This is a genomic window from Arthrobacter pasteuri (assembly GCF_054510955.1).
The window spans coordinates 1306897-1362227 of sequence record NZ_JBTNDO010000001.1; the positions used below are offsets into that span (position 1 = coordinate 1306897).

Consider the following 55331-nt stretch of genomic DNA (forward strand, 5'->3'; position numbering starts at 1 on the left):
GGTGTGGCGCCAGTACTCGAACTGCTCCCGCGACATCCAGAACTCGATGAGGCGGGGGGCGTCGTCGTCCGCAGGGCCGGCGGCGTCTCCGCCGCCGCGCCCGTCCGCACGTCCCGACCCCGCGGAGATGTCGAGGACGCCGAGGAGGATGTCCGCCTCGGCGGTGAGGAACTCCCCGGCGGGATAGCACATCGGTGACGAGCCGTCACAGCACCCGCCCGACTGATGGAACATCAGGGGCCCGTGGATGAGCCACAGCTTGTCCAGCAGCTCGACGGCGCTCGTCGTCAGCGCCACCCGGGAAGCGACCTCCCCCGGGATGGTCACCGAGGCCTCGACGGTCATCGCATCTCCTAGAAGAACCCGAGCTTGGATTCCGAGTAGCTGACCAGCAGGTTCTTGGTCTGCTGGTAGTGGTCCAGCATCATGGCGTGGTTCTCCCGGCCGATGCCGGAGGACTTGTAGCCCCCGAACGCTGCACCCGCGGGATAGGCGTGGTAGTTGTTCACCCAGACCCTGCCCGCCTGGATCTCCCGGCCGGCTCGATAGGCCACGTTCCCGTTCCTCGACCAGACACCGGCTCCGAGCCCGTACAGCGTGTCGTTGGCGATCTCCATGGCCTCGGCGTAGTCGTTGAAGCGCGTCACGGACACGACCGGCCCGAAGATCTCCTCCTGGAACACCCGCATGCTGTTGGTGCCCTCGAACACCGTGGGCTTCACGTAGTAGCCCTCGGCGAGGTCGCCGTCGAGCACATTCCGCTCGCCCCCGATGAGGACCTTCGCGCCCTCCTGGGCGCCGATGTCCATGTAGGACAGGATCTTCTCGAGCTGGTCGTTGGACGCCTGGGCGCCCACCTGCGTCTCCGTGTCGAGCGGGTTGCCCTGCACCATCTTCCCCACGCGGGCGATCGCGTCGGACATGAACGAGTCGTAGATGGAGCCCTGCACGAGGGCCCGGGACGGGCACGTGCAGACCTCGCCCTGGTTGAACGCGAAGAGCGCGAAGCCCTCGAGGGCCTTGTCGTAGAACGGGTCGTTGCTGTCCGCGACGTCCGAGAAGAAGATGTTGGGGCTCTTGCCGCCGAGCTCCAGCGTGACGGGGATCAGGTTCTGGCTCGCGTACTGGCTGATCAGGCGCCCCGTGGTCGTCTCACCGGTGAACGCGATCTTGCGGATGCGCTTGCTCGAGGCCAGCGGTTTGCCCGCCTCGACACCGAACCCGTTGACGACGTTCACGACGCCCGCGGGCAGGATGTCGCTGAGGAGCTCCATGAGCACCAGGATGGACGACGGCGTCTGCTCGGCCGGCTTCAGTACGACGGCGTTCCCCGCGGCGATAGCGGGGGCGAGCTTCCAGGTGGCCATGAGGATCGGGAAGTTCCAGGGGATGATCTGTCCAACGACGCCGAGCGGTTCGTGGTAGTGGTACGCCGTCATGTCGTCGTCGAGCTGTGACAGGCGCCCTTCCTGCGCGCGGATGGCGCTGGCGAAGTACCGGAAGTGGTCGGCCGCGAGCGGTATGTCGGCGGCGAGGGTCTCACGCACCGGCTTGCCGTTGTCCCAGGTCTCGGCGACGGCAAGCATTTCGAGGTTCGCCTCGATGCGGTCCGCGATGCGGTTGAGGACCGAGGCCCTCTCGGCGACCGAGGTCTTGCCCCAGGCGGGAGCGGCCTTGTGTGCGGCATCGAGCGCGAGCTCGATGTCCTCGGCAGTGCCGCGGGCGACCTCGCAGAAGCTCTTGCCCGTCACGGGAGAGATGTTCTCGAAATACTGGCCCTTGATCGGGGCGACCCATTCACCGCCGATCCAGTTCTCGTACCTCGGCTTGAAACTGACCTTCGAACCGTCCTGGCCGGGCTGGGCGTAAACAGGCATCGTCGAACTCCTTGAACTCCGTGAATGCGGGACGTCGTCGTCCCTGATCCACAGCGTAGGAGCCCGATAGTTGCAGCAACGTTGCACACGGGCGTTCCTTGCGGCCACCCGAGGCCACCGTGCGGGCCGAGCGGTGGCCTAGCCCTGCCCGGGCGTGGCCCCTGCTGCAGCCTCGACCGGCTGGGACGCGTCCGTCGCAGCGGATCCTGTCTCGGACACGGTGCCGGGATCGGCGAGGGTTTCAGCCGAGGGATCGGCGGGGGTTTCGGCCGAGGGATCGGTCGGGGTTTCGGGGTCGCCGCACGACGGATCGGAAGGGTCGGTGTCCTCGCCAGGGGCCGGTTCAGTTCCGGGCGCCGGTTCAGTTCCAGGCGCCGCTTCAGTTCCGGGGGTCGGAGATGTGCCCGGCACTGGAGTTCCGGCGGTCGGGTCCGTGCCGGGTGCGGAAGGAACCGATGGGGGTTCAGGCTTCGCTGAAGCCGGAGCCGAGGTCCCCGGTGGTGCGGGATCCGTTGTCGCCGCATCATCTGCCGACGGGTCCGGAGTCGACGGGTCAGTGTCGCAGGACGGAGCCGGTGCAGGGTCCGGGGTCGGCGTCGGGTCGGGAGTCGGATCGGGGGTGGGGTCCGGAGCCGGTGCGGGGTCGGGAGTCGGATCCGGGATGGGATCCGGAGCCGGTGCGGGGTCGGGAGTCGGGGTCGGAGTCGATTCCGGGTCCGGGGTCGGCGCCGGGGTGGGATCCACAGGCTTCGTAGCGTCCGGGCCGGAAGGGTCTGTCGGAGCCGACTGTGGCGGCGTCAACGGGCTGGACTTCGGCGGGGTCGACTTCGGCGGGGTCGACTTCGGCGGGGTCGACTTCGGCGGGGTCGACTTCGGCGGGGTCGACTTCGGCGGGGTCGACTTCGGCGGGGTCGACTTCGGCGGGATCGGCGGCTTGGCCGGTGGCGTCGGCTTGGCCGGTGGCGTCGGCTGCTGTGGGACCGATGGGCTGGAGGCCCCCGGAACGGTCGACCCCGGATTGTCGGGCTTCGACGGCGCGCTCGGGGCGGTCGTAGGGGCGCCACCGTCTGCGGCAGCAGGCAGCTTCGGTGCACTGGGAGCCGGGCCGGGCACGTTCGGCGTCGCAGGCTTGGAGGGCGGCTGCCCCCCGGAGCCGACGATTCCCGAAGGACCGGACGCCACGGGGAACGCACCGGGTTCCGTGGCCGGTGCCTGCTGATCCGGGCGGGTGGAGGATTGCGCCCAGGCCGGGATGTCGGATGCACTGCTGCCGCCCGGCGAGTAGTCCTTCAGCTCGCCCTTGCGCTCTCCATGCCGGGTGGACACCAGCTGCCACCGCGCGGGGTCGACATGTTCGCCGTCGAGGATGGTCTCGAAGTGCAGGTGGCAGCCGGTCGAAGAACCCGTCGAGCCCACTTCGGCGATGGGGTCACCGCTGTTGACGGTGTCCCCCTCCACGACCGAGATCCCCGAAAGGTGGTTGTAGGTCGTGATGAGGCCGTTGCCGTGATCGACCTCGACCCGGTTGCCGCCTCCCCACGGGTGCCAGCCGACGGCACGCACTGTGCCGGCATCGGCCGCGTAGACCGGTGTGCCACAGGGGGCGGCGTAGTCCTGGCCCGTGTGGAATTCTCCCGCCTCCCCCGTGATGGGGCTCACGCGGAACCCGAAGGAGGAACTCGCGGCGAGCGCGTCGAGGGGTGCGAACAGCTTGCCCGCGGGCGGTCGTTGCGTGGAGGCCGCGGCCGTCGCGTCACGATCCGCCCCGGCTTCGCTTCCTGCGGGCTTTGGGGCCGCCGTCGTGTGCGGCCCTACCGCGTCGAGAGCATCGAGGCTGTCGAGCGGCGCGAGCAGGGAGGCTCCCACGACGCCCGTCGGAAGGTCGCCATCCTGGAGGACTGCGGTATGACGCAGGGCGTCGGGCGCCACGGCCGACGCCGACTCCCACGACTGCGGGACGATCCCCTGGAATCCGACGAAGCAGACCACCATGGCAAGGCTTGCATTCATTTTCGTGCGGGAGGTACGGACGATACGCCCCCTGGGTGTTCCCGGGTGCTGGCCAGCCTGCGTCACGAAATTCCCCTTGTAGTGGTGCGTCCGGTGGCCGGTCCCCAGGGCTGCTCTGCCCGCCGGATCGTCGGTCACCATGGTCAACGGTAGCCCGACCACAGGCTTGTCGCGACGAATTATCACGATCCGCTACCAAAATTTCGGAGAACTTGAGCCGGACGACGGTGTGGCTGAGAGTTCCGCCTCGAGCCACTCCACGTGCGCGACGACCGCAGCCCGCTTCGGGGACCGCCCGGGTAGGACCCGCAGCGCGACCTGCCATGCCTCGGCGTCGTACTCCGCCTCGGCGAGGGCAAGGTACTGCAGCACCGTGTCCGGCGCCCCGTCGTTGAGGACGGCGTCCCGCAGCAGCGCCGACACCTCGCCGCGCAGGCGCACGATGGACGGTGCCTGTGAGCGGGGAAGCACCGGTCCGCGGTAGATCTCGAGCGCCATGCGGTGTGCGCCGCGGTGCAGGTAGTTCAGGACCTGGACGGCGTCCACGACCAGTTCGGTGGGCAGGCGGTACGGCCGGGACTGGGGGACGATCGCCCCGCCATGCCCCGCCAGGACCTTGCGCAGCCGCAGCATCTCGGCGCGGACCGTGGTGACCGATGCGTCCTCGGGGTAGGCCATGATCGCGAGCTGGTCGGCGGTCAGGCCCTCCGGATGCAGGGCCAGGAGCGTCAGCAGTTCCGCATGGCGGGGACTGAGGTCCAGCGCCGCCCCTCCTGCATGCACCACGCCGTGATCCGTGCCGAGGATCTGGAGGCTGTTCCGGTACAGGGCCGCCGGGGTACAGGCCGAGCGGCGCCGCTTCGCTCCCGGTAGCCGGCTCCTGAGCCGGTGGATGCTCAGGTGCGCCTCGGCTGCGGCAACTGCAGCCTCGACGAGCGACAGCGTGGAGGCGGCGACGGCGTCGGCCGTTCCCGTGATGTCGATGACGCCGAGCACCGTACCCGAGTCGGGGTCGCGGAGGGGCACGGCCGTGCAGCTCCACGGGTGGGCCAGGGGGCTGAAGTGCTCGGCTCCCGCTATCTGCACGCTGCGCTCGAGTGCCAGCGCGGTGCCCGGCGCACTGGTGCCGACGCTCGCCTCGGACCAGTCCGTGCCGGCCATGAACAGCATGCCTTCGGCCCGGCGCCTCAGTTCACGGTCGCCGTCCACCCACAGCAGCCGGCCGTTCTCGTCTCCCACCGCGACGAGCATTCCCGACTCCAGGCTCGGCTGCACGAGCAGGCGGTCGATGACGGGCATGATCGCGGCGAGGGGATGCCCCTGACGGTACGCCTCGAGATCCTCCTCCGAACAGAACAGCCGGGCGCGCGCCGTGGCGGGATTCGGCAGGAGGGCCAGCGACCGGAGCCAGGAGTCGTGCACGACGCCGCGCAGGTTCCCATTCACGCCCTCCCCCTGGCCCAGTGCCTCGTGGGCGGCGAAGGCCTCCCGCTGCAGGACGTCGGAGGAGAGCTCCCCTACGGGAATGGAACGGGACGGCGACATCGGCACTCCGCTTCGTGATCGTCCCGTGACTGGGGACAGGCCACAGTGTAGCGGGACTATTCGCCGCGAGAAATGCCCACCATGTCCTCACGGGGCACGAGCTTCACGCGCTCGCGGACGAGTTCCGCGTTGCCCGACGTGTTCACGAAGTTGGCTCCCAGCTTCAGCTCGTGGGCGTCCAGCTTGAGCCAGCCCTCCCAGGTCGTGTATCGCACGCCGCGCTCCGAGAGGAGGTTGATGATCGCGTCCTCGGACGGGTCCTCGGCGGGAGGAAGATTGAGCCGGTCCTCGAGAAGGAACCCGATGGTCTCCAGCGCGTCACCCTTCGTATGCCCGATGAGGCCCACCGGCCCACGCTTGATCCACCCTGTGGCGTAGATCCCCGGGACGGGCTTGCCGTCCTCGTCGATGACGCGTCCGCCCTCGTTCGGGATGACGCCGCGCTTGTCGTCGAAACCGACCTCGGGCAATTCGGAGCCGAAGTACCCGATGGCCCGGTAGACGGCCTGGACGGGGTAATCGATGAACTCGCCCGTTCCGCGGACGTTGCCGTCCCCGGTCAGTTCCGTGCGCTCGAACTTCATGCCCGCGACCTTGCCGGGCGTCTCGGGCGAGTCGTAGACCTCCACGGGCGAATGCAGGAAGTGGAGGTGCAGGCGTCGGGAAGCACCCGTCGGCTCATCCTCCACCAGCCAGTTGGTGAGGGTCTTGACCATCGTCTTGGTCTGGTTGTTCGTCGCGATCTGCTCCTCGGAGCCCGCGTCGAAGTCGAAATCCTCGGGGTAGAGGACGATGTCGACGTCGCGTGTGTGGGAGAGTTCGCGGAGTTCGAGCGGGGTGAACTTCACCTGGGCCGGCCCGCGCCGGCCGAACACGTGGACGTCGGTCACCGGCGAGGACTTCAGGCCCTGGTAGACGTTGTCCGGGATCTCGGTGGAGAGGAGATCGTCGGCGTGCTTCGAGAGGATGCGAGCGACGTCGAGGGCGACGTTGCCATTGCCGATCACCGCAATCTCCTTCGCCTCGAGAGGCCAGTCGCGGCTGACGTCGGGGTGGCCGTCGTACCAGGAGACGAAGTCGGCACCTCCGAAGGAGCCCTCGAGACCGATACCCGGGATGTCCAGGTCGGCGTCCCGGATGGCGCCCGTCGCGAAGATCACGGCGTCGTAGAAGCGGCGGAAGTCGGACAGCGTGAGGTCCCGGCCGTAGTTGACGTTGCCGAGGAAGCGGATGTCCCCGCGGTCCAGCACCTTGTGCAGGGCGTTCACGATGCCCTTGATGCGGGGGTGGTCAGGAGCAACCCCGTAACGGATCAGGCCATAGGGTGCCGGGTACTGGTCGAAGAGATCGATGCTCACGGAGAAATCGCCGCCCTGCACCTCGTTCGACTTCGTCAGGATGTCGGCGGCGTAGACGCCTGCCGGACCGGCGCCGATGATCGCGACCCGCAGCGGTCGTGCCGCAGCTGAGGTAGACACTGATTAGCCTTCTTCCCGGGATGCTCCTGGTGGATAGCGTTGCGCAGAATAAGCGCACGCTTCCCTATTCTAAATGCCGGCACGCGACACCGCCGAAAACAGTGGCAGGGATCTCGTCCCCTGTGCGCAGGTCGGGAGGGAATAAAGGCCGGTCGGGGCGGGTTCCCGACCTCGTGACTGGAACAGGCGAAAAGACTCAGCGGCCCGCGAGGAGCGAGAACTCGGTCGGTATCCTCTTCGGCATCGGCGCCTACGGGCTCTGGGGTCTGCTGCCGCTGTACTTCCTCGTCCTGGCGCCGGCCGGTCCGATCGAGATCGTCGCCAACCGCGTGCTCTGGTCCCTGCTCTTCTGCGCACTCCTCCTGACGGTCCTGCGCTCCTGGCGGCCGGTGCTCGCCGCCCTGCGCACCCCGCGGATCGTCGGGACGCTCGCGGTCGCGGCGCTCCTGATCGCCGTCAACTGGTTCGTGTACACCTACAGCGTCACCACGGGACAGGCCATCGAGGCCGCCCTGGGCTACTTCATCAATCCCATCGTCTCGGTGCTGCTGGGCGTGATCGTGCTGCGCGAGAAGCTGCGGCCTCTGCAGTGGACGGCGATCGGCATGGGTCTGCTGGCGGTGGTCGTCCTGGCCGTCGGATACGGGGCCGTGCCCTGGATCGCCCTCTCCCTCGCCTTCTCCTTCGGCCTGTACGGCTTCGCCAAGAAGAAGGTGGGCTCGCGCGTGGATGCGGTGACGAGCCTCAGCATCGAGACGGCGGCCCTGGCGCCGATCGCAGCGGCGGTCATGCTCTGGCTCGGGTCGACCGGTGATGCGACCCTGCTGACCGAGGGGACGGGCCACTTCTGGATCATGGCCGCGTCGGGTGTCATCACCGCCGTCCCGCTGATCTTCTTCGGTGCTGCGGCCCGCCGCCTGCCCCTGACCACCATCGGGCTCCTCCAGTACCTCGCCCCCGTGCTCCAGTTCGTTCTCGCACTGCTGGTCCTCCATGAGGAGATGCCCTTCGAACGGTGGGTCGGCTTCGGCCTCGTATGGACGGGCCTCATCCTCCTGACCGTCGACATGCTGCGGACCGTCCGCCGCCAGCCACGGCCTGCGAAGGCACCCGAACCGGCAGCGACGGCGGCCTGAGGACGCGTCCCGGCGGCCATAGCACCGCCCTAGCGCCCCGCCGGTCAGTCCGGGATCGGGGGCCGGACGGACGCCCCGGGCACCGCGCCGTCCGCGGGCCCGGCACCGAGGTATGCCGCGTTGAAGCGCGACAGCAGGCCGACGAGGTCGACGACGTCGGCCGGGTCCCAGCCCTCGAGCTGCCGGCGGAAGGCCCTGCGCCGAGTCCCGCGCGCCCGCTCCACCCTGCGCACACCCTCCTCCGTCAGTGCCACCGGATGGGAACGCTCATCGTCACCGGCCCTGCCGCGTTCCACGAGGCCCAGCCGCTGCAACGCCGCCACATGTCCGCTCACTGCGGATTTGCTCATGCCCAGCGTCGCCGCCAGGTCGGTGACCCTGCAGGTCCGTGCGATGCGCACCGCGGTCAGGACGCTGTACGCGGCCGGTTCCATCCCGGGGTCGATATCGCGCGCGAGGACCCGGCACACCAGTTGCTCGCTGCGGCACATCGCAGCCGCCTTCTCCTCGACCGCGTCGAGCGCGGCGCGGCGGGGATCATCCCTTCCTGCCCCTTCATCGCGTCCCTCCATGACCGAATAGTAGGCATGCGGGAGGGCACCGGCACCCTATTGTGACGGCATTACCGCCCTGATGACTGCGGGACAGCGGTGGCAGCAGTCTGTTGCCGGCGCCGATCACGAGGAGGCCCGCATCGGCCGGCCATCTCGGACAGTCCCCGGCGGACGCGGGGGCGGCACAGCCGGGAGCGCTGTGGAGTCGGTTCACTCCTCCGCAGCGCTTCCGGCCGTGCCGCCTCTTACGTCCAGCTATTCCGGTCCGCTCCTCCGGGCCGTTCTGCCCGGGCCCATATACCCGGGCCCATATACCCGGCCTTTTAGTCCCGGGGTGCGGAGCCCTTGGTGATCACTTCCTGGCGGAAGAATGCCGGGTTGATCCGCGACCACACCAGCATCAGCACCACTCCGAGCAGGATGACTCCGATGCCGAGGATGAACACCATGCCGACACCGAACAGCTCCGACCCGGAACCGTACTCGGGATCCATGGAGTCGACGGCCGTCTTGAAGAACATGACCAGCAGGATCACGCCGCCGAGCAGCGGTGCCAGGAACCGGAAGAACGTGTGGCGGATGCTCGAGAACGCCTGCGCCCGGAAGTACCAGACGCACGCCAGGGCGGTGATGCCGTAGTAGAAGCAGATCATCAGGCCGAGGGCCGTGATGGTGTCCCAGAGGGCGTTCTCGGAGACCAGCCGGGTGAACACGTAGAAACCGGCGGCGGCGAGGGCCGCGGCGACGGTCGCGAAGCTCGGCGACTTGTGCTGCGGGCTGATCCGCCCGTAGCCCTCGGGCAGGGCCTTGTAGTGGCCCATCGCCAGCAGCGTGCGCGCCGGGGAGACGAACGTAGACTGCAGGGACGCGGCCGAGGAACTGAGCACGGCCATGGACATGAGGATGGCGAAGGGGCCCATGACGGGACCTGCGAGCGCCGCGAAGATGCTCTCCTGGTTGTCCGGGTTGCCCGCTCCCAGTTCGCCCTCGCCCACTCCGGAGAAGGCGAGGGTCGCGAGCGCGACCGTGAGGTAGATGACCACGATGACGAAGACGGTCAGCGCACCCGCGCGGCCCGGTGTCTTCTTCGGGTTGGTGGTCTCCTCGCTCATCGTGAGGGTCACGTCCCATCCCCAGTAGATGAAGATCGAGAGCGACACTCCCGCGGCGAAGGCGGAGAAGGATCCGACGGCGAACGGGTTGAACCACTCCGCACTGATGGGCGTCGCGTCGAAGGCGGTGCCGTCGGCGACATGGAGGAAGGCTGCGATCGCGAACCAGGCCAGGACCACGAGTTGGAAGGTGACGAGCACGTACTGGACCGTCTTCGTGGCCTCCATCCCGCGGTACGAGACGTAGCAGGCGAGGGCGATGAACACGAGTGTCGTCGCGATGTTCACCGGCAGGTTCAGCGTGAGGTCCGCGATGGCGGGATCGTTCAGCAGCTGGGAGAGCATCAGGTAGAAGAAGTCCACCGCGACGGCGGCGAGGTTGGACAGCACGATCACGGTGGCGGCAACACTCGCCCAGCCGCTGATCCAGCCGACCCAGGGCCCGAAGGCCCGCGTGGCCCAGGTGAAGGACGTCCCGGAGTCCGGCATGGAGTTGTTCAGCTCGCGGTAGCCGAGGGCCACGAGCAGCATGGGGATGAAGCCCACCAGGAAGATGGCCGGGAGGTTGACCCCCACCTCCGCGACGGTCGGACCGAGGGCTGCGGTCAGGGTGTAGGCGGGGGCCACGGAGGACACCCCGATCACGACGGCGCCCAGCAACCCTACGGTCCCGGAGTCCAGGCCCTTGCTGCTGAGTCCTGTTCCCCTTTGTGTTGTCTCGTCGATACTCATGCGTCCGCCTCTGTGGGTAAGGCGCCCGGGCCGGAAGTGGCGCCGGGCGTTGCGTACGTACGCGGGACGACGACCATGGGGATGGTCAGCGCACGTAGGATCTTGTTGGCCGTCGAGCCGAGGAAGATGCGCATGTGCTGCGCGAGGCGGCTCGATCCGACGAGCAGCACCTCCCCCTCGTCCCAGGCCAGGGCCTCGATGGCCTCCTCGACGGAGGCGCCTCGCGCGGTCTCGACGCTGACGCGTCCACCTGCCGCGAGGGACGACGCCGCCTCCGCCAGCCGCAGGTTCGCCTCGTCCTCCGCCTCGGCGGAATCCGGCCCGGCGTCGAGCGAGACGAGGGACACGAGCCGCAGGGGCAGCCCGCGGCGGCGGGCCGAGGAGACGGCGACGGAGATGACGTCGTCGGCGCCCGCCCTCCGTCCGACGGCGCAGGTGAGCCGTGTGACCGGATCGGTGCGCCGGTAGGACCTGGGAGCTAGGGCAACCGGCACCGGGGACGCATGCAGGAGGCTGCGCGCCACATTGCCGACATTGAACCGGGCGGCGAGCCCGCGTGAACTCGCGCCGATCACGATCAGGGACGCCTCGGTGTCCTCGGCCGCCTGGATGAGGCCCTCCGCGTTCGATTCGGCCCGGACGACGACGCCGCGTGCGGAGACGTCGTCGGGCACGAGGGCGAGCCCCTGGTCCATCCACTCCCGCATCTGCTCGGACAGGAGGCTGTCGAAGCCCTTGCCCGGCGGGTAGGCCCCGGCGTAGGGCGAGTGCTCGGGCGTGACGAGGACGAGGTCCAGGGTGGCGTCCTGTCGGCGCGCAAGGGCGACCGCCAGGCAGACGGCGTCGTGCCCGCGCTCGTCCGCCGTATAGCCGACGATATAGCGCACCTCAGGATTCCCGGCCGGACGCTGCGGACTGCAGTCCAGAGGCGAGCGCACGGTGGATGGCCGCGGCCGTGCGCTGTCCCATCCGGATGGCGCCGTCGACGTGCTGGTAGCCCTCGGCGGCGATGTCGGAGCAGGACCAGTAGATGGGACCGACCGGCGTGCGCTGGTCGCGTCCGTAGCGGTGCAGACCGCCGAGGTCGAAGCTCGACGCGTACGCGCCGCGCGTCCACTCCTCCGAGGCCCAGTCGGACTCGTAGTACACCTCGGGTTCGAGCGCCTGGGGGCCGAGGAACCCGGCGATCGAGGCGAGGATCCGTTCACGGCGCTCGTGCGGGGCGAGTTCGAACATCGCGTCGGCCTTCTCGTCCGAGATGAAGCCGACCAGGGTGCCGCGCGGGTCCTCGTGGTTGGTGTTGTCGTAGACCTCCTGGACGATCGAGTCGGCGCTGAACCCGGTTCCGGAGAGGCCTTCCTCGCGCCAGAACGGCGTGGCGTAGACGGCATGCACCTTGATCACGAGGCCCAGCGACTGGTGCTGGTGCATCTGGTGCTGCCGGCGCGGCAGCGGCGGCTCGTAGCTGATGCGCGAGTAGAGGTTGGGCGGAACGGCGACGACGGCGTACCGCGCGTTGACGGTCACCGTGTCCGAGACGACGGTGACTCCCTCCGCACTGTCACGCCCGTCCATGCCGCTCCAGCGGAGGGTGCGGACCGGACTCGAGAGGACCACGTCCTCCCCCAGTTCCGCGGCCATGCGCTCGGACACGGACTGCATGCCGCCGATGACGCGCTTGTCGAGGATGAAGTCCTCGTCCACGAGGTTCGAGAACGAGCCGGCGGTCGCTGCCATGAGGATCGCCTGCAGTGTGGAGAAGGAGTGGGCGGGCTTGGTCAGCATGCCACCGGCGATGAACAGGCCGATATTGTTGCAGGCCTCCTCGTCGTCCGACTGCTGCCGCAGCCAGTGGTGGAAGGAGATGGTGTCCAGGGCTCGGGCGTCGGGGTGGTTCCAGGGCGCTTCGGGTCCCGCCTCCGCCACGAGGCGGTCCAGGAGGGTGATGAGGCGCTCCATCTCCTCCCGCGTGTAGTCGCTGACGGGGAACATCTCCCCCGTATAGCGGACCGGCTTCCCGTCGGGGCCGATGTAGACGGAGTCGCCCTCGCGGTAGCGGGAGAACGTCCCCAGCCCCAGTTCGTCGAGGAGTCCGATGAGGGCGGTCTGGTCCGGGGAGACCCACTGGCCCCCGACCTCGATGACGGCACCGTCGATGACGTCGGTGTGCGTCCGACCGCCTACACGCTCCCGCGCCTCGACCACGGCGACCGAATGGCCGGCCTTCCTCAGTTCCCGTGCGGCGGTGAGGCCGGACGGCCCCGCTCCGATGACGACGACGTCGCGCTCGATGATCTTCACGTGTTCCTCCCGGGCCCGCATGACGCAGGCCACTAAATGAATGCCGTTCATTATTTCGCCCTACTATAGCCATGGGTGCCTCCGGAGGGAAGGGCGCGCCCGTAGAGTTAACGCCACCGCAACAGGGAGCAGGATCCATGACCGCAGCTTCATCGGCACCCCGGCGAGCGGGGCGGCCGCCACGCAGCGTCCTCTCGAGGAACCGCATCACCGCGGCGGCCCTCGACCTCATCGCCGCCGAGGGCTATGAGGGGCTGACGATGTCGGCCCTCGCCCGAAGGCTGCGCGTGGCACCCTCGGCCCTCTACAACCACGCCGAGTCGAAGCAGGAAGTGCTCCGGTGGGTGCAGGACCATGTCATGACCATGGTGGATTTCACCGCTTTCGCGGACGAGCCGTGGGACGAGGCCGTCCGGCAGTGGGCCTGGTCCTACCGGGAGGTCTTCGCGCGGCACGCGCCCCTGATCCCCGTCATCGCCGTCCTGCCGGTGACGGATGCCGCCGAGACCCTGCGCATGTACGAGGAGGTGGCCCAGGGCTTCCTGCGGGCGGGCTGGCCGGAGGACCGGATCGTACCGGCGATCGTCGCGCTGGAGTCCTTCATCTACGGCTCGGCGCTCGACGTGGCCGCACCGGGCGACATCTTCGACTCGGGCGCCCTGGCCCACCAGTTCCCCGTCTTCACCTCCGCGGTGCGCCACGCCACGGATGCGGCGGGCGCCGAAGGCACTGCCGACGCCGCCTTCCGCGCAGGGCTCGACGGCATGATCGCCGGCCTGCGCCAGCAGCTGGCGGCCTACTCGTCCTGACGCGCTACTCGTCCCGAGTCGCTATTCGTCCTGACGCGCGGGTCGGACGAGCTGTCCCATCCGGTACGCGGTGGAGTGCAGCACGTCGGAGAACGTGTCGCCGTCGCTGTCGAGCCAGTCGGTCAGCGCGATCTCGAACACCAGGACGCCGTACCGCGCCACCAGGCGTGCTTCAGGTCCGCCCACGCCCTGCCCCGCGAGCGCCTCGGCGACGACCCCTGCAAGGATGACGTTCTTCAGCAGCTCGCGTTCGCGCAGGCCCTGGTCCGAGCCGATGAGGGCACGCCGGGCCTGCAGTGCGGGCCTCCAGTCCTCGAACGGCCCGGCTGCCACCGCCTCGAACCCGTGCATCACGATCCCGAGCGGTGACAGGAATGCGGGAGCGCCGGCTACGAGGGGGGCGACGACCGCGGGGAGTTCCCGGTCTCGCAGGAAGAGCACCTCGCGCTTGTCCGGGAAGTGGCGGAAGAACGTGCGGGTCGTGAGGCCCGCACGGGCGGCGATCTCGGGGACGGACGTCGCCGCGTAGCCCTGTTCGGTGAAGAGCTCGAGTGCCGCACGTTCGAGGCGCAGCGCTGCGCCCGGTGCCCATCGACTCATGCGCCCACCCTAACCGATGACACGACATGCCGTCGCTTCGCAATGAAGACACACCGTGTCATCACACTTTGGTGCAACACCGGAAGAGCGGAATCGACCGTCCCCAAGGAGTCCCGGCCGTCGAGTGGAAGGGCGTCCCGCTCCGGATGCTGACGGCGCGACGGCTCATGAGCCTACTGATTGCTAGAAGGACTAGCTTTACGGATGCCGAGCTAGCTGTTACGGTCTGAGGACGGTCAAGCAACGGCCTACCCCTTTTGTCGATTATTCGAGGTTCGTCATGTCTGTTGCCCCTCTCTCCCCAGCCCCCTCGCAGCACGCGGAGTACGGCTCCCGGAGTGCCTGGTCGGACCTGGACGCCGTGGACTTCGCCCCTGCGCCGGGTTCGCCCGCTGCCCCCGGCCCGGTCGTTCCTGATGTCCCGCACGACCTGTCCGCCCTGTCCACCCGCGAGCTCCGCGTCCTGTGCAACCAGTTGTACCGCGTGCTGGACACCGATTTCCCACCCTTCGGCCTGCAGGAAGACTACGAAGCCGTGGTCGAGGTCCTCGCCGACCGGGAGGCCCGGGCGGCCGAACGCTCCGAGAGCGAGAAGCTGCGCGAGAAGTTCCGTGACAATCTGGTGAGCTCGCGCTTCGAGCTCTTCCACGACGGGATCATGGTGGGATACGTGAAGTACGACATGCGGGCAGGACGCATCCGCCTGCTGGAGACCGTCGTCGGTCCTGACCACCGCGGCTCCGGGCTTGAGCCCGTCCTGGTGCGGGAAGCCCTGCTGAACGCCCATCGCCGCCGACTCGCGCCGATCCCGTACTGCAGGCACGCACAGGCCTTCCTGGCCGAGAACCCGCAGTTCCGGGCGCTCATCCCGGTGGGCTGACAGCCCGTCAATGCAAGAAGGCCCGCAGCAGCGCTGCGGGCCTTCTTCGTGCTCGGTCGTCAGCCGGCATTCACCATACGGATGGCGTTCGTCAGCACGTCGAGGCCGTCCGCCAGCAGCTCGTCGGTGATGACGAGCGGCGGCAGCAGGCGGACGACGTTGCCGTACGTCCCGCAGGTCAGGATGATGACGCCCTCACGCAGGCACAGTGCCGCGATCGCCTTCGTCGCGTCGGCGTTGGGCGCCTTGCTCCCGCGCTCCACGAACTCGATCGCGAGCATCCCGCCGCGGCCCCGGAGCTCACCGACGATACTGTCGTCGCCCAGCTCGGCCTGCAGGGCGGCGAAACGCTCCGTGACCTGGGCCTCGATGTGCCGGGCGCGGCCGGCGAGGTCCTGTTCCTTCATGGAGGAGATCGCCCCCAGCGCGGCTGCGCACGCCACGGGATTGCCGCCGTAGGTGCCGCCGAGCCCGCCGGCGTGGACGGAGTCGAGCAGGTCCGCCCGGCCCGTGATGGCCGAGAGCGGCAGGCCGCCGGCAATGCCCTTCGCCATCGTGATGATGTCCGGCACCACGCCCTCGTGGTTCACCGCGAACCACTCGCCGGTGCGGCAGAAGCCCGACTGGACCTCGTCCGCGATGAAGACGACACCGTTGGCCTTGGCCCACTCGGCCAGGGCAGGGAGGAAACCGTCCGCGGGGACGATGAAGCCACCCTCGCCCTGCACGGGCTCGATGATGATCGCGGCGACCGACGAGGCGCCGATCTGCTTCTCGATCATCGTGATGGCGCGCTGCGCCGCTTCGGGCCCCGTGATCGCGGGGTTCTCCTCGCGGAACGGGTAGCTCATCGGCACGCGGTAGATCTCGGGGGCGAACGGACCGAAGTTGGTCTTGTAGGGCATGGCCTTGGCCGTCAGTGCCATCGTCAGGTTGGTGCGGCCGTGGTACGCGTGGTCGAACGCGACGACGGCATCCCTGCCGGTGGCCAGGCGTGCCACCTTGACCGCGTTCTCCACGGCCTCGGCGCCCGAGTTGAACAGGACGGTGCGCTTCTCGAAGTCGCCGGGGGTCAGCTCGTTGAGCTGTTCGGCGACGGCGATGTAGCCCTCGTAGGGCGTGACCATGAAGCAGGTGTGGGTGAAGTGCTCAGCCTGCTCCTTCACGGCCCCGACGACGGCGGGATCGGAGGCTCCGACGGTCGTCACGGCGATGCCCGAGCCGAAGTCGATGAAGGAGTTGCCGTCGACGTCGTGGATCACGCCGCCGTCGGCATCCGCGACGTAGACGGGGACGGTCGAGGCGACACCCTTGGCGACGACGGCGGCGCGCCGGGCGGCGAGTTCCGTGGACTTGGGGCCGGGGAAGTCACCGTTGATGCGGCGCTTCTGCTCGAGCCGAAAGCTCGGCGCGACCGCGCCGGAAGGAGTTGCGTACGTTGTCATGCGAGTTCCTTATCTAAACGGGACGATCAGACGTCGAGCACGCTCATGACGTGCTTGATGCGGGTGTAGTCCTCCACGCCGTACATGGAGAGGTCCTTGCCGTAGCCGGAGTGCTTGAAGCCGCCGTGCGGCATCTCGGCGGTGAGCATGATGTGCGTGTTGATCCACACGGCGCCGAAATCGAGGTCGCGGGAGACGCGCATCGCGGTTCCGTGGTTCGAGGTCCAGACGCTGGAGGCGAGGGCGTAATCCACGCCGTTGGCGAGCTCGACCGCCTCCTCCTCCGTGGTGAACGTCTGGACGGTGAGGATCGGCCCGAAGGTCTCCTGCTGCACCACGGGGTCATCCTGGCGGGCGCCGGTGATGATGGTGGGTTCGAAGAAGTAGCCCTTCGTCCCCGCACGCTTGCCGCCGGTCGCGATGCTGCAGTGGGCGGGCAGCGCGTCGACGACCGCGTTGACGGCGTTGAAGTGGTTGATGTTGTTGAGCGGCCCGAAGTAGTTCTGGGAGTCGTCCTCGCTGCCCGTCGTCAGGGTGGCGGTGTGGGCGACCATGGCGGCGACGAGTTCGTCGTGCGCCTCCTCCTGCACGAGCACGCGGGTGATCGCGGTGCAGTCCTGGCCGGCGTTGAAGAACGCGAACTCCGTGATCGCCTCGGCGGTCTTCGCGAGGTCGGCGTCGGCGAAGACGATGGCGGGCGCCTTGCCGCCCAGCTCCAGGTGTGCCCGCTTGAGATCCTTGGCCGCGGCGGTCGCGACAGCGATCCCGGCACGCACGGATCCGGTGATCGACACGAGGCCGGGCACGGGGTGCTCGATCATCGCGGCGCCGGTCTCGCCCGTGCCGAGCACGATGTTCAGGACGCCGTCGGGCAGGATGCCCTGCGTGAGGCGCGCCAGCACGAGGGTGGACTCGGGCGTGGTGTCACTGGGCTTGAGCACGACGGTGTTCCCGGCGGCGAGCGCGGGGCCGATCTTCCAGATGGCCATGAGGAACGGGTAGTTCCACGGGGCCACCTGGGCGACGACGCCGATGGGCTCCCGGCGCACGAAAGAGGTGTGGCCTTCGAGGTACTCGCCCGCGGACTTGCCTTCGAGGATGCGCGCGGCGCCGGCGAAGAACCGCAGCTGGTCCGCTCCGGCGGCCACCTCCTCGGCCGCGATCATCTCGCGTACCTGGCCCGTGTTGCGGTGCTGTGCCTCGACGAGCTCGTCGCTGGCGGCCTCGACGGCGTCGGCGAGCCGAAGCAGCAGGAGCTGGCGCTGACTGGGCGTGGTCCGCTTCCAGGTCGTGAAGGCGCGTGCCGCGGCCTGCATGGCGTCGTCGACGTCCGCCGGGGTGGAGACCGGTGACTGCGCCACCACTTCTCCGTTGGTCGGGTTGACGATGTCCAGGAGTTCGGTCCCGGCCGGCGTCACGAACACGCCGTCGATGTAGTTCTGAAGGGTCTCAGCCACGCTGCAGTGCCTTTCACGAGGTGGAGTCCGCGGGCAATCCGGATCCGACCGGCCGCAGGTATCGAGACGACGGTACCGGGACGAGGTAACCTCCGCCACGTATATCTGCACAGCAGATACCCGAAGGTCCCGTGCAGAGGCACAGGCGGCCGTAAGCTGGCTCCATGGCCATCACCTTTCCCGACCTTCTGTGCGATCCTGCACTCGGACTCGTCGCGGAGGGCCGTTCCGAAGCCCCGGCCCACTCCATCCAGTGGGTTGCGGTGACGGAGCTCGAGGATCCCCGGCCTTTCCTCAACGGCGCGGAGGTGGTCCTCACGACGGGTGTCCGGCTCAAGACGGGAGCTGCGCAACGGGCCTTCGTACGGCGGGTGCACGAGGCGGGTGCGCTGGCCCTCGGTTTCGGCGTCGGCCTCACCCATCGGAGGATCCCGCCGGCCGTGCTGGCGGAGGCGGACGATGTCGGCCTGCCCGCCTTCCGGGTCCCCTACGAGACCCCCTTCATCGCCATCGGCAAGAAGGTGGCCGACGCCTTGTCTGCCGACCACTATGCGGGCCTCGAGAACCTCCTGGAGGGGCATGCCGTCCTCGCATCGGCGCTGCTCGGGGCAGGAGGCCTCGGCTCCCTCCTCGGCGAGCTCGCCAGGATGCTCGGCACCGACGTCGCCCTCTTCCAGTACGGTGCGCGTATCGCGGGTGCCCCGGACCCTGCCCGGCCGCGTGTGGATCCCCCCGAGTGGCACCGGCTCCCGATCGCCACGGGACTCAAGGACCGGTGCACCCTCGCCATCGCGGAACCGTACGGGCATGCGGCGATCGTCGACTACGCGCAGAGCCTGATCTCGGTCGAGCTCACCAACCAGGCCAGGAACCGCACCGGAGCGCGGACCGCGGCCGGCCAGCTGCTGGAGGACGTGGTGCGCGGCAGCCTCGCCGGGGCGGAAGCCGCAGCCAGGCTCGCCAGTTCGGGCATCGACACCTCGTCCCGGCACAGCGTGCTGATCGTCGACGTCGCGTCGGGGCAACGCCGTGCGCTGCGGACGCTCCCCCTGCCCGACGGCTGGGACAGTGCCGCCGCCGCACTCGTGGACGAACGGCTCGTGCTCGTCCTTCCGGCAGGCGCCGCACCCGAGCCGGCGGACCTGAGCCGGTACCTGCACGGCGCCGGCCTCACCTCGCGCATCGGCGTCGGCGGGGCCTACGCGCAGCCGAACGGGCTGCGCTGGAGCTACTTCGAGGCACGCGAGGCGCTGCAGCGCGGCCAGTCCGTGAACCTCGCGGACCGGCTGAGCATCACCTCCCTGCTGATGTCGAGCGCCGACGTGCCCCTCGCCGACCTCGCCGGCGAGACCCTGAAACCCCTCGAGGCCTTCGACGAGGCGCACGGCGCAGGCCTCCTCGCCACCCTCCAGCGCTACCTCGACCTCGACGGCTCGGTCGCCGCCGTCGCCGCCGACCTCGACCTGCACCGCAACACCATCCGCTACCGGCTGCAGCAGGTCGTGACACTGACCGGGTACGATCCGGCGGTCACCGCGGACCGCGTCCACCTGTACCTCGCCCTCCGCGTGCGCGCTCTCGGCTGACCCGATCGGCACCCGTTCGCCACATCCGAGCGCGGCGGCACGGGAGGGAGGATAGCTCATGCAATAGTTGGACCTATCTACACCGGTCTCACAGTTCTTCGGGGGTATACATGCCAGTGCTTCATGCCGACGAGTGGGACCTGGAGGAGCTCGCCCGCCAGACGGCCCTGCAGGACTACCGGCTTCCTTACGGCGAGACCGACGGCGCCCCGGTGGACAGGCCCGACTACGAGACTCCCCCGGAGCTCCTCAACCTCGTGAAGCTCGCCGTACGGGTCAGCGGCATGGACGCGGGCGTCATCAACATCATCACCGCGGACCAGCAGCACCAGATCGCCGCCGTGGGGGTGGATGCAGGCGTCTGCTCGCGGGAGGACTCGATGTGCTCGAAGGTCTTCCGGTCCGGCTCCATCACCGCGCTCGCCGACGCGTCCCTCGACCCGCGCTTCGCCGACAACCCCTTCGTCAACGGCCGGATCGCGGACGTGCGGGCGTACGCGTCCGTTCCACTCGTCACCGGGAGCGGGTACGCGCTCGGTACCCTCTGCGTCTTCTCCCTCCGGGCGATCGGCTTCGGAGCGGAACAGCGGGAAGGACTCGAGATCCTCGCCCGGCAGGTGGTCGAGGTCCTCGAACTGCAGCTCACGACCCGCCAGCTGGTTGAAGCCCTCGAGGTGGTGCGCCGCAGCAACGAGGACCTCGCGGGCTTCGCCGCACGCGTCAGCCACGACCTGAAGAACCCCCTGACGGCGATCCTGGGCTACACGGAACTCAGCGAACAGGACGACGACGTCGAACCCTCGGGACCGGCGGCGCGCTACCTGAGCATCATCCGCGGCAGTGCCAGCCGGATGCTGTCCACGGTCGAGGAGGTCCTCGAATTCTCCCGGATCGGCGGGGCGATCAGCCGCCGGACGGTCCGCCTGGGCACGATGATGAACGCCGTCCTGCAGGACGTCCTGCCGCTCAGCAACGCCTACGATGCCGTCGTGTCGGTGCAGGACGCGCAGCTGCTGGTGGATCAGGCGCAGGTCACCGCACTCCTGCAGAACCTCGTCTCCAACGCCATCAAGTACTCGGCGGAGGGCAGGCCTCCGCGCATCGAGGTCCTTGCGAGCGTCGGCGAGACGCAGGTGCTGCGCGTCGTCGACCACGGCAGGGGCATCCCTGCGGAGGACCGGACGAGGGCCCTGGAGCCGCTCGTGCGCCTGCAGCGTGACGGTGATCCCGCGGGCAGCGGCATCGGCCTCGCGACCTGCACGCGGATCGCGGCCGCACACGGGGGCTCGATCAGCCTGACGGAGACGCCGGGCGGCGGCACGACCGTGACCGTGGACCTCGGCCCTGCAGCCTGACGCGGGCGTCAGCCTCCCGGGCTCCCGTGCCCCTACCGCTCCTGCGACTGCAGCTGCTGATTCTGGCCGGCGTATGCGAGCGGAAGACGGAACGTGAACGTCGAGCCCTCTCCCTCGACGCTCCGGCAGCTGATGGTGCCGCCATGGCGCTCCACGATCGCCTTCGAGATGGCGAGGCCGAGCCCGACCCCGGGGATGGCCGCGTTGCGTGCCGCCGAGGTCCGGAAGAACTTCGAGAAGACACCGCGGAGCTCCTCGGCGGACATGCCGCTGCCCTGGTCCGTCACGCTGCACTCCACCTCGCCGTCGACCTCCGCAGCGCGGACCGTCACGCGTCCTCCGCCGGGTGAGTACTTGACGGCGTTCGAGAGCAGGTTGTCGAGCACCTGACCGATCCGCGACGCGTCGCACAACGCCATAAGGCCTGGCTCCGTGGAGTCCTCGAAACGCACCTGGGGGTTGATGTTGCGCTCCCTGGCGTTGGCCACCCGCTGGACGACCAGTTCGGACAGATCCGTGGGAACGGGCGTGATCTCCGGTGAACCCTCGGCCGTCGAGAGCAGGTCCACCACGAGCTTGTGGAGACGCTCCGAGTTACGCGACACCACCTCGAGGCCGGAGGCGACCTCGGGCTGGAGGTCGGGCATACCGGTGAGAAGTTCGAGGTAACCCCGGATCGCGGTCAGGGGGGTCCGCAGTTCGTGGGACACCGTGGCCACGAACTCGTCCTTCGCGTTCAGTGCGGTGACGAGTTCGGTGACGTCGTTGAACGTCACGACCGAACCCTCCCGGAAGCCGGTTTGGTTGGTCATGAGGCGCGACGACGTCGAGAGCACCCTCTGGTGCGGCCGCTCGCCCCACCAGAGCAGGTAATCGGAGAAGACCTGGCCCTCGGCGGCGCGCCGCGTCGGTCGCCGCGCCTCGGGCATGGCCGACTGGCCGTCCTGCTGGAAAATTTGGAGGTCCGCCTCGGGGGTGTCGCCGGTACCGCCCGCGAGCGCCCGGAACTGCTCGAGCTTGCGGTTCGTGAGCATGGGACGTCCGGCCTCGTCCACGGCGATCAGTCCGATGTCCACGCTGTTGACCACGGTCTCCAGCAGTCGCTCGCGCCGCGCGCTCTCCTTCAAAAGGACCTGCAGGGCTCGGTCCTTCTCCTCCACGACCGCCTGCTGCGCCATCATGCTCGCCGTCATGACACGGATGGTCACGCCGATGGCGAGCATGATGAACGGCAGGAGAATGGACTGGGTCAGGGACTCCAGGTTCACCGCTGCATCAGTGACGAAGACCGGTGCCCAGACGATGCCGAGCGTGGCGAGGAAGCCCACCGCGAGGGCGGCGCGCGGGTAGAGCCCGGAGGCCGCCAGCCAGATCACGGGGAACACCGCCAGGAGGCCCACGCCGGTGATGACCGTGCCGGCGCCGTGGCGCATGAGTCCGATGGGGATGAAATCGAGGAGCGGGATGACCAGGAAGGTGGCGTGGGGAAGGCGGTCCCAGGGCACGAGCACGCACACGGCCAGCAGCACGACCTGCAGTCCCACGCCGATCAGGAAGGACTGGCTCGCCAGGAGGTCGCGGTGGAACAGGAAGCCCCCGACGACGATCAGCAGGACCGTAAGTGAGAGCGGCAGCTGGCTGAGGACGACACGCATCCTAAGGGTCAGTTCGTGGAACTGCCGGGTGTTGAGCGTGAGGTAGGACAGCACTCTGTCCATCGGCTGATCCCCCTGTCCGTCGTCGAGCCGTTCCGCCGCTGCTTGACGGGGCAGGCGTCCATCGGCGCGCCGGCTTCCACAGAATAGCGCGGGAGCCCGAGTATTACGGGTGCCGAAAGTGCCGCTGCACCTCAAGATCACATCAAGTTCGCTGCAACTACCCGCTGATCGGAGCGAAGCTCCGTCATTGGTCCGGACGACCCTGCGGCGTAGCGTTTAATGAGGACCATGACTGCCGCCCCGGAGACACGCCGTGCACTGGTTGTTGAGGACGACGTAGATATTCGGGGGCTGCTCGTGCAGATCCTGAAGCGTGAGGGCTTCGAGGTGGCCGAGGCCTCCACGGCACGCGAAGGACTCGAGAAGGCCCGTGCAGGGGCCGACCTCATCACGCTCGACCTCAACCTGCCCGACGGCGACGGCGTGGAGGTCTGCCGTGCAGTCCGTGAGTTCTCCGACGCCTACATCCTGATGATCACGGCCCGTACGGACGAGATCGAGCGCCTGACCGGCCTCGAGACCGGCGCGGACGACTACATCAGCAAGCCCTTCAGTCCGCGCGAGCTCGTCGCCCGCATCAACTCCCTCTTCCGCCGCCAGAGCCGCCAGGCGGCCGTCGACGTCGCCAACGCCGACGAGCGCCAGCGCGCCGCGGAGGTCCAGAAGAACCTCCTCCCCCGCGCCGACCTGCGAATCCAGGACTACGAGCTCGCCGGGCGGTTCCGACCGTCGCGCAGCGTCGGGGGTGACTTCTACGACTGGTACGGCACGCCGGACGGACTGCACCTCACCGTCGCGGACGCGATGGGCAAGGGCATGGGTGCCGCGCTGATCGCAGCGACCGTCCGCGCGATCATGCGGTCCGTGGCGCCCCAGCCGAGCATCGAGACCGCCTTCGCGACGGCGGCGCGCGCGACGGAGGCGGACCTCGAGCAGACCAGCTCGTTCGTCACGCTCTTCCACGGGCGCCTCGATGCCGCCACCGGCGTCGTCGGATATGTCGACGCGGGCCATGGCCTCGCGCTGCATGTCGCGGCCGACGGTGGGGTCACGCGGCTCTCGTCGGGCGGACCACCCGTCGGTGCGTGGCCGGACCAGGCGTGGCCGCCCGGCACGGTCAGCCTCCGGCCCGGCGACTCCCTGGCCATCGTGAGCGACGGCCTGCTGGACATCTATGAGACGGTGGACCAGTTCACCGAGGCGGTGGCGGGCGTCATCACGGCCGCCTCCAGCGCGGAGGACGCCTGCGCGGTCCTGCTGGACATGGCCGACGTGCCCGAGGTGGCCGACGACGTCACCGTCGTCGTCCTCCAGCGCCTGCAGGGCTGACCGGCGCCGGGGAGCGACGCCGCTCCCAGGGACACCCCACAACACTTCAGGAACGCGGACAGGGATCGGAAGAGGACGTACACATGGAATTCACCACGCAGGACAAGGGACGCTACACCGAGGTGTCGGCCAGCGGCCGCCTGAACATGGTCGCGGCGCCCAAGCTGCGCGAGGTCATCGACCAGGTGGTCAGCGCGGGCGGCAAGCGGATCGTCGTCAACCTCGCGGACACCAGCTTCATGGATTCCTCCGGCCTCGGCGCGCTGATCGGCTGCCTCAAGCTCGCCCGGCAGTCGGGCGGGGACCTGCGCATCGCCGCCGTGCAGCCGCAGGTCAACATGGTGCTCGAACTGACCAGCATGCACCGCGTCCTGACGCCGCACGCAACACCCGAAGAAGCCTTCCTCAATGACTGACATCCTGGCCCGGCGCACCCTCGAGAAGCCGGCGGGCGAGCAGGCGATCGAGGACCTGCACGGCATCCTGGACCAGCTGTGGCTCGACGCGGCCTTCGTGCCCGCGCTGGACCAGATGGCCTTCACCACCGCCGTGATCGAGGCCGCCAGCAACGTGGTGCAGCACGGCGTCCCCGAGGCCGGGTGCGACCTCCTCCTCGGAGTCGACCTCACCGTCGCCACCGGACGCCTCCGTGCGGTCATCAGCGAGATCGGGGCCGCGCCACTCGACCCGGTGCCCGACCTCGACGGACCACCCCCGACCTCCGACCCGGACGCGCTGCTCGAGGACTACGACGAATCCGGCCGCGGACTGTCGATGATCCGGGCACTCGTCACCACGGTCACGGTCGAACGCCAGGGCGATACGAACGTGTGGGTCCTGTCCCGGGACTCCGGCGCAGGGAACTGACCCCCTCGCGGCGTCCGCCCCGCTAGGGCAGTGGCGGCCGCCCCAGGAACGCCGCGATGTCCGCATAGACCGCCCGGGACTCCGGCAGGCGCGGCAACGCAGGGAAGACGTGGAACCCGCCCGGGTAGACCTTCAGGGTGACGTCGGCGCCGACGGCGACCGCCCTGTCCCGGAACACGGTCGCGTCCGCCATGCACACGTCGCGGGTGCCCTGGTAGATGCGCGTGGCCGGCACCGTGGCCAGCAGATCATCAGGGGCGCATGCGGGGCTGATCAGCGGTGTCCTCGGATCGTCGCCCCGGGCCCACCACAGCCCGGCCTGCACGCCACCGGCCACGGAGAGCATCGGGTCGACGGCGTCGTACTTCGGGATGGAGGGATTGGTGGCCGTGACGTCGAGCCACGGGGAGAACGCGACGATCCGGCCGGGCGCGGGCAGGCCGGCGTCGCGGAAGGCCCACGGCTGGGCGATGGCGAGCGCGCCGCCGGCGGAATCCCCCATCAGCGTCACCTCATCGGGCGCCGCGGTGCGCAGCACCTCACGGTAGACGCTCACCAGATAGGGAAAAGCCTCGCGGTAGGTGCTCTCCGGAGCGAGGCGGTAGAGGGGAACGGTCACCGCGGCGCCCGTGCGCCTGGTCAGCTCGGCGATGATCCACCAGTGCGGGCGGCTGAGTTCGTTGATGTAGATGCCGCCATGCGTGTAGACGATGTGCGACCGCGTGGCCCCGCGGAGCGGGCGGACCGTGATCGTGCGCACGCCGTCGACCCGCTTCTCCTGGACGGTATGGGTCTGCCTGAAGGTCCACGGGATGGCGGCCGTCGACGGGTAGGTCCGGCCCGGGTACTTCGAGTTCACCCAGTCGGTGCCGGTCAGGTTCCTCTTGGTGGGGAGGAAGCCGATCAGCCGGGACGCGAGGCGCATCGGCCGTGAGCCGTCCTTCGCACTCGGTTCGATCGCCTTCGTGCCTGCTGCGTATCCGCGGGTCATGGGCACAGCCTAGGGGAACCGAAGCCGGCGCCGCCTCTGTCATGCTGGTCAGGGCCCTTCTGCCGCCCGTCGATCTGCCGTCCGTCGACGAACAGGCGCAGCGCCCGGCCGCACCCGTTCCGGTCCGCCGAAGGAAGAGATGGATACCGCTTCGCACATTGCCCTCGCCGCCGACCTCCTCGGCGTCTTCTTCTTCGCTGTCTCCGGCTCCCTGCTGGCGGCGCGCAAGGGCTTCGACATCGTCGGTTCGCTCCTCCTCGCCTCACTCGCATCACTGGGTGGCGGTGTGGCCCGGGACCTCATCATCGACGTTCCACCAGCGGCCTTCACCACTCCCGCCTACCTGCTGCCTCCGCTCCTCGCCACCGTGCTCGTCTACTTCGTCTTCTCCGGCGTGGAGCGCGTCAAGCGGGTCCTAGTGATCTTCGACGCCGCCGGACTCGCCCTGTTCTGCATCACCGGTACGATCAAGGCACTCGAGGTCGGGCTGAATCCCGTGTCCGCGGTCCTGCTCGGGGTGACCACCGCCGTCGGCGGAGGCCTGCTGCGCGACGTCGTCGCCAACGAGATCCCGCAGCTCTTCGACCCGCGCGACATCTACGCCCTGCCCGCACTGCTCGGCGCCGTCGTCGTCACCGCGCTGTACCTGACGGGGACCTTCACGCTCCTCACGGGCACCGTGGCGGCGTCGCTCGTGTTCACCCTGCGTGTCCTCGCCTGGCGCTACGGCTGGCACGCCCCGCTCGCAGCAAGGACGTCCACCGTACGGAGGTGATCCGGGCGCGGGGCGCGGCGGCTAGGATGGGAGCATCCCCACCACCACTCCTGGAGTACTCGTGACTGAGCTGTTTGCCGACAAATTCCGCGCCCTCGTGCCCTCGTACTTCGAGGGCGAGTGGGCCGAGGAGGACGGCCTGTCCGACGCCGAGCTCGCCCAGATGCTCGAGGGCAAGGACTTCGAACTGCCCCTGGCGCTCCGCGAGTTCTACCGTGCGGTCGGAGCCACCGAGGACATCATGGAGGCCTATCATTTCTTCTGGGATCCCGACGAGCTGGAGATCGAGGACGGCTTCCTGCTGTTCCTCGAGGACGAGGACGAGCAGTTCACGTGGGGCATGAGGGCGGACCAGCTGGACGTGCCGGACCCCATCGTCTGGCGGCGTAACAACGCGCGGGGCGAGTGGCAGAGCGAAGAGGGCACGTTCAGCGAATACGTGCTCGACCTGTTCGAGTGGGTCTTCGAGGAGGACGACGAGGACTGATGGAGTTCGCCCACCACGCCCCCGAGGGTTACCAGTGCCCGTTCTGCGACCTGGCACGCGACGACTTCAGCAACCCGAAGAACCTGTGCCGCCCCGGCGACGTCATCTACTCGGACGACCTCGTGCTGGCGTTCATCGCCTCCCACGGCTTCGAGCCGAACCCCGGCCACGTCCTCATCACCCCGCGCGCGCACGTCGAACTGCTCTATGAACTGCCCGACGACGTCGCTGCCCGCATCATGACCCTCACACGCGACATCGCGATCGCCATCAAGCGGGCATGGACCCCCGACGGCGTCTCCACGCGGCAGCACAACGAGCCCGCCGGCAGCCAGCACGTCTGGCACTACCACCAGCACGTCCTCCCCCGCTGGCACGACGACGGCTTCTACTTCACGCCGAAGCGGCCGATCGTCGACCCTGCAATCAGGGCACGGAAGGCCGACGAACTGAGGGCTTTCCTCCCCGCGGCGTAGCCCCGCCCGTACCGTTCCCGGCCCCCCGTTCCCGGCGCTGCAGGCCCCGCCGAGACCTGCTGACGCAGCTTCGTGCACGGGTTTTGGGCAACAAGAGCGTGTCCTACGACGACACGCCGGTTATCAGAGTCAGTTGCCCAGTAAAGCCGTGCACGAGACCACACGTGGCGCCGATATCAGCGGATGGGTCGGCGCCCGAGGGCCTTGAAGACCATGGCGAGAAGCTCCTCCGGCTGGAACATGACGTCCTCGTAGCAGAAGCGAAGCACGGTGTAGCCGCCGATGACAGTCATGTTGTTCCGCATGCGATCGCGCCGGACTGCCCGCCGGTCCGAGTGAAATGCGGCACCGTCGATCTCCACGACGAGGCATTCCTCGACCAGGAAGTCGACCCGCCCCACGCCCGCTATCCGGACCTGGGAGCGAACACCGAGACCGGCCCCGCGCAGCAGCAGCCGCGTGACGACCTCGATCGGTGATTCGCCGGTGAGGTCGACCGATGCCAAGGCTGCGCGAGCCCTGCCGTTGCGCTTTCCAGGCAGCCGAGACTCGAGGAACGCCGCCACGGTGTCACCGCGTCGGAGAGCACACTCGACCATCGGGACCGACTCGTCGGCATGGCGGCACTGCAGCACGTGCACCAGCACGTCGGCCAAGCCGACGAGTGGCAGCCGAGGGTGCGGAGGAACGGTGACGACGCGATGGTTGATGCAGCCGGCGACCGAGCGGGTCGGCCGGCTGACATGCACGCCGATCGCGGGCCGGACGCGCCACAGCCCGTAGTGGACCGCGGCGGAGACGCACGTGAGCCGTGCTCCGGCACCCACCGCCTGGATGAACTCCGGTGGCGCGCCGGGGAGGGCCAGGACCCCCCGGCGAACGCGGAGAAGCCTGCCGTCGCCGATAGCGCGCTCGATCACCCGCTCCCCCACCCCGCGCTTCAGCAGGGCACCCGTGGACGCCACACCGCCCGATACCGCGAGAATCTGCTCGATCGTCATGGACCAACCCAAGAGGCTGCCGCCCGTGATCGGCGCTGGACCCACGGCTATGTGGGCGGGCCGCGGGTACAGCGACATACGGATGTCGCTGCCAATGGGAGGGTAGGGGCGGCGACACGTGAGGGTGCGGCGTCGTGCACGCGTTTCGCCATGAAGGACGCGTGTCGTCCCGGGACACGCCGGTTATCAGCGACACTTCCGTGAGAAAGCCGTGCAGGAAGCCGCAGGAACGACGGCGAGGCGCACGACGAAGGCGCAGGAACGACGGGCGCGGCAGCCGCGGGAGGGGCTAGACGTCCCTGCTGACGACGGCCTGCGCGAAGCTCGCCAGTGCCTGCTTGACCGTGCTGTCCGGCAGGGGCTCGAGGGCGGCCACGGCGTCATCGGCCCACTGCTGCGCCACGGCCCACGCCTCCTGCGTCTGGGGGTGGGAGCGAACGGCTTCGACGGCGTCCGCGAGCGCCTCGTCCGAGGAGAGGTCGCTGTCGACGAGGGCGATGACATCGGCCGCCGACGCATCCCCCGCGGCCGCGGCGCGGCGCAGCAGGATGACCGGCAGGGTGGGGACGCCCTCGCGCAGGTCCGTGCCGGGCGCCTTGCCCGACGTGACCTTCAGGCCGGTGACGTCGATGACGTCGTCGGCGAGCTGGAACGCGACACCGACCTTCTCCCCGTAGGAGACCATGACGTCGACCACCTCGGGCGGGGTGTCCGCGAACAGGGCTCCGAGCTGGCCCGACGCCGCCACGAGCGAGCCGGTCTTGTCCGCGATCACGGAGAGGTAGTGCTCGAGGTCGTCCTGGCCGTCACGCGGGCCGACGGTCTCATGCAGCTGGCCCAGGCACAGCCGCTCGAAGGTACGGGCCTGGATGCCGAGGGCCTCGCCGCCGAGTTCGGAGACGAGGATCGATGCCCGGGCGAAGATGAGGTCGCCGGTGAGGATGGCGACGGAGTTGCCCCACACCTCGTGCGCGGTGGGTGCGCCCCGGCGGTACGGCGCGGAGTCCATGACGTCGTCGTGGTACAGCGTGGCGAGGTGCGTCAGTTCGACGACGACGGCCGCCTGGACCACCTTGGCATGGGTCGGGTTGCCGAGGTGGGAGGCGAGGATGGTGAGGAGGGGGCGGATGCGCTTGCCGCCGGCCTCGACCAGGTGGCGGCTCGTGGCATCGGCCAGGGGATCCGAGTGGGCGATGGCTCCGCGAAGCTGCTTCTCCACCTCGGCGAGGCATGACGAGACGGACGGCCCCAGGTCCGGGTCCTCGGCGATGAGGGCGAAGCCGGGAGGCAGACGCAGGGCGTCGGCGTCGTCCGGGATGTCCGCCGTGTCCAGCGCGCTGTTCGGACCCACGCTGGTCCACCCGGAGTTGAAGGATTGTGTCACGGTCTAAGACTAACCAAGTGGGGCGGCGCTTTGCGCACGCAGGTAGCCCGTCAGGGACGGCTGGTTGGAGGTGGGCGGCACGAGCGACTCGAGCAGGTGGATGACGCGGTCCTCGAACCCGCGGCCGCCGGCGTCGGTCAGGTTGGCGAGCATGCGCACCACGAACCGCATCAGCACGGGCACCGGCATGCCGGTGCGCAGCGCCAGCGAGAGGATCGCGGGCTTGCCGATTAGCTGCGCGAAGACGCGTCCGAGCGTGAAGTGGCTGCCCCACTGCTCCCGCACGTACGGCGCGTACCCGGACATCACCTGGTCGCGCCCGAGCGGCGACGCCACGCCCTGGGCCCTCGCGATGAACTCGGCCGCGTAGCGTGCGGATTCCATCGCGTAGGAGATGCCCTCGCCGTTGAACGGGGACACCATGCCGCCGGCGTCGCCGAGGAGCAGCAGCCCGGGGCTGTAGTGCGGCGTGCGGTTGAAGCCCATGGGCAGGGCCGCACCGCGGATCTCGCCCACCTGGTTCGCCGGCGTGAAACCCCATTCGGGCGGCATGCCCGCGGTCCAGTCGCGCAGGACCTGCTTGTAGTCGAGCTTCCCGAACTCCGCGGACGAGTTGAGGATGCCGAGGCCCACGTTGGACGTGCCGTCGCCGACGCCGAAGACCCAGCCGTAGCCCGGCAGCGGCTTCCCGGTGGCGTCCGGGAGTTCCAGCCACCCTTCCATCCAGTCGTCGTTCGTCCGGGGGCTCGTGAAGTAGGTCCGGACGGCGACGCCGAGGGGCCGGTCGTCGCGCTTCTGCAGTCCGAGGCTGACGGCGGTGCGCGTCGAGTTGCCGTCGGCGGCGAGGACGACGTCGGCGGTGAAGGTGCGCGTGTCGCCCGTCTTGCGCCCGTCGGCGTCGAGCAGGTTCGCGGTCACCCCGGTGACCCGGTCGGCGTCGTCGCGCAGCGCGGAGGAGACGGAGTGGCCCTCGAGGATCGTGGCTCCGGCGGCCCGGGCGTGCTGCGCGAGTGCCTCGTCGAAGCCGAGGCGCGTGCGGACCAGGCCGTAGTCGGGGAAGTCGCTCAGCTCGGGCCAGGGCACCTCGACGGTGCGCTTGCCCGCGATGAGGCGGAGCCCCTTGTTGCGGCGCCACCCCTCGCTCTCGTCGTGCGGGAGGCCGAGGAGCTGCAGTTCCCGTGTGGCGCGGGGGGTCAGGCCGTCGCCGCACACCTTTTCGCGGGGGAAGTACGTCTTCTCGAGGACCGTGACCTCGATGCCGGCGCTCGCCAGGTAGTAGGCCGCCGTGGAGCCGGCGGGGCCGGCCCCGACGATGAGCACGGACATCTAGACGGCCGCCGAGGTGCGGCGCAGGCGGACCTGCCCCGGCAGGAGCGGCTCCTCGCCGGGCGCCGCGGGCGCCTTGGTGGCGCGGTGGACGGCGACGATGCCGCCGTTGAGGTTCCGGTATTCGACGTCGTTCCAGCCGCTCGCGCTGATCCACGCCGCGAGCTCGTCCTGGTTCGGCCAGGCACGGATGGACTCGGCGAGGTAGACGTACGCGTCGGGGTTCGAGCTCACCTTGCGGGCGATCGCCGGGAGCGCCCGCATCAGGTACTCGGTGTACGTGGTGCGCCAGAGCGCGACGGTGGGCGAGGAGAACTCCGCGATGACCAGGCGGCCGCCCGGGCGCGTGACGCGGAGCATCTCCGCCAGGGCCTTCTGCGGCTCGTGGACGTTGCGGAGCCCGAAGGAGATGGTGCTCGCATCGAAGGAGTTGTCCGCGAACGGCAGGTTCGTGGCGTCGCCGGCGACGAAGTCGATGTCCGGCCGCCTGCGCTTGCCCACCTTCAGCATGCCGAGCGAGAAGTCGCAGGCCACGACGTCGATCCCGGCGTCCGCGTACGGCTCACTCGAGGTGCCGGTGCCGGCCGCGAGGTCGAGCACGCGCTGGCCCGGTTCGGCCCCGACCGCGTCGACGACGATGCGACGCCAGCGGCGGGTCTGCCCCAGCGACAGGACGTCGTTGACGACGTCGTACTTGGGGGCCACGTCGTCGAACATGGCCGCTACTTCGTCAGGGCGCTTCTCCAGGGATGCACGATTCACCCGCTCATTGTCTCAAACAAACACCCCGCACCTAATCGGCGCCGATCCCCGATCCCGGCGGCGCCGGGCAGCCCCGGCCGGGCCTCGCGGGACGTGCCCAAGCTCACGGTCCGGCACGGATGCGGCGTGGAGCCGCGGAGTACGCTTGGAGCATCATGAGCACTCCGTCCCTCACCGCGCTGACGCCTGCGCCCGGACACTCCCGCGGGCTCCGCAGCATCACGGTGGGACGCGGCGCCATGGATCCCCGGTCCGGCCTCCTCGAGTACGTGGTGCGCAACGATGCCCACACCTGGATCCGTCGCGGCGGCGGGCTCGTCGCCTACGGGGAGACGGCGAGATTCACCGGAACGGGGCCGGACCGCTTCACGCAGGCCCAGGAATGGTGGCGCCGCGAACTCGCCGGCGCGGAGGTCCTGGACGAGCTGGGCGTCCCCGGCTCCGGCCTCATCGCCTTCGGGTCCTTCGCCTTCTCCAAGACCTCCCCGCACGAATCGCGCCTGATCGTCCCGGAGGTGGTGGTCGGCTGCAGCGAGGGAAGGAGCTGGCTGACCTACATCACGGACGACGCCGAGGCCGAGTTGAGCGCCTCCGCGGCGGAAGCGGCACTCGCCGCCTACCTCGCCGCCCCCGACGCCGACCGCTCCCCCAGCCCCGGTGACAGCCTGGGCCCGGGCGTCCTCAGCGAGGACCAGTACAAGCTCGCCGTCGCGGAGGGCGTGAAGCACGTGCAGGCCGGTGAGCTGAGCAAACTCGTGCTGGCGCGCGACGTCGTCGCGCACCTCGAGACGCCGGTGGCCACCGCCCAGGTGCTGCGCGAGCTCGCCGTGCGGTACGAGGACTGCTGGACGTACGCCGTCGACGGACTCATCGGCTCCACCCCGGAGATGCTCATCAAGGTGGAGGACAACACGGCCCGCGCGCGGGTCCTCGCCGGCACCCTCGACCGGGCCGATGCTCCTGACGGCGATCCCGGTTACGCCGACCGCGTCCTAGCCGGATCGGAGAAGCAGCTCCACGAGCACCAGATCGCCATCGACTCGCTCACCGAGACCCTCGAGCCCTTCACGAGCTCCATGACCTCACACAGCGAGCCCTTCGTCCTGCAGCTACCGAACGTCTGGCACCTCGCCTCGGACGTCACGGCCCAGCTCGCCCCCGACGACGCCGGCCAGGTCCCCACGTCGCTGGCCCTGGTCCAGGCGCTGCACCCCACCGCGGCGGTCTGCGGGACGCCCACGACCGTCGCCGGAGCCCTCATCCGCGAACTGGAACACCTCGAGCGCGGCCCCTACGCGGGGCCCGTGGGCTGGATCGACGCCGGCGGCAACGGTGAATGGGGTATCGCCCTGCGCGGAGCGGTCATCGAAGCGCCCACCCGCGTCCGGCTGTATGCGGGCTGCGGCATCGTGGAGGGCTCCCAGCCCGAGGCCGAGCTGGCCGAGACGTGGAGCAAGTTCCGGCCCATGACCGAGGCCCTCGGGCTCGGGCCCTCACGCGGGACTCTGGTTACCAATAGGCAATAGCTGTAGCCTGTGATGCACATCTCCCTTTCGTCGCTAGAATCAGCAGGACCTTTTTTCCGTTCCATTCCGCCCGTCCAAGTGAGGTATCCATGTTTTCCAAGAAATCCGCAATGCTGGCCGCGATGGCCGCCGGCGCCCTCGCGCTGAGCGCCTGCGGCGGAGGTTCCGAAGACGCCGGCTCCGGCTCCAGCGCCGGCTCCGCCGAGGAGAGCGGCCTGAACCTCGTCTCCGAGGGCTCGCTGACCGTCTGCTCCGACATCCCCTACCCGCCCTTCGAGTTCGAAGAGAACGGCGAGTACACCGGCTTCGACATGGACCTCATGAAGGAGATCGCCTCGGGCCTTGATCTCGAGCTCGCCGTCCAGGACGTCGAGTTCAACGGCCTCCAGAGCGGCGCCGTCCTCGCCGCCCGCCAGTGCGACATCGGGGCCAGCGCGGTCACGATCACCGAGGAGCGCATGGCGAACCTCGCGTTCTCGGACCCGTACTACGACTCGCTGCAGTCCCTCCTCGTTCCCGCGGATTCCGACATCGCCTCGATCGACGACCTCGCCGGCAAGAAGGTCGGCGTCCAGCAGGGCACCACCGGCGAGACCTACGCCACGGAGAACGCGCCCGAGGCAGAGCTGGTCGCGTTCCCCTCGGACGCCGAGATGTACGCCGCGATCCAGGCGGGCAACGTCGACGCCCTCCTGCAGGACCTCCCGGTCAACATCGGCCACACCGAGGACGGCTCCTTCACCATCGCCGAGGAGTACCCCACGGACGAGCAGTACGGCTTCATCATGGCGAAGGACGGCAGCGAGGCGCTGGTCACCGCCGTCAACGAGCAGCTCACCACGCTCCGCGACAACGGCAAGTACCAGGAAATCTACGACGCCTACTTCGCGGAGTAATACACCCCCTGCCCGCGCGGCGCCGGACGTCCTGGACACCGGCGCCGCACGGGTGCCACTTCCCGAAGGAAGGTAGTCCCCCCGCGTGAAACGATCGACACGCAGGCGCCTGATCCAGGGCGTCCTCTACGCGGTATTCGCCGCCGTAGTCCTCCTCATCGTCCTCGCCGCCGACTGGGCGAAGATCCGATCCAACTTCTTCGACCTCGACGTCGCCGCCGCCTCCTTCCCGGAGATCATCACGATCGCCGCGAAGAACACCGTCGTCTACACGGCCATCGCCTTTCTCGGCGGATTGCTCCTCGGGCTCATCCTCGCCCTCATGAAGCTCTCGCCGGTCCTGCCGTACCGCTGGCTCGCCACCGGCTACATCGAGCTCTTCCGTGGCCTTCCCGCCCTGCTGGTGATCTTCGCCTTCGCCTACGCGGTGCCCATCGCCTTCCAGTGGCGTCCGCCAGGTGGCAACGCGGGTGCGGGCCTGATCGCCCTCATCATCGTCTCCTCGGCCTACATCGCGGAGACGATCCGCGCCGGCATCGAGGCGGTGCCCAAGGGACAGGTGGAGGCCGCCCGCTCACTCGGCATGAACTCCGCGTGGACCATGGTGACCGTCGTCCTCCCCCAGGCCTTCCGGATCATCACGCCTCCCCTGACCAACGAGCTCGTGATCCTCATCAAGGACACGTCCCTCCTGTTCATCGCAGGTATGGCCATCGGCGACCGTGAGCTGACCACGTTCTCGCGCGACGCCCTGACCAGCCAGGCGAACGCGACGCCGCTCGTGGTGGCCGCGGCGATGTACCTGATCATCACGCTGCCGCTGACCCAGCTGGTCGCGAAGCTCGAACGACACAACAAGAGAGGCCGGTGATTCCGGTGTCCCATCCAGCATCGGGTGCCACGGCACCGGGCTCGACGGCGGCTGTGCCGGCCATCGAGGTCCGGGCGCTCTGCAAGACCTTCGGCAGCAACGAGGTGCTCAAGGGCATCGACTTCCACGTGGACCAGGGCGAGGTGGTGTGCGTGATCGGCCCCTCGGGCTCCGGCAAGTCGACCCTGCTCCGCTGCGTGAACCGGCTCGAGGAACCCACCACGGGCACGGTGATGGTGGAGGGCATCGACATCACGGACAGCGAGACGGACCTCGACGGTGTGCGCACGCGTATCGGCATGGTCTTCCAGCAGTTCAACCTCTTCCCCCACCTCACGGTCCTGAAGAACCTGACCCTCGCACAGCAGCGTGCCAAGCGGCGCAGCAAGTCCGAGGCCACGGAGATCGCGCGGAGGAATCTCGCCAAGGTGGGCCTCGCCGAGAAGGCCGACGCCTTCCCCGCACAGCTCTCCGGTGGCCAGCAGCAGCGAGTCGCCATCGCACGCGCGCTCTCCATGGACCCTGACATGATGCTCTTCGACGAGCCCACCAGCGCGCTGGACCCCGAGCTCGTCGGTGACGTCCTCGAGGTCATGAAGGATCTCGCGAAGGAGGGCATGACCATGATGGTGGTCACGCACGAGATGGGATTCGCCCGCGAGGTCGGCGACCGCGTCGTCTTCATGGACGGCGGCGTCGTCGTCGAGCAGGGCAAGCCCGAGGACGTCCTCGGGAACCCGCAGCACGAGCGGACGAAACTGTTCCTGTCGAAGGTGCTCTAGCCGGGCACCGGCCGGGCACCGTCGGCCACCGCATGGCGGATTCGGGCGTGGAGGTCCCGGAGCGTACTGCGGTCCGTCCAGACCTCGAGGATGGAGCGGCCCCGAATGGGCCGCTCCATCGCCGTATCCAGCTCCTCCAGCGTGGTCGCCCGCTCGTAGTGCAGCCCGTACGCAGCGGCGAGCGCGGCGAGGTCCACGGTGTGCGGCGTCCCGAACAGGCGCTCGACGGCGGCCCCGTACCGCTCCGTGGTCGCCTCCGCGCCGTGCTCGAGGAGACCGAAGATGCCCCCGCCGCCGTCGTTGAGCACCACGATGTGGAGGTCCGGCTGCGGTTCGCCGCTGCCGAGGAGCAGCCCGCCGACGTCGTGCAGGAACGTCAGGTCGCCCAGCAGCACGCGGGTCGGGATCCCGGCGGCGAGCGCCACGCCCGTCGCCGTCGAGACGGTGCCGTCGATCCCGGCCAGTCCCCGGTTGGCGAAGACCTCGAGGGGGTGCCAGTCGGTCGCGGCGACGAGGTCGACGTCCCGGATGGGGTTGGAGGAGCCGAGCACCAGGTTCCCGTCCGTGTGCTCCCACACCGCGTCGGCGACATGCAGGCCGGTGATGCGGTCCTCGTCCGCCAGCAGGGACTGGACGGCGGCTTCCGCCGTCGCTCCCGCCTCCCGCCACGAGCGGAGCCAGCCGTCCTCGCCGCGTCCCGCGAACTCCAGCAGCTCGGGCAGGGTTTCGATGATGCGCTCGGTGCGCCGGCCCTCCTCGAACCAGGCCACCGGCGCGGGCAGGTACAGGGCGTGCTCGACGTCGGCCCGGGCGAGGAGCGCGGTGACCGGACGGGACAGCGTGGGGCGGCCGAAGGTCACCACGCGCGTGATGGCCGGGCCGAGGTGTTCGAGCAGCAGCCGGTAGGGGGCGATTGCGCTGGCTCCGAAGCGCGCGTTCGACGACGGTTCGGCGAGCAGCGGGAGCCCCAGGTGCGCGGCGAAGACCGCGGCCAGCTCTCCCGCTCCGTGTCCGGCGACGACGACGGTCCGGGTACCGTCGCGCTGCCCGGTCACCGGCGCCGGGGCCCCCGTCGCTGCAGCCGGACCCGCCGCGGGTCCGGCTAACGGGGCCGCGGCGGGACCGGGCGTCGCGCCGGAGGGCACGAGCGGATCGCGGTAGGCGAGGTTCAGGTGCACCGGCCCGGGCGGCTGGGTGGGCGCGCCGTTCACCGGCCGTCCGAGGGCGGCCCGCAGGGCGTCCGTGATCGGGCCGGTCGGATCCTCACCGGCTCCCAGGTCGAGACCCGCCCGCACGTGCACGCCGAACAGGTCCGGCTGCACGGTGGTCTGGTTGGCGCCGGTCCCCCGCAGCTCGCCGGGACGATCGGCGGACACCACCACCAGGGGGACCGCTGCATGGTTGGCCTCCATGACGGCCGGCAGCAGCTCCCCCACTGCCGTCCCCGACGTCGTCACCACGGCGGCGGGGCGCTGGGCGCCGAGTGCGAGACCCAGGGCGGTGAAGGCGGCCGACCTCTCGTCGATGCGCACGTGCAGTCGGACGCGGCCCGCGGCCTCCGCGTCGGACAGCGCGTAGGCAAGGGGTGCGCTGCGGGAGCCGGGCGCGACGACGACGTCCACGACACCGCCTGCCACGAGGGCTGCGACCGCGCGGGCGGCCGAGGCGGCGGAGTCGAGCGGAGCGGGAGGGGGCGTCGCTGGTGTCGTCACGGTCCCATCCTTCCACCCGGATGCGGGCGCACCCCCTCGCAGGAAGGGGTGCGCCCGCGTCCGGGTATCCGGCGAGGACGCCTAGGCGCGGTAGACCTGCACCACGGAGGGCCGGGGAAGCGCTGCCTGGCCCTTGCCGGGCGTGCTTCCGGACGGCACGTAATCGGGGAAGAAGGAGCGCTGGTCCGTCCAGCTCCCGTCCTCACCCGGGTGCTGCACGGCGACGAAGACCGTGCCCTCCTGGTCATGGATGATCGGCCCGCACGTCTCTGCGTCCCGCGGCACCGCGAGGAACTGCTCCACGCGCCCCCGCTCCGCTCCTTCGAGGCCCACCTTGAACAGGCCGTCGTTGAAGCCCACCGTGCCCGGCTGGCCGTCGGTGGAGATCCACAGGTTGCCCTGGGAGTCGAAGGCCACGTTGTCGGGGCAGGAGATCGGCGAGACCTTGTCCTTCGGGTAGCCGCCGAAGTACGTCGCCGGGTTGCGTGCAGGGTCGCCGCAGACGAGGAGCAGGTTCCAGGTGAAGCGGGTACCCGACGCGTTGCCGCCCGCCTCGATCAGTTCGACCACGTGGCCGTCGCGGTTCTGCGTGCGCGGGTTCGCCTCGTCCGCGAGGGCGTTGGAGCCCACTCCACGGTTGGTGTTATTGGTGCAGGCGACGTAGACCTTGCCCGTGAGGGGGTTCGGTTCCACATCCTCGCAGCGGTCCATCTTGGTGGCGCCCATTCTGTCGGCGGCGAGGCGCGTGAAGACGGCGACCTCCGCGGCCGTCATGCCGGCGACCACGGACCGGTTGTCGATGAGGAGCGGCAGCCACTCGCCGACGCCGTCGAACGCGCCGTCCGAGGGCAGCCTGCCGCTCCCGTCGATCTCGGCGACCGAGTCGCCCTGGAAGCGTGCGACGTAGAGCGAGCCCTCGCTCAGCAGCGTCATGTTGGCCTTGCGCGCGGCCGCGCTCGTGCCCGGCTGGACGGTGTTGGTCGACACGAACTTGTACAGGTAATCGAAGCGCTCGTCGTCGCCCATGTACGCGACGACGCGGCCGTCGGACGCGACGGTCACATTCGCGCCCTCGTGCTTGAAACGGCCCATCGCGCTGTGCTTCTTGGGCGTGGAGGTGGGGTCGAAGGGATCGACCTCGACGATGTAGCCGAAGCGGTGCTTCTCGTTCTCGTAGCCGGCGTTGCGCGTGTCCCACCGTGCCTCGTCGATCTCCCAGCCGCGCGCCGTCGGACGGTTGGTGAGGCCGTAGCGGCGATCGCCGTCGCTGGTGCCGGTGGCCACGAAGTAGCCGTTGAAGTTCTCCTCACCCGAGAGGATGGTGCCCCAGGGCGTGGTGCCGCCGGCGCAGTTCCCGAGCGTGCCGAGGATGGTGCGGCCCGCGGGGTCGTCCTTCGTCTTCAGCAGGTCCGACCCGGCGGCGGGGCCGGTCACGTCGTACGGGGTGGTGGTCAGGTAGCGACGGTTGAGCGGGGCACCCTGGACGTAGGACCACGGCTTGTTCCTGTTCTTGCGCTCGAGCTCGACGACGGACAGCCCGTGGGCGGCCTTGCCGATGCCCCGCACTTCCGCGGCGGGCAGGGTCGGCGGCACCATGATGGTCTCGTTCGTGTACTCGTGGTTTGCGAAGAGCACCGCGCGGCGGCCCTTGCTGCCCTCGATCTCGAGGACGTCGGTGTAGTCGCAGTTGTAGCCGAACTGCAGCGCCTGCGCCGCAGCGCTCTGGCGCTCGGCGTCGAAGGCCGGGGAGTTGGCGAACAGCGGATCACCCCAGCGGATCACCGGCTTCCAGCCGTAGCCCTGCGGCACGGTCATGGCGTCCACGGAGGCGTCGACCGGGGCGATGGGGTCGAACGGCAGGTTGCTCTTCAGGTACCCCGTGCCGGGGGGCGGAGCGGCCTGGGCCGAGCCGGCCCCGGTCTGCATGCCGACGAGGAGGGTCAGCGCACCGGCGGCACCGGCGCCGAGCGCACTGCGGCGGGAAAATTCGCTCGAGACGATGTCGCGGAAGTAGTTGTTGGTGGAGGTGTTGCACACCGCGTCGGAGCACGCGTTGTCGCACTTCAGCGCACAGGTGACGGCGCTGCGCTTTCCCTGGGTGTGGCCGAGCATCGGTAGCAGGCGGCGCGGAGTTTCAGTCATGGGGTGGTACCTCTCGCAGGATGAACGTCATTCGCTCCTACCCTGCCGAGCACACCTGAACAGCCGCGGTGCGTCGCGGTGAACGCCGCGTGAACGCCGCCCTAACACGAGTGTCGGCGCCGGTCTCGGGACCGGCACCGATCCACCTGTCTCAGGCCGCCGGGAGGCCTGCGTCCTGGAAGCCGCCGTCGATCTGCAGCGGGAGGGCCCGCCCCAGCTGCCGCTCCCGTGCCGCATGCACGAACGCGTCGAACAGCGCGGTCTCCGTGGGGCTCTGCTCGGGGTGCCACTGGACGCCGATGCGGAAGCGGTCGGCGGGGAACTCGATGGCCTCGATGATGCCGTCCCTGCTGGCGCGACGGGTCCATGTCCCAGCCTCCGACGACGATCACTCCGTCGAGCCGTGGCAGCAGCTGCTCGACGACGCCGCCGTCGGTTCCCTGCCGCGGCAGCAGGACGGGTTGACATCCAACGTAGTACTTCGTTGTTGTGGCCACGTTTCGGACAGGTGAGGACTCCGTATCGCTTCCAGCCCCGGTCAGCGCTGCTCTGCCGCGGCGAGCACCGCATAGCAGCGACGCAGGCGTTCCAGCCACGCCAGCCTCCTGTCGGGGGCTGCGGCGAAGTGGAGCAGCTTCTCCCTGGAGACCTCCACGTCCCGTACGGGGAGCACTCCTGCCAGCGGCACGAGCGACGCGTCGGTGACGTCACCGGCCATGAGGGACACCGTCGCCAGGCCGCAGGCGTAGGGCAGCTCCGGCAGGGTGGCGGCGAGGGCGACGCCGGCCCGGATGCCGACGGAGGTGTCGAGAGCGGAACTGACGACGGCGGGAAGGCCCGCGCGGCCGATGATGTCGAGCGCCCGGCGCACGCCCCCGAGCGGCGGCGCCTTGATGACGAGGAGGTCGGCCGCGTCCTCCCGGGCGACGCGCAGCGGGTCGTCCTGGCGCCGCACGCTCTCGTCCGCCGCCACCAGGACCCGATGGCCGCGGCGGCGCAGCTCGAGCCTCACCGCCCGCAGGCCGGCGATGTCCGCGACCGGCTGCTCGACGTACTGCAGGTCGAACGGCGCCAGCGCGTCGAGGGCCGTGAGCGCCTGGCCGACCTCCCACCCGCCGTTGGCGTCCACCTTGATCCCTGCCCCCGGGAGGAGCCGGCGCACTTCGGCGACGCGGGCGACGTCGTCCGCCAGGTCCTGCCCCTTCTCCGCCACCTTCACCTTCACAGCGCCGACGGCGCCGAAACGGGACAGCACCCCTTCGACCGCGGCAGGTCCCACCGCGGGGACCGTCGCGTTGACGGGCACCGACGCGCGGATCGGGTCCGGGAAGCCGTGCCAGGCCGCTTCGACGGCAGAAGCGAGCCATGGAACGGACTCGGCGTCGTCGTACTCGAGGAACGGACAGAACTCGCCCCACCCTGCCGGCCCCCGGATCAGGAGGGCCTCACGCACCAGGACGCCCCGGAACCTCACCCGCATGGGGACCGACACCACGTACGCCGACGCCTCGATCTCCTCCAGCGGAGGCAGCGGAAGGGGAACCGGCGGAGCCATCGGTTGCATCTGCACGACCTCAGGTTACGGGAGCGCCCGCTCGCCCGGAGGTCGCGGGGCGGCGGAACTCGCAGGATCGTATGGAACCATGGGGTCGATGACCCCGCAGCGCACCCCTTCCCGGCAGGCGCGGGCAGCACGCTCGCCGCTGCTCTTCGTGCTGGCCGCCCTCGCCTGCGCGGCGGCGCTCGGCTGGACCTACTGGGCCTTCGTCCGGACCACCACGGGCCAGTTCGCCGACGAATCCGCGTGGCGCGAGGCAGGAGTCGCAGCGCCCGACACGCAGCTGCCGTTCCTGCGGTTCCTGGACTCGCTGCCCACCATCTCGGCGGTCCTCGCGACCGCCGCCATCCTGTTCGTGGCCTTCGGACGCAGGCGGTATGCCGCCGCCCTGACGGCCGTCGCCGTCATCGCGGCGTCCAACCTGACCACGCAGATCCTCAAGAACCTCGTCTTCGACAGGCCCGACCGGGGTGTCGACACCCTGGACTTCAATTCATTACCGTCAGGGCATACAACGCTCGCGGCGTCCGCCGCTGCCGCCGTCTTCATCATCGCCACGCCCCGCTGGCGCCCCTTCGCCGCAGCGGCAGGCGGGGGCTACTCCGTCCTCGCCGGCGCTGCCACCTTCCTCAACCTGTGGCACCGCCCGGCCGACGTCGTGGCAGCCCTCCTCGTCGTGGGGACCTGGACGCTGGTCGGAGGCCTGATCATCATGCGCACCGGGAACACCTGGAATACATGGCAGGGTTTCGGTGCGCACTGGGCGTCCTCGCGCGGCTGGCTCCTCCTGTGCTGGGTGCTCGGGCTCGGCAGCCTGGCGCTGTCCGCCGCCCTCTACCTCTCCGTCCAGGCCGTCGGCCCCGCGCCCACACCCGGGACGGCGGGCGTGCCCCTGTTCTTCTGGTCGGGCCTCACGTGCATCGTCGGCGTCGGCTTCGCCCTCGCGGCCTCGGTCGGCTGGCTCTTCGCCGCCCAGGCGCGGACGACGGCGGCTCGGACGGGGGCGTAACACCCTCGGGGCCCCTCCGCACGCCCTTTCCGTAGCCCGCTTTTCCTGTTGAAGAGCCGAGGTGACGGTGCAACGCTGGCCGGACCAGCGACGGAAGAGGCGGACGATGAAAGCCATGGTGTACCGCGGGCCCTACAAGATCCGGGTCGAGGAAAAGCCCATGCCGAAGATCGAGCACCCGAACGATGCGATCGTCCGCGTCACGACCGCGGCGATCTGCGGCTCTGACCTGCACCTGTACCACGGCATGATGCCGGACACCCGCGTGGGCACCACGTTCGGACACGAGTTCATCGGCGTGGTCGAGGAGGTGGGGTCCTCCGTCCAGAACCTCACACGAGGCGACCGCGTCATGGTCCCCTTCAACGTCTACTGCGGGTCCTGCTACTTCTGCGCACGCGGCCTGTACTCGAACTGCCACAACGTCAACCCGAACGCGACGGCGGTGGGCGGCATCTACGGCTACTCCCACACGACCGGGGGGTACGACGGCGGCCAGGCGGAGTTCGTGCGCGTGCCCTTCGCCGACGTGGGGCCCGCGATCATCCCCGACTGGATGGACAGCGAGGACGCGGTGCTCCTCACGGACGCCCTCGCCACCGGGTACTTCGGCGCGCAGCTCGGCGACATCGTCGAGGGCGACACCGTGGTGGTGTTCGGCGCTGGACCCGTGGGCCTGTACGCCGCGAAGTCGGCGTGGCTCATGGGGGCCGGACGCGTGATCGTCGTCGACCACCTCGAATACCGGCTCGAGAAGGCCCGCACCTTCGCGCACGCCGAGACCTTCAACTTCGCCGAGTACGACGACATCGTGGTCGAGATGAAGAAGACCACGGACTGGTTGGGGGCGGACGTCGTGATCGACGCGGTGGGAGCGGAGGCGGACGGCAACTTCCTCCAGCAGGTGACCGGCACGAAGCTCAAGCTGCAGGGAGGCTCCCCCATCGCCCTGAACTGGGCGATCGACGCCGTACGCAAGGGCGGGACGGTATCGGTCGTCGGAGCCTATGGCCCGATCTTCAGTGCGGTGAAATTCGGTGATGCGCTCAACAAGGGCCTGACCCTGCGCATGAACCAGACGCCGGTGAAACGGCAGTGGCCGCGCCTCTTCGACCACATCCGCAACGGCTACCTCAAGCCCAGCGACATCGTCACCCACCGGATACCCCTCGAGGAGATCGCGGAGGGTTACCACATGTTCTCGGCGAAGCTCGACAACTGCATCAAGACGCTCGTCATCCCGACCCCCCGCTAGGAGATCACCGTGTCGTCCTCCACGCCGTCAACGCCCTACATCGCGAACAAGGCCCGGGACATCCCGACCGCCGAGGCGCTGCGCGCCCGTATCCCCGGCTGGGGTGTGGATCTCGACCCGAAGGACCGACCGTCGTTCCCGCGGGAGGTGTTCGACCCCGCCGGGACCGGGGCTCACTGGGACTACCCGGAAGAACAGCAGGGCGGAGAGGGTCGGGAGCGGTCGATCGAGCACAGCCGGCTGACCCCGGTCTTCGGCACGAGCGTCCCCCTGAAAGGCGTCTCCGGCAGCATCCGCCGCTACGCCTACCGCTACAGCGAGGGCCGCGCCGCGCACTGGCTCCTGCTCCTGCTCGGGGACCGCGTCGACGCATGGGGCTCCCACGTGGCATCCTTCGCCACACTGCGGCCCGACAACCCCATCACCGAGACAGGTGTCCTGTCCGAGGGGCGCAGGCACGGGCTGGCGTCGCGGTTCGGCGTGGGGCGCGCGGATGTCAATCACACGTGGATCGATCCGATCGTCGTCGGTGGTCCGTGGGTCGTCACGACGGCCGGCGCAGTCCTTGCCGCGCGCGCCATCGCCCGCCGCGGGCGGCACTGAGGCCCTCCTCGCCCGGTGATCGCCGGTGTCCGGCGGTGATCGCCCCGTCAGCGGCGCGCCGCGTCCGCCGGTTCCGGAGCGGCGCGCGGGATCCAGTACCAGAGGACTGCCGCGCCGAGGAAGCCCAGGGCGGCAGTCGCCCAGATCCCGACGGAGATTGTCGCCAGGGCGGTCACGAGCGAGAGGAGCGCCGGCCCGCCCATGGTCCCGGCGTCGGTGAGCAGGCGCCAGATCCCGAGGAACTGCGGGCGTCCGGGCGAGGGCGAGAAGTCCGCCCCGAGCGTCATGACGATGCCCGATCCGATGCCGTTGCCGAAGCCGATGAGCAGGGCGACGAGGAGCAGGCCCACCGCGTCGCCGGTCACCGGCAGCAGGGCGAGCGCGGTACCCATGATCAGCATGCACGGGACCGCGATCCAGCGGCGACCCTTGACGTCCATGACCTTGCCGGAGGGGTAGAAGATCAGCATGTCGATGGCGCCGGACAGCCCGTAGACCAGCGCTGTTGCGGACGCGTCCAGGCCGATGTCCTCCGCCCACAGCGGCAGCACCGCCTGGCGCGTGGCCCGGACCGCGGCGATGAGCAGCACACCGATCCCCACGGTGGCGAAGATCCGTGCGTGGCTGCGCAGAACCGAGCGCACTGTCGGCGCCGGTGAGGTATCCCCGGATCTCCGCACCGCGGGTCCGCTCCTGCCCGCCTCGAGTTGGGGCACCCGCCCGCTGAGTACTGCCGCGGCGAGGCTCGCCACACCTCCCACCCAGTACGCGCCGTCGAGCCCGAGCGCGCTCATGGCGAGGGCCGCGGCGAAGGGCCCGAGAAAGACGCCGATGCGCGTGACGCCTCCGAGCGTGGAGAGCGCACGGGCGCGGAAGTACGGCGGAACGGCCTCGGTGAGGTAGCTCTGCCGCGCGAGTCCGAACACTGCACCGGCCATGCCGACCATTCCGACGGCTGCCGCGAAGACCGGCAGTGTAGGTGCCCACAACGCCAGGAACATTGCCGCCGCGCACCAGAGCGCGGCGCCCACGAGTGCCTTCCGCTCACCGAACCGGGTGGCGATCAGGGTGGCCGGGACGTTGGCGGCCAGGGATCCGACGCCGGACAGCGTGATGACCAGGGCCGCCGTGGCGATGTCGGCGCCGAGGTCCCGTGCGGTCAGTGCGACGACCGGGAGGATGGCACCTGTTGCGACCCCGTAGAGCAGCGAGGGACCATACGCTCCCAGGGCGATCGAGCGGAGGTCGAAGGTTTCCTGGGGCACCCTTCAACCATAGTCCGCGTGCAGGAGCGCACGGCCTCCGGTCGGGAGGATGCGGGATCGACAGATGCTAGGCGTCGGCCTATTCTCCGCCGTCTCCGTCGACGATCCCCGAAGCGGAACACAGGTCCGGCGGCGGGTCGGCCTCCACGGCGCTGAAGGTCTGGCCCGAGTCTCCGGCACGCAGGATCGCCGGGTCCTCGTAGTCCGTCGCGCGGTCGTCGTCCTGGGAGTGCCAGGCCACGAGCTCGACGGGGTCCATCGGCGTCCCGTCCGCGAGCGGACCCGGAACGCGCGTCGCCACATCCGTCGCGACTGCTGGGTCGCTCAGGACGGCAACCCGCAGCGGCACCTCGGTGACATCACTCGGAGACACGGCATTCCCCTCCCTCGGGGTCGCGGCGCGTCCCCTGCATCGATCGTCCTCGCTCCCGAGCCGGTGTCAAGGGAACGCCTTCCCGGACAGCGGGCCGCCCCGGCAGGATGTCGGGCGAGCAGGATGTCAGGCGAGCAGGAGGCCTGCCCACAGGCCGAGGCCCGCTGCGGCGAGCGCCGTCCCTGCGGTCCCGGCACCGGACAGGAGGGCTGCGCGGACGCGGCCCGCCTGGATCAGGCGCACCGTCTCCGCACTCGCCGTGCTGAAGGTCGTGTATCCGCCGAGGAAGCCCGTCCCGCAGACGAGGGTCCACGTGGGCGGCAGTGCTGATGCGAGGACGAGCCCGGTGAGGAATCCCAGTAGGAGGGACCCGCTGATGTTGATCGCCATGGTGCCGACCGGAACGGGACCGCGGACGCGCGACCGGATGGCGCCGTCCAGCACGAAGCGCGCGACCGACCCGAGACCACCGGCGATGCCGAGCGCCAGCACGGAGACGACGCTCACGGCAGATTCTCCGGCAGATTCTCCGGCACATTCTCCGGTGCTGCCTCGGGCCGGGTACGGCTCCCGACGGCGATGCCCGCCGCCGTCGCGCCGAGCCCCACCAGCACGGAGACCGCGAGGTAGGTGACACCCTCGACCGCCCGACCTGCCCCGAGGAGGAGCGCGGAGTCGACGGCGAGCGCGCTGTACGTGGTGAATCCGCCGAGGAAGCCCGTGCCCAGGAGCAACCGCAGGGCACGGCGGCGCCCGTGGTCGGCGCCTCCCCGCGCAAGTGCCTCGAGGAGGAGGCCGAGGGCGAAGGCGCCCGCGATGTTGATCAGGAAGATCCCGAGCGGGAGCCCCTCGGGAGCAGGGAGTGCCGCGGCGATGCCGAAACGGGCGAGGGTTCCGCCCATGCCTCCGAGGAAGACGAGGCCGAGGTAGGCGGGCCGGACGTACGGTGGCACGTTCTGGCCCCGGCCCGGCACAGGCGCCCTGGACTCAGGCAACGGTCCGTGCAAGGAAGTCCAGGGTCAGGTCCCACGCGTCCGCGGCGGCGTCGGGCCGGTAGGCGAAACGGTTCGAGTCGTTGAAGAAGGCGTGGCCGGCACCCGGGTAGACCCTGGCCGTGAAGTCCACGCCGGCATCCGCCATGGCCGCGTCGAGAGCCGGCAGCGCGGTGATGAGCGCGTGGTCGTCCTGGCCGTAGAACGCCAGGACAGGAGCCTTGATACGGGCGAGTTCCTCGCCTGAGAAATGGGCGTGGCCGTAGAAGGGCACACAGGCGAGGAGCCTCGGCTCGTGCACGGCGAGCGAGAAGCTGTAGGTGCCGCCGAAGCAGAAGCCGGTGATGGCCACGCGTCCGCGCACGTCCGCGTCGTCGTACAGGAAGTCGAAGCAGGCCCGGACGCGCTCGATGGTGAGCGTGGCGAACTCGGCGTCCTGCAGCGGCGCCAGGAGGGCCCGGAGCTTCGGCTGGGCCCGGTTGCGTGCCTCCGCGTCCGGGCCGGCGATCGCCTCACCGATCCCCGCGGTGTTCTGCTCGGTGATCCCGTGGTCCGAGAGCAGGTCGGGAGCCACGACGACGTAGCCCTCCCGGGCGAATCGGTCTGCCACATCCCGGGTATGAGCGACGAGCCCCCAGACCTCGTGGAGGAGGATGAGACCGCCCTTCACGGGACCGTCGGGCCGCGCGACATAGGCGGACAGCGCGCCGTGAGCCGTCGCGACGTCCTGGAAGAAGCTCATTCGCCTAGGCTTGCACGCTTCTTGATGCTGCGCCAACCGCCGGCGCGGTTGGCTGCGATGATCGCCCGGAAGATCTCCCGCAGCGCGTCCTCGTCGAGCGGGCGGTCCTGGTACACGGCGACCGTCCGCCCCGTGGAGTTGGTGTGGCCGCCCGTGATGATGCCCCGGGGATCGGGTGCGAGGCCGCCGTCGTACAGGAAGACGTTGACATGGTCCTTCGTGGCGAGCAGGGCGCACACGTTCCCCTGGAGGACGAAGTAGGGCTGGCGCGTGCGCTTGATCGTCTCCTCCACCTCCGGATCCGCGTCGTGCACGAGGCGGCGGACGGCCCTGCAGATGTCCTGCTGCCAGGGCGGCAGCGCGGCGATGTAGTCGTCGATGCGGGGGTCGGGAGCTCCAGCCATGGGGCCAGTGTGCCAGCGCCGGCGATCGGCGGGAAGGGACCCGGGGCGGCCAGGTGGTGCCCGATGCGGTGGGCCGGACAGCACGGGAGTACTATCGGTGCCACCACAATCAGTCAACGACGACGGACGTGTGATGACCAGGTTCCTTGTTCCACTCGGCATGATCAGCTTGTCCCTCGGAATCCTCGCCCTCGCCGCGGGCGCCCGGGGCTACCCCCTCCTCCTGATCGTGACAGGCGGCCTTGTGCTCGCGCTGCTGTGCTTCAGGCGGGGCGGGAATTCCACCGCCTCCTCCCCTGCTCGCAGTTGCGCGGAATTCGCGATGCCTCCCGTCGGCGCATGTCCCCCGGAGCGCCTTCGTGAGGCGCGCGACCTTGCCGCGCGCGTCGTCGAGGAATCGAACGAGAGGGGCACGCCCCAGCGGCGTGATCCCTGACGGCGGTCCGCCGTCAGGCCGCGACTGGTCGATCGGGTTCCGATCCGCACAGGCCCTTCCTCGGCACCCTCTGCTCCTGTTGAGTGGCTGCATGAGAAGAGTCCTGATCCTCGGCGGCACCGCGTGGCTCGGCCGCGAGCTGGCAGCACAGCTCGCGGGCGGCGGTGACGCCGTCACGTGCCTTGCCCGCGGCGTAGCCGGCCGGCCCCCGTCCGGCGTGGTGTTCGTCGCGGCGGACCGCGCGGAGGCGGGCGCCTACGACGCCGTCCGCGGCACCGACTGGGATGAGGTCATCGAGCTCTCCTGGGACACCGCACAGGTCATCGGCGCCCTCGAGGTCCTCGCAGCGCGCGCCGCACACTGGACGCTCATCTCCTCCTGCTCCGTGTACGCGTCCGATGCCGGGCCGGGAGCGGACGAATCGGCGGCACTGGTGGAGGCGCATGATGGCGGCGGCGGCGACTACGCGCAGGCGAAGGTGCTGTGTGAGCGGGCGTCCGCCGCGGCCGTCGGGGACCGCCTCCTGATCGTCCGCTCCGGCCTGATCGCAGGGCCCGGGGACGGCAGCGACCGCTTCGGATACTGGGTCTCGCGTTGCGCCGCCGCAGGGGACCAGGACATCCTCGCGCCCGCCCTCGAGGGCCGGCACGTGCAGGTCATCGATGTCCGTGACCTGGCCGCGTGGACGATCCGCGCCGGGCGGCGCGCTGCGGAGCCTGCGGAAGACGCTCACGGACACGCTCGACGACGAACGCGCGCGTGGGCTCGAGCGCGACCGCAGGGCGGGGCTGTCCCGGGCCGAGGAAGGAGAGCTCCTGGTGAGACTGCGGGACCGGCCCGACGACGGCGGGTAGCCCCGGACTGCGGAAACCGCCGCGCTGCAGTTCGGCACCAACCAGCGCCGGCGCCTTGCCCCGGCACCCGACCAGGCCTACCCTGCGGGCAGGAACTCCGGGGACATGGAAGGAGGTCGACCGTGCGAACCGCGATGCCGGCCGTCCTGTGCGGGCTGATCCTCACCGCTCCGTCCTGTTCAGCGGTGTCCTGCACGGCCATCGCGGCCCTTCCGGGTCTGTCCATCACCCTGGCGGGAGGGCCGGCCGCGGTCACGGAACGCCTCGAGGTCTCGGTCTGCACCGACGGCGGCTGCAGCACGACCGGAGTGGACCTCGCGCCCGGGTCGACGACGACGGAGGAGACCTGCACCCCGGACGGCACCTGCAGCGCCGTCTCCACTCCGGACGGGACCCTGATCGGGTTCGCGGAACTCGACCTGCCCGAGGGTGAGGTGCGCACCGACGTGACCGTCCACCAGCGGGACGGACGCTCCGCCGTGTACGCGGCCACGGTCGTCCCGGCCATGGTGCATCCGAACGGTGAATACTGCGACGGCGGGGCGATCCAGGGGCGCCTCGTGCTCGATGACGCCGGGCTCCGCTCCGGCTAGCCCGGAACACTGCCCACCGCTCCGCGAGAGTACAGGAATCACCGCGGAACGGACGCTCGAGCGGTCATCCCTGCCGTCTCGTCGGCGACCGGCACGGGCACGCGTACCGGGTCGCCGACGGCGCTACAGGGCGGTGATGGTCCAGCCCGTGTGGTGGGTCTCCCCCGGGTGGAGGACCACGAGGTCCTCGCCCGTGGTGAAGGCCCCGGGCGGGCACGTCATGGGTTCCACGGCGAGTCCGAGCCGCGTGCTCTCGGGCTTCTTCGGGAGGTCCGCGGTGTGGATCTGCACCCACGGGCACGTGTCGTCCCACTCGATGGCGGCCCCGGTCCCGGAGGCCGGATCGGTGACCCGGACCGTGGCCCGGCCGGCGTCGTCGCGCGTCAGGTCGGTGAAGGCGTGGTCGATCTGCACGTCGCCGAGCGCGTGGGCCTCCCGGAAGTCGAACTTCGTGCCGGCGACGGGCTCCTTGGCCACGGGCAGCAGGCGATCGGGAGTGACGGTGAGGACCGTGGCGGCGGGCAGTTCGAGCACCCACGCGTCGAGCGGTGAGGGACCGGCGACGAGGTACGGGTGGGGGCATACTCCGTAGGGCGCTCGCCGCGATCCCGTGTTGAGGGCGGTGATGTCCGTCCGGAACCCCTCCGCGCCGACGCCGAAGCGTGCGTGCAGCGCGACCGTGAAGGGGTACGCCTCGGTCGGCTCGATGGTGCACCCCAGCGTCACGGCGGACTCCGTGTGCTCCACGAGGGTCCAGGGGATGTCGAACACCAGACCGTGGAGGGCCGCGCCGCGCTCGGGCTCGTTGATCGGCAGTTCGTAGGAGGCGCCGTCGAACGAGTAGCGCCCGTCCTCGATGCGGTTCGGCCAGGGCGCCACGAAGGCGCCCCGGAAATTGGGCATCTCCTCGTCGGCGCCGAAGCCGACCACGAGCGGCCGCCCCTCGTAGGTCAGTTCCCGGACAGCGGCACCGAGACCGAGGACGACGGCCGTGTAGCCGCCGCCCTCGATCCTGTATTCGGAAGGGCTCATGCGAGGGATACGGCCGTCCACGACACGGGGGGAAGCGTGATCGTGACGGCGCTGCCGTCGAGCTTCGCTGAGGTGTTGGTCTTCATGGTCACGCGCTCGGGCTCCTCGAGGGTGTTCTTGGCATATACGTCCGTATCGTACAGCGACTGCGCATCCACGGTGCTGAACCCGTCGAGCGCGGCGATGTCGATCGTCACGGTGGTCTCCTCGGTCTGCGAGCGGTTGACGAGGAAGACGGCGGTGGCACCCGTCGCGTCGTCGTGCGTCGCCACGGCGTCCACGAGCGACACGACGCCGTACTCGCTGGTCTGGTAGGTGCCGGCGTCGAGCTTGAGCTCGAGCACCGAACCCTGCGCGAGCTTCGAGGTGATGGCGAAGGGGAAGAACGTGGTCTGGCGCCAGGCGGGCCCGCCCGGCTCCGTCATGATCGGGGCGATCACATTGACGAGCTGCGCCAGCGACGCCGAGGTGACCCGGTCCGCGTGCTTGAGCAGGGAGATCATCAGGTTGCCGAACACGACGGCGTCCGCGACCGAGTAGCAGTCCTCGAGCAGGCGCGGGGCCACGGGCCAGTTGTCGAGGCCTTCGATCTTGTCGACGTTCTCGAAGCGGCTGATGTACCAGACGTTCCACTCGTCGAAGGAGATGTTGATGGTCTTCGAGCTGCCGCGGACGGCCTTCACGTGGTCAGCGGTGGCGACCACGGACTCGATGAAGGAGTCCATGTCCACGGCGGAGGCGAGGAACGAGCCGAGATCGCCGTTCTTCTCCTCGTAGTAGGCGTGGCAGGAGATGTAGTCGACGACGTCGTAGGTGTGCGAGAGCACGACGCGCTCCCATTCGCCGAAGGTCGGCATGTGCGCGCTGGAGGAGCCGCAGGCCACGAGTTCGATGGATGGGTCGAGCTGGCGCATCGCCCGGGCCGTGATGGCGGCCAGCTTGCCGTAGTCCTCCGCGGAACGGTGGCCGAGCTGCCACGGCCCGTCCATCTCGTTGCCCAGGCACCAGATCTTGACCTCGAACGGGTCGGGACGGCCGTTGGCCATGCGCTGGTCGGCGAGCGCGGTGCCCTTGGGCAGGTTCGAGTATTCGAGGAGCTCGAGGGCCTCGGGCGTGCCCCGCGTGCCGAGGTTCACGGCCAGCATGAGGTCGCTGTCGACCTTCTGCAGCCACGAGGCGAACTCGTGCATGCCCACCTGGTTGGTCTCCGTGGAGTGCCAGGCGAGGTCGAGGCGGGTGGGGCGCTGCTCGCGCGGTCCCACGCTGTCCTCCCAGCGGAAGCCGGAGACGAAGTTTCCTCCGGGGTAGCGGATGGTCGAGACGCCCATCTCCTTCACGAGTTCGATGACGTCCTGGCGGAAGCCCTCGTCGTCGGCGGTCGCGTGGCCGGGCTCGTAGATGCCGTCGTAGACGTGGCGTCCGAGGTGTTCGACGAACCCGCCGAAGATGTTGCGGTTGATGGGCCCGACCGTGAAGGAGGGGTCGAGAGTGAGGCGTGCGTTCTGCATCGGGCTACTTTCTGTACGGAGTGGCGTGCGGCGGGGTGGGGTGTGGGCTACTTGAGCGAGCCCAGCGACAACCCGCCCTGCCAGTACTTCTGGAGGGAGAGGAAGGCGATGATCAGCGGGATGATCGAGATGAAGGCACCCGTGGTGATCAGGTTCCACAGCGCCTCACCGCCGCTGCCGGCGTTGGACAGGGCCTGCCAGCCGTTGAGGCCGACCGTGACGGGCAGCAGCAGTGGGTCGCTGAGGACCGCGAGCGGGAGGAAGAAGTTGTTCCAGGTCCCGACGACGGACAGCAGGAGCACCGTCACGATGGCCGGGCGCAGCAGGGGAAGCGCGATCTGGAAGAACGTGCGGATCTCGCCCGCGCCGTCGATCCGTGCGGCGTCGAGGAGCTCGTCGGGTACCGCCTCCTGGGCGAAGACCCGCATGAGGTAGACACCGAAGGGGCTGAGCAGCGACGGCAGGATGACGGCCCAGATGGTGTTCACCAGGCCCACCGAGCTCAGGAGGACGAAGGTCGGGATGACGAGCGCCGTCAGGGGCACCATGACCGCCCCGAGCAGGATCCCGAAGAAGGCGGCCCGGCCGCGGAAGTTGTACTTCGCGAAGCCGTAGCCGGCGAGGACCGCCAGGATGGTGGCGCCGACGCCTCCGGAGATGGCGTAGAGGAACGAGTTGCCGAGCCAGCGCCAGTAGATGCCGTCCTGGCGCTCGAACAGGCCCTGGAGGTTGCTGAAGAAGTGGAATTCGTTGTCGAACCACAGGGGTCCGCCGGATCCGCCGAAGAGTCCCGCGGTGTCCTTGGTGCTCGCGACCGTCAGCCACCAGAGAGGGGTGATGAAGTAGATGACGAGGATCAGCAGGAAGATGTGCGAGCCGATGCGGGGGCCGCCGTTGCGGGCCCGGTTCCGTGATGCGGAGCCGCGGGCCTTCCGGCCGTCCTGCCGCTGTGGGGTGTCTGTGACGAGTGCCATGGCTTATTTCAGTCCGCTCTGCTTGCGGGTCAGGAAGAGGAAGATGAAGGAGAAGACGAACACGACGATGCCGAGCGCGAAGGAGATGGCGGAGGCGTAGTTGAACTGGCTGTAGGAGAAAGCCAGCGAGAAGGCGTACATGTTCGGTGTGTACGACGTGGGGATGGCTCCCTGCGCCACTCCCCTCAGGACCTGCGGTTCGGTGAAGAATTGGAGGGTGCCGATCAGCGCGAAGATCACCACCATGACCAGGGAGGACGAGATCATCGGGACCTTGATGCGCAGGGCGATCTGCCGGTCGGACGCGCCGTCGAGCACGGCCGCCTCGTAGATCCCCGGGTCGATGCCTCTCAGGGCGGCGTAGATGATGATCATGTAGTAGCCGGCCCACTGCCAGGTGACAATGTTCACGAGGCTGCCGAAGATGTTGTCCTGTGCCAGGAATTCCGGTGCAGCCAGTCCGAAGATGCTGAAGATGGAACTGGCCGGACCGAACCTCGGGCTGTAGAGGAAGCCCCACATCAGTGCGCCGATGACGACGGGGATCGCGTAGGGGATGAAGATCATGAGACGCGAGAACTTCGAGGCCCAGGTGGCCAGGTTGTCGAGGACGAGGGCCGCGACGAGAGCCACGAGCATCTGGGCCGGGATCATGATGAGGGCGAACTTCGCCACCGTGCCGAGGCCCTGGAGGAAGATCGGATCCGAAAACGCCTTGATGTAGTTGTCTCCGCCGACGAATTTGTTGCCCGTCGCGAGGGTGCTGGTGAACAGGCTCATCCGGAAGGCGTAGACCAGCGGAAGGATGAGGAAGGTCAGGAAGATGAGGGCGAAGGGCGCCACGAACAGCCACCCCCAGCGCTGCTTGCGCCGGTAGTTCCTGTCCGGGCGGTGCTTGACCTGGTGGGGTGCCTCGGCGGGGTGTGACGACGTCGGCGCGGTGGTCGTGGCCATGGTGGTCTTTCCTCGAGCTAGGGGAAGGATGTGCGGTGGACGGACTCCACCGGGAGCGGAGGGAAGGTGCCCGCCACGCAAGCGGGCACCTTCCGACGGCGGTCTACTTCAGGGTGAAGCCCTGCTCGGTCGCGTACTGCTCGAGCGAAGCCTGGAGGTCGTCGAGCGCCTGGCCGGCATCCTTCTCGCCCTGCACCATCGCGTAGAGCTGCTCGGTGAGCTGGTCGTAGGCGTAGTTCTGGAACGGGCTGAAGGTCGCGCCCTCGTAGCCTGCAGCAGCGTCGAGGAACACATCCTTGTTGATCTGCTGTCCGCCGAAGAACTCGTACTCCTTGTCGGCGAACTCCGGGGAGTCGAGGACCGGGGCGTAGGACGGGAAGAGCGCTCCCTTGTCCACACCGAGGTTCATGCCCTCCTCGTTGCCGAAAATGCCCATGGCGACCTTCGCTGCGAGCTCCTTGTCCTTGGCCTGCTCCGTGACGGCGAAGGTGGAGCCGCCCCAGTTCACCTGGACGGGGTTGGCCGCGTCCCACTGCGGCAGCGGTGCCGCACGCCAGACGGCGTCCGGATCGGCGTCGGACAGGCCCTGCAGGTAGCCGGGGCCCCAGGCTGCCGCCAGGTAGACGGCGTAGGAGCCGTCGACGAGCTTGGTGTTGTAGTCGGCCGTGAAGGCGTCATCGGTGGCGACGAGGCCGTCCTTCACGAGGCCGTCCCAGTACTCGAGGACCTTCTTGGCTCCCTCGTCGTTCACCTTGATGCCGATCTCCTGCGGGTTCGCGGAGTCGTACTCGAACGGAACGGAACCTGCCTGGGCGAAGAGCGCCTGGTTGAAGGCGCGTCCGTTGGTTGGGAAGTCG

At 69.4% G+C, this 55331-nt stretch carries 54 protein-coding genes and 1 pseudogene (2 of these 55 only partly in view); 22 read left to right on the top strand and 33 right to left on the bottom strand.

Going from position 1 to position 55331, the window contains the following annotated elements; all coding sequences use genetic code 11:
- Together ACX80H_RS06150 and exaC are read right to left on the bottom strand one after the other, a co-directional pair.
- Window positions 1–345, bottom strand: the 5' portion of a protein-coding gene (locus ACX80H_RS06150; RefSeq protein ID WP_459311793.1) for a DUF779 domain-containing protein. 99 nt of this gene lie to the left of the window's left edge; the window shows 345 of its 444 coding nt (coding positions 1–345); it begins with the start codon at window positions 343–345; its stop codon lies off the left edge, out of view.
- Window positions 346–353: 8 nt separating this feature from the next.
- Complete coding sequence (gene exaC / locus ACX80H_RS06155; protein ID WP_459311794.1) at window positions 354–1877, bottom strand: acetaldehyde dehydrogenase ExaC; 1524 nt, start codon at window positions 1875–1877, stop codon at window positions 354–356.
- A 661-nt stretch (window positions 1878–2538) separates the two neighbouring features.
- Here exaC and ACX80H_RS06160 point away from each other — a divergent pair.
- On the top strand, window positions 2539–3096 hold the full coding sequence (locus tag ACX80H_RS06160) for a pentapeptide repeat-containing protein (protein WP_459313374.1): 558 nt from the start codon (window positions 2539–2541) through the stop codon (window positions 3094–3096).
- A 134-nt stretch (window positions 3097–3230) separates the two neighbouring features.
- On the opposite strand, the pseudogene ACX80H_RS06165 reads toward ACX80H_RS06160, so the two are convergent.
- The 3 genes and pseudogenes from ACX80H_RS06165 to ACX80H_RS06175 form a co-directional block, all read right to left on the bottom strand.
- Window positions 3231–4028, bottom strand: a pseudogene (locus tag ACX80H_RS06165) (M23 family metallopeptidase); the annotation flags it as partial.
- Between the two features lie 51 nt (window positions 4029–4079).
- Window positions 4080–5432: a GAF domain-containing protein gene (locus tag ACX80H_RS06170; RefSeq protein WP_459311796.1), complete on the bottom strand. Its 1353-nt coding sequence runs from the start codon at window positions 5430–5432 to the stop codon at window positions 4080–4082.
- A 56-nt stretch (window positions 5433–5488) separates the two neighbouring features.
- Window positions 5489–6910: an FAD-dependent oxidoreductase gene (locus ACX80H_RS06175; RefSeq protein ID WP_459311797.1), complete on the bottom strand. Its 1422-nt coding sequence runs from the start codon at window positions 6908–6910 to the stop codon at window positions 5489–5491.
- 173 nt (window positions 6911–7083) lie between these two features.
- Here ACX80H_RS06175 and rarD point away from each other — a divergent pair, with 173 nt between their 5' ends.
- Window positions 7084–8046 (top strand): EamA family transporter RarD, encoded by a 963-nt coding sequence (gene rarD, locus ACX80H_RS06180; RefSeq protein ID WP_459311798.1) that lies wholly within the window; start codon window positions 7084–7086, stop codon window positions 8044–8046.
- Window positions 8047–8090: 44 nt separating this feature from the next.
- On the opposite strand, the gene ACX80H_RS06185 is transcribed toward rarD, so the two are convergent.
- The 4 genes from ACX80H_RS06185 to ACX80H_RS06200 all read right to left on the bottom strand — a co-directional run bounded on the left by ACX80H_RS06185 (window position 8091) and on the right by ACX80H_RS06200 (window position 12766).
- On the bottom strand, window positions 8091–8618 hold the full coding sequence (locus ACX80H_RS06185) for a MarR family winged helix-turn-helix transcriptional regulator (protein ID WP_459311800.1): 528 nt from the start codon (window positions 8616–8618) through the stop codon (window positions 8091–8093).
- Window positions 8619–8923: 305 nt separating this feature from the next.
- Window positions 8924–10444, bottom strand: coding sequence for an APC family permease (locus ACX80H_RS06190; RefSeq protein ID WP_459311802.1), 1521 nt, complete (start codon window positions 10442–10444; stop codon window positions 8924–8926).
- A complete protein-coding gene (locus ACX80H_RS06195; protein WP_459311803.1) occupies window positions 10441–11331 on the bottom strand; it encodes a universal stress protein in 891 nt (296 codons plus the stop codon). Before ACX80H_RS06195 ends, ACX80H_RS06190 begins: the two co-directional genes overlap by 4 nt.
- Window position 11332: 1 nt before the next feature.
- Window positions 11333–12766, bottom strand: a complete 1434-nt coding sequence (locus ACX80H_RS06200) for a flavin monoamine oxidase family protein (protein ID WP_459313375.1) — start codon at window positions 12764–12766, stop codon at window positions 11333–11335.
- A gap of 116 nt (window positions 12767–12882) precedes the next feature.
- On the opposite strand from ACX80H_RS06200, the gene ACX80H_RS06205 reads away from it, so the two are divergent.
- Complete coding sequence (locus ACX80H_RS06205; protein WP_459311804.1) at window positions 12883–13554, top strand: TetR/AcrR family transcriptional regulator; 672 nt, start codon at window positions 12883–12885, stop codon at window positions 13552–13554.
- Between the two features lie 21 nt (window positions 13555–13575).
- Here ACX80H_RS06205 and ACX80H_RS06210 read toward each other — a convergent pair whose 3' ends face one another.
- Window positions 13576–14154, bottom strand: coding sequence for a TetR/AcrR family transcriptional regulator (locus tag ACX80H_RS06210; RefSeq protein WP_459311806.1), 579 nt, complete (start codon window positions 14152–14154; stop codon window positions 13576–13578).
- A 280-nt stretch (window positions 14155–14434) separates the two neighbouring features.
- Between ACX80H_RS06210 and ACX80H_RS06215 the strand changes: the two genes are divergently transcribed.
- Window positions 14435–15034 (top strand): GNAT family N-acetyltransferase, encoded by a 600-nt coding sequence (locus ACX80H_RS06215; RefSeq protein WP_459311808.1) that lies wholly within the window; start codon window positions 14435–14437, stop codon window positions 15032–15034.
- 59 nt (window positions 15035–15093) lie between these two features.
- Here ACX80H_RS06215 and gabT read toward each other — a convergent pair whose 3' ends face one another.
- Both gabT and ACX80H_RS06225 read right to left on the bottom strand, forming a co-directional pair.
- A complete protein-coding gene (gene gabT, locus ACX80H_RS06220) occupies window positions 15094–16479 on the bottom strand; it encodes a 4-aminobutyrate--2-oxoglutarate transaminase (RefSeq protein ID WP_459311810.1) in 1386 nt (461 codons plus the stop codon).
- A gap of 26 nt (window positions 16480–16505) precedes the next feature.
- Complete coding sequence (locus ACX80H_RS06225) at window positions 16506–17936, bottom strand: aminobutyraldehyde dehydrogenase (protein ID WP_459311812.1); 1431 nt, start codon at window positions 17934–17936, stop codon at window positions 16506–16508.
- A 164-nt stretch (window positions 17937–18100) separates the two neighbouring features.
- Here ACX80H_RS06225 and ACX80H_RS06230 point away from each other — a divergent pair, with 164 nt between their 5' ends.
- Both ACX80H_RS06230 and ACX80H_RS06235 read left to right on the top strand, forming a co-directional pair.
- Window positions 18101–19522: a PucR family transcriptional regulator gene (locus ACX80H_RS06230; protein ID WP_459311814.1), complete on the top strand. Its 1422-nt coding sequence runs from the start codon at window positions 18101–18103 to the stop codon at window positions 19520–19522.
- A gap of 110 nt (window positions 19523–19632) precedes the next feature.
- On the top strand, window positions 19633–20877 hold the full coding sequence (locus tag ACX80H_RS06235; RefSeq protein WP_459311816.1) for a sensor histidine kinase: 1245 nt from the start codon (window positions 19633–19635) through the stop codon (window positions 20875–20877).
- A 32-nt stretch (window positions 20878–20909) separates the two neighbouring features.
- Here ACX80H_RS06235 and ACX80H_RS06240 read toward each other — a convergent pair whose 3' ends face one another.
- Window positions 20910–22595 carry a sensor histidine kinase gene (locus tag ACX80H_RS06240; protein WP_459311817.1) on the bottom strand — a complete coding sequence of 562 codons (1686 nt, stop codon included), beginning with the start codon at window positions 22593–22595 and terminating at the stop codon, window positions 20910–20912.
- Window positions 22596–22823: 228 nt separating this feature from the next.
- On the opposite strand from ACX80H_RS06240, the gene ACX80H_RS06245 reads away from it, so the two are divergent.
- From ACX80H_RS06245 to ACX80H_RS06255, 3 genes are all read left to right on the top strand, one after another.
- Window positions 22824–23924, top strand: a complete 1101-nt coding sequence (locus ACX80H_RS06245) for a SpoIIE family protein phosphatase (protein ID WP_459311819.1) — start codon at window positions 22824–22826, stop codon at window positions 23922–23924.
- Window positions 23925–24007: 83 nt separating this feature from the next.
- Entirely contained in the window at window positions 24008–24340 is a 333-nt protein-coding gene (locus tag ACX80H_RS06250) for an STAS domain-containing protein (protein WP_459311821.1), read from the top strand.
- A complete protein-coding gene (locus ACX80H_RS06255) occupies window positions 24333–24791 on the top strand; it encodes an ATP-binding protein (RefSeq protein WP_459311823.1) in 459 nt (152 codons plus the stop codon). The genes ACX80H_RS06250 and ACX80H_RS06255 overlap by 8 nt, the downstream gene beginning before the upstream one ends.
- Before the next feature lie 22 nt (window positions 24792–24813).
- On the opposite strand, the gene ACX80H_RS06260 is transcribed toward ACX80H_RS06255, so the two are convergent.
- Window positions 24814–25782, bottom strand: a complete 969-nt coding sequence (locus tag ACX80H_RS06260; protein ID WP_459311825.1) for an alpha/beta hydrolase — start codon at window positions 25780–25782, stop codon at window positions 24814–24816.
- Window positions 25783–25921: 139 nt separating this feature from the next.
- On the opposite strand from ACX80H_RS06260, the gene ACX80H_RS06265 reads away from it, so the two are divergent.
- The 3 genes from ACX80H_RS06265 to ACX80H_RS06275 all read left to right on the top strand — a co-directional run bounded on the left by ACX80H_RS06265 (window position 25922) and on the right by ACX80H_RS06275 (window position 27520).
- Window positions 25922–26557 carry a trimeric intracellular cation channel family protein gene (locus ACX80H_RS06265; protein WP_459311827.1) on the top strand — a complete coding sequence of 212 codons (636 nt, stop codon included), beginning with the start codon at window positions 25922–25924 and terminating at the stop codon, window positions 26555–26557.
- Between the two features lie 61 nt (window positions 26558–26618).
- Window positions 26619–27044 (top strand): hypothetical protein, encoded by a 426-nt coding sequence (locus tag ACX80H_RS06270; protein WP_459311829.1) that lies wholly within the window; start codon window positions 26619–26621, stop codon window positions 27042–27044.
- The gene (locus ACX80H_RS06275; protein ID WP_459311831.1) at window positions 27044–27520 is read left to right on the top strand and encodes an HIT family protein; all 477 of its coding nucleotides are present in this window, start codon (window positions 27044–27046) and stop codon (window positions 27518–27520) included. Before ACX80H_RS06270 ends, ACX80H_RS06275 begins: the two co-directional genes overlap by 1 nt.
- 176 nt (window positions 27521–27696) lie before the next feature.
- Here ACX80H_RS06275 and ACX80H_RS06280 read toward each other — a convergent pair whose 3' ends face one another.
- From ACX80H_RS06280 to ACX80H_RS06295, 4 genes are all read right to left on the bottom strand, one after another.
- A complete protein-coding gene (locus tag ACX80H_RS06280; RefSeq protein ID WP_459311833.1) occupies window positions 27697–28521 on the bottom strand; it encodes a DUF559 domain-containing protein in 825 nt (274 codons plus the stop codon).
- Window positions 28522–28810: 289 nt separating this feature from the next.
- On the bottom strand, window positions 28811–29905 hold the full coding sequence (locus ACX80H_RS06285; RefSeq protein WP_459311835.1) for a polyprenyl synthetase family protein: 1095 nt from the start codon (window positions 29903–29905) through the stop codon (window positions 28811–28813).
- Between the two features lie 9 nt (window positions 29906–29914).
- Window positions 29915–31231, bottom strand: a complete 1317-nt coding sequence (locus ACX80H_RS06290; RefSeq protein ID WP_459311837.1) for a geranylgeranyl reductase family protein — start codon at window positions 31229–31231, stop codon at window positions 29915–29917.
- On the bottom strand, window positions 31232–31993 hold the full coding sequence (locus ACX80H_RS06295) for a demethylmenaquinone methyltransferase (RefSeq protein ID WP_459311839.1): 762 nt from the start codon (window positions 31991–31993) through the stop codon (window positions 31232–31234).
- A 155-nt stretch (window positions 31994–32148) separates the two neighbouring features.
- Between ACX80H_RS06295 and ACX80H_RS06300 the strand changes: the two genes are divergently transcribed.
- The 4 genes from ACX80H_RS06300 (at window position 32149) to ACX80H_RS06315 (ending at window position 36068) form a co-directional block, all read left to right on the top strand.
- Window positions 32149–33519, top strand: a complete 1371-nt coding sequence (locus ACX80H_RS06300; protein WP_459311841.1) for an isochorismate synthase — start codon at window positions 32149–32151, stop codon at window positions 33517–33519.
- Between the two features lie 89 nt (window positions 33520–33608).
- Window positions 33609–34415 carry a transporter substrate-binding domain-containing protein gene (locus ACX80H_RS06305; protein ID WP_459311843.1) on the top strand — a complete coding sequence of 269 codons (807 nt, stop codon included), beginning with the start codon at window positions 33609–33611 and terminating at the stop codon, window positions 34413–34415.
- 85 nt (window positions 34416–34500) lie between these two features.
- Entirely contained in the window at window positions 34501–35286 is a 786-nt protein-coding gene (locus ACX80H_RS06310; protein WP_459311845.1) for an amino acid ABC transporter permease, read from the top strand.
- 5 nt (window positions 35287–35291) lie between these two features.
- On the top strand, window positions 35292–36068 hold the full coding sequence (locus ACX80H_RS06315) for an amino acid ABC transporter ATP-binding protein (RefSeq protein ID WP_459311846.1): 777 nt from the start codon (window positions 35292–35294) through the stop codon (window positions 36066–36068).
- On the opposite strand, the gene menD is transcribed toward ACX80H_RS06315, so the two are convergent.
- From menD to ACX80H_RS06330, 3 genes are all read right to left on the bottom strand, one after another.
- Window positions 36065–37780 (bottom strand): 2-succinyl-5-enolpyruvyl-6-hydroxy-3-cyclohexene-1-carboxylic-acid synthase, encoded by a 1716-nt coding sequence (gene menD / locus ACX80H_RS06320; protein WP_459311847.1) that lies wholly within the window; start codon window positions 37778–37780, stop codon window positions 36065–36067. The two genes, ACX80H_RS06315 and menD, sit on opposite strands and share 4 nt — an antisense overlap.
- 81 nt (window positions 37781–37861) lie before the next feature.
- Window positions 37862–39922: a PhoX family protein gene (locus ACX80H_RS06325; protein ID WP_459311849.1), complete on the bottom strand. Its 2061-nt coding sequence runs from the start codon at window positions 39920–39922 to the stop codon at window positions 37862–37864.
- Between the two features lie 151 nt (window positions 39923–40073).
- Window positions 40074–40262, bottom strand: coding sequence for a hypothetical protein (locus ACX80H_RS06330; protein WP_459313376.1), 189 nt, complete (start codon window positions 40260–40262; stop codon window positions 40074–40076).
- Here ACX80H_RS06330 and ACX80H_RS06335 point away from each other — a divergent pair.
- Window positions 40222–40434: a hypothetical protein gene (locus ACX80H_RS06335; RefSeq protein ID WP_459311850.1), complete on the top strand. Its 213-nt coding sequence runs from the start codon at window positions 40222–40224 to the stop codon at window positions 40432–40434. The two genes, ACX80H_RS06330 and ACX80H_RS06335, sit on opposite strands and share 41 nt — an antisense overlap.
- A 26-nt stretch (window positions 40435–40460) precedes the next feature.
- On the opposite strand, the gene ACX80H_RS06340 is transcribed toward ACX80H_RS06335, so the two are convergent.
- Entirely contained in the window at window positions 40461–41486 is a 1026-nt protein-coding gene (locus tag ACX80H_RS06340) for an o-succinylbenzoate synthase (protein WP_459311851.1), read from the bottom strand.
- 79 nt (window positions 41487–41565) lie between these two features.
- On the opposite strand from ACX80H_RS06340, the gene ACX80H_RS06345 reads away from it, so the two are divergent.
- From ACX80H_RS06345 to ACX80H_RS06355, 3 genes are all read left to right on the top strand, one after another.
- Entirely contained in the window at window positions 41566–42489 is a 924-nt protein-coding gene (locus tag ACX80H_RS06345; protein WP_459311852.1) for a phosphatase PAP2 family protein, read from the top strand.
- A 106-nt stretch (window positions 42490–42595) separates the two neighbouring features.
- Entirely contained in the window at window positions 42596–43744 is a 1149-nt protein-coding gene (locus tag ACX80H_RS06350; protein ID WP_459311854.1) for a zinc-dependent alcohol dehydrogenase, read from the top strand.
- Between the two features lie 9 nt (window positions 43745–43753).
- Window positions 43754–44347: a hypothetical protein gene (locus ACX80H_RS06355; RefSeq protein ID WP_459311855.1), complete on the top strand. Its 594-nt coding sequence runs from the start codon at window positions 43754–43756 to the stop codon at window positions 44345–44347.
- A 47-nt stretch (window positions 44348–44394) separates the two neighbouring features.
- Here the strand turns inward: ACX80H_RS06355 and ACX80H_RS06360 are convergent, their stop codons facing one another.
- The 6 genes from ACX80H_RS06360 to ACX80H_RS06385 form a co-directional block, all read right to left on the bottom strand.
- Complete coding sequence (locus ACX80H_RS06360) at window positions 44395–45612, bottom strand: MFS transporter (protein ID WP_459311856.1); 1218 nt, start codon at window positions 45610–45612, stop codon at window positions 44395–44397.
- 79 nt (window positions 45613–45691) lie between these two features.
- A complete protein-coding gene (locus ACX80H_RS06365) occupies window positions 45692–45985 on the bottom strand; it encodes a hypothetical protein (RefSeq protein WP_459311857.1) in 294 nt (97 codons plus the stop codon).
- A 126-nt stretch (window positions 45986–46111) separates the two neighbouring features.
- Window positions 46112–46492, bottom strand: coding sequence for a fluoride efflux transporter CrcB (crcB, locus tag ACX80H_RS06370; protein WP_459311858.1), 381 nt, complete (start codon window positions 46490–46492; stop codon window positions 46112–46114).
- Window positions 46489–46938 carry a CrcB family protein gene (locus ACX80H_RS06375; RefSeq protein ID WP_459311860.1) on the bottom strand — a complete coding sequence of 150 codons (450 nt, stop codon included), beginning with the start codon at window positions 46936–46938 and terminating at the stop codon, window positions 46489–46491. The genes crcB and ACX80H_RS06375 overlap by 4 nt, the downstream gene beginning before the upstream one ends.
- A gap of 34 nt (window positions 46939–46972) precedes the next feature.
- Window positions 46973–47719 (bottom strand): dienelactone hydrolase family protein, encoded by a 747-nt coding sequence (locus ACX80H_RS06380; RefSeq protein ID WP_459311862.1) that lies wholly within the window; start codon window positions 47717–47719, stop codon window positions 46973–46975.
- Window positions 47716–48123 (bottom strand): DUF1801 domain-containing protein, encoded by a 408-nt coding sequence (locus ACX80H_RS06385; protein ID WP_459311864.1) that lies wholly within the window; start codon window positions 48121–48123, stop codon window positions 47716–47718. The genes ACX80H_RS06380 and ACX80H_RS06385 overlap by 4 nt, the downstream gene beginning before the upstream one ends.
- Before the next feature lie 97 nt (window positions 48124–48220).
- Here ACX80H_RS06385 and ACX80H_RS06390 point away from each other — a divergent pair, with 97 nt between their 5' ends.
- Both ACX80H_RS06390 and ACX80H_RS06395 read left to right on the top strand, forming a co-directional pair.
- A complete protein-coding gene (locus ACX80H_RS06390) occupies window positions 48221–48559 on the top strand; it encodes a hypothetical protein (RefSeq protein ID WP_459311866.1) in 339 nt (112 codons plus the stop codon).
- 91 nt (window positions 48560–48650) lie between these two features.
- Window positions 48651–50006, top strand: coding sequence for an NAD-dependent epimerase/dehydratase family protein (locus ACX80H_RS06395; RefSeq protein ID WP_459311868.1), 1356 nt, complete (start codon window positions 48651–48653; stop codon window positions 50004–50006).
- A 123-nt stretch (window positions 50007–50129) separates the two neighbouring features.
- Here the strand turns inward: ACX80H_RS06395 and ACX80H_RS06400 are convergent, their stop codons facing one another.
- The 5 genes from ACX80H_RS06400 to ACX80H_RS06420 all read right to left on the bottom strand — a co-directional run.
- Window positions 50130–51038, bottom strand: a complete 909-nt coding sequence (locus ACX80H_RS06400; RefSeq protein ID WP_459311870.1) for an aldose 1-epimerase family protein — start codon at window positions 51036–51038, stop codon at window positions 50130–50132.
- Window positions 51035–52546, bottom strand: a complete 1512-nt coding sequence (arfA, locus tag ACX80H_RS06405) for an arabinosylfuranosidase ArfA (protein ID WP_459311872.1) — start codon at window positions 52544–52546, stop codon at window positions 51035–51037. Before arfA ends, ACX80H_RS06400 begins: the two co-directional genes overlap by 4 nt.
- Before the next feature lie 47 nt (window positions 52547–52593).
- Window positions 52594–53520 carry a carbohydrate ABC transporter permease gene (locus tag ACX80H_RS06410; protein ID WP_459311874.1) on the bottom strand — a complete coding sequence of 309 codons (927 nt, stop codon included), beginning with the start codon at window positions 53518–53520 and terminating at the stop codon, window positions 52594–52596.
- Between the two features lie 3 nt (window positions 53521–53523).
- On the bottom strand, window positions 53524–54474 hold the full coding sequence (locus ACX80H_RS06415; protein ID WP_459311876.1) for a carbohydrate ABC transporter permease: 951 nt from the start codon (window positions 54472–54474) through the stop codon (window positions 53524–53526).
- A 103-nt stretch (window positions 54475–54577) separates the two neighbouring features.
- Window positions 54578–55331: the 3' portion of an ABC transporter substrate-binding protein gene (locus ACX80H_RS06420; RefSeq protein WP_459311878.1), read on the bottom strand. 599 nt of this gene lie beyond the right edge of the window; 754 of the gene's 1353 nt are visible here — the last part of the coding sequence; its start codon lies beyond the right edge, outside the window; its stop codon occupies window positions 54578–54580.

Excerpts from the sequence above, each read along its gene's own strand:
- ACX80H_RS06205 (WP_459311804.1), top strand. The coding sequence starts at position 12,883 with ATGACCGCAGCTTCATCGGCACCCCGGCGAGCGGGGCGGCCGCCACGC.
- ACX80H_RS06305 (WP_459311843.1), top strand. The coding sequence starts at position 33,609 with ATGTTTTCCAAGAAATCCGCAATGCTGGCCGCGATGGCCGCCGGCGCC.
- ACX80H_RS06250 (WP_459311821.1), top strand. The coding sequence starts at position 24,008 with ATGGAATTCACCACGCAGGACAAGGGACGCTACACCGAGGTGTCGGCC.
- ACX80H_RS06190 (WP_459311802.1), bottom strand. The coding sequence starts at position 10,444 with ATGAGTATCGACGAGACAACACAAAGGGGAACAGGACTCAGCAGCAAG.
- ACX80H_RS06275 (WP_459311831.1), top strand. The coding sequence starts at position 27,044 with ATGGAGTTCGCCCACCACGCCCCCGAGGGTTACCAGTGCCCGTTCTGC.
- ACX80H_RS06345 (WP_459311852.1), top strand. The coding sequence starts at position 41,566 with ATGGGGTCGATGACCCCGCAGCGCACCCCTTCCCGGCAGGCGCGGGCA.
- ACX80H_RS06185 (WP_459311800.1), bottom strand. The coding sequence starts at position 8,618 with ATGGAGGGACGCGATGAAGGGGCAGGAAGGGATGATCCCCGCCGCGCC.
- ACX80H_RS06240 (WP_459311817.1), bottom strand. The coding sequence starts at position 22,595 with ATGGACAGAGTGCTGTCCTACCTCACGCTCAACACCCGGCAGTTCCAC.
- ACX80H_RS06400 (WP_459311870.1), bottom strand. The coding sequence starts at position 51,038 with ATGAGCCCTTCCGAATACAGGATCGAGGGCGGCGGCTACACGGCCGTC.
- arfA (WP_459311872.1), bottom strand. The coding sequence starts at position 52,546 with ATGCAGAACGCACGCCTCACTCTCGACCCCTCCTTCACGGTCGGGCCC.
- ACX80H_RS06415 (WP_459311876.1), bottom strand. The coding sequence starts at position 54,474 with ATGGCCACGACCACCGCGCCGACGTCGTCACACCCCGCCGAGGCACCC.
- ACX80H_RS06255 (WP_459311823.1), top strand. The coding sequence starts at position 24,333 with ATGACTGACATCCTGGCCCGGCGCACCCTCGAGAAGCCGGCGGGCGAG.
- ACX80H_RS06265 (WP_459311827.1), top strand. The coding sequence starts at position 25,922 with ATGGATACCGCTTCGCACATTGCCCTCGCCGCCGACCTCCTCGGCGTC.
- ACX80H_RS06395 (WP_459311868.1), top strand. The coding sequence starts at position 48,651 with ATGAGAAGAGTCCTGATCCTCGGCGGCACCGCGTGGCTCGGCCGCGAG.
- ACX80H_RS06410 (WP_459311874.1), bottom strand. The coding sequence starts at position 53,520 with ATGGCACTCGTCACAGACACCCCACAGCGGCAGGACGGCCGGAAGGCC.
- ACX80H_RS06290 (WP_459311837.1), bottom strand. The coding sequence starts at position 31,231 with ATGTCCGTGCTCATCGTCGGGGCCGGCCCCGCCGGCTCCACGGCGGCC.
- gabT (WP_459311810.1), bottom strand. The coding sequence starts at position 16,479 with ATGACAACGTACGCAACTCCTTCCGGCGCGGTCGCGCCGAGCTTTCGG.
- ACX80H_RS06235 (WP_459311816.1), top strand. The coding sequence starts at position 19,633 with ATGCCAGTGCTTCATGCCGACGAGTGGGACCTGGAGGAGCTCGCCCGC.
- ACX80H_RS06245 (WP_459311819.1), top strand. The coding sequence starts at position 22,824 with ATGACTGCCGCCCCGGAGACACGCCGTGCACTGGTTGTTGAGGACGAC.
- ACX80H_RS06215 (WP_459311808.1), top strand. The coding sequence starts at position 14,435 with ATGTCTGTTGCCCCTCTCTCCCCAGCCCCCTCGCAGCACGCGGAGTAC.
- ACX80H_RS06160 (WP_459313374.1), top strand. The coding sequence starts at position 2,539 with ATGGGATCCGGAGCCGGTGCGGGGTCGGGAGTCGGGGTCGGAGTCGAT.
- ACX80H_RS06340 (WP_459311851.1), bottom strand. The coding sequence starts at position 41,486 with ATGCAACCGATGGCTCCGCCGGTTCCCCTTCCGCTGCCTCCGCTGGAG.
- ACX80H_RS06300 (WP_459311841.1), top strand. The coding sequence starts at position 32,149 with ATGAGCACTCCGTCCCTCACCGCGCTGACGCCTGCGCCCGGACACTCC.
- ACX80H_RS06210 (WP_459311806.1), bottom strand. The coding sequence starts at position 14,154 with ATGAGTCGATGGGCACCGGGCGCAGCGCTGCGCCTCGAACGTGCGGCA.
- ACX80H_RS06170 (WP_459311796.1), bottom strand. The coding sequence starts at position 5,432 with ATGTCGCCGTCCCGTTCCATTCCCGTAGGGGAGCTCTCCTCCGACGTC.
- ACX80H_RS06380 (WP_459311862.1), bottom strand. The coding sequence starts at position 47,719 with ATGAGCTTCTTCCAGGACGTCGCGACGGCTCACGGCGCGCTGTCCGCC.
- ACX80H_RS06280 (WP_459311833.1), bottom strand. The coding sequence starts at position 28,521 with ATGACGATCGAGCAGATTCTCGCGGTATCGGGCGGTGTGGCGTCCACG.
- ACX80H_RS06350 (WP_459311854.1), top strand. The coding sequence starts at position 42,596 with ATGAAAGCCATGGTGTACCGCGGGCCCTACAAGATCCGGGTCGAGGAA.
- ACX80H_RS06230 (WP_459311814.1), top strand. The coding sequence starts at position 18,101 with ATGGCCATCACCTTTCCCGACCTTCTGTGCGATCCTGCACTCGGACTC.
- ACX80H_RS06385 (WP_459311864.1), bottom strand. The coding sequence starts at position 48,123 with ATGGCTGGAGCTCCCGACCCCCGCATCGACGACTACATCGCCGCGCTG.
- ACX80H_RS06335 (WP_459311850.1), top strand. The coding sequence starts at position 40,222 with ATGCGGAAGCGGTCGGCGGGGAACTCGATGGCCTCGATGATGCCGTCC.
- ACX80H_RS06200 (WP_459313375.1), bottom strand. The coding sequence starts at position 12,766 with ATGCGGGCCCGGGAGGAACACGTGAAGATCATCGAGCGCGACGTCGTC.
- ACX80H_RS06325 (WP_459311849.1), bottom strand. The coding sequence starts at position 39,922 with ATGACTGAAACTCCGCGCCGCCTGCTACCGATGCTCGGCCACACCCAG.
- exaC (WP_459311794.1), bottom strand. The coding sequence starts at position 1,877 with ATGCCTGTTTACGCCCAGCCCGGCCAGGACGGTTCGAAGGTCAGTTTC.
- ACX80H_RS06260 (WP_459311825.1), bottom strand. The coding sequence starts at position 25,782 with ATGACCCGCGGATACGCAGCAGGCACGAAGGCGATCGAACCGAGTGCG.